Annotated in this window: 55 protein-coding genes and 1 tRNA gene (2 of these 56 cut by a window edge); 39 read left to right on the plus strand and 17 right to left on the minus strand. The window is 63.9% G+C overall.

Going from position 1 to position 56,547, the window contains the following annotated elements; all coding sequences use genetic code 11:
• Together JQ632_RS17370 and JQ632_RS17375 are read left to right on the plus strand one after the other, a co-directional pair.
• Positions 1-87 carry the 3' portion of a hypothetical protein gene (locus tag JQ632_RS17370; protein WP_212403782.1) on the plus strand. It extends 69 nt beyond the left edge of the window, so only the last 87 of its 156 coding nucleotides appear in the window; the start codon falls outside the window, past its left edge; its stop codon occupies positions 85-87.
• Positions 88-367: 280 nt separating this feature from the next.
• The gene (locus JQ632_RS17375; protein WP_212403783.1) at positions 368-1,228 is read left to right on the plus strand and encodes a class I SAM-dependent methyltransferase; all 861 of its coding nucleotides are present in this window, start codon (positions 368-370) and stop codon (positions 1,226-1,228) included.
• Positions 1,229-1,235: 7 nt separating this feature from the next.
• Here JQ632_RS17375 and JQ632_RS17380 read toward each other — a convergent pair whose 3' ends face one another.
• The 11 genes from JQ632_RS17380 to JQ632_RS17430 all read right to left on the minus strand — a co-directional run bounded on the left by JQ632_RS17380 (position 1,236) and on the right by JQ632_RS17430 (position 13,318).
• On the minus strand, positions 1,236-2,219 hold the full coding sequence (locus tag JQ632_RS17380) for a cation diffusion facilitator family transporter (protein WP_212403784.1): 984 nt from the start codon (positions 2,217-2,219) through the stop codon (positions 1,236-1,238).
• Positions 2,220-2,244: 25 nt separating this feature from the next.
• Positions 2,245-5,436, minus strand: coding sequence for an efflux RND transporter permease subunit (locus JQ632_RS17385; protein ID WP_212403785.1), 3,192 nt, complete (start codon positions 5,434-5,436; stop codon positions 2,245-2,247).
• Entirely contained in the window at positions 5,429-6,406 is a 978-nt protein-coding gene (gene ihpB, locus JQ632_RS17390; RefSeq protein ID WP_212403786.1) for a divalent metal ion exporter adaptor subunit IhpB, read from the minus strand. The genes JQ632_RS17385 and ihpB overlap by 8 nt, the downstream gene beginning before the upstream one ends.
• Complete coding sequence (ihpA, locus tag JQ632_RS17395; protein WP_212403787.1) at positions 6,403-7,677, minus strand: divalent metal ion exporter subunit IhpA; 1,275 nt, start codon at positions 7,675-7,677, stop codon at positions 6,403-6,405. Before ihpA ends, ihpB begins: the two co-directional genes overlap by 4 nt.
• 73 nt (positions 7,678-7,750) lie before the next feature.
• The gene (locus JQ632_RS17400) at positions 7,751-8,113 is read right to left on the minus strand and encodes a hypothetical protein (protein ID WP_212403788.1); all 363 of its coding nucleotides are present in this window, start codon (positions 8,111-8,113) and stop codon (positions 7,751-7,753) included.
• A 231-nt stretch (positions 8,114-8,344) separates the two neighbouring features.
• Positions 8,345-9,595 carry a peptidase T gene (pepT, locus tag JQ632_RS17405; protein WP_212403789.1) on the minus strand — a complete coding sequence of 417 codons (1,251 nt, stop codon included), beginning with the start codon at positions 9,593-9,595 and terminating at the stop codon, positions 8,345-8,347.
• Between the two features lie 100 nt (positions 9,596-9,695).
• The gene (locus JQ632_RS17410; RefSeq protein ID WP_212403790.1) at positions 9,696-9,995 is read right to left on the minus strand and encodes an HU family DNA-binding protein; all 300 of its coding nucleotides are present in this window, start codon (positions 9,993-9,995) and stop codon (positions 9,696-9,698) included.
• A gap of 197 nt (positions 9,996-10,192) precedes the next feature.
• Positions 10,193-10,269 (minus strand) — tRNA-Asp (locus tag JQ632_RS17415).
• A gap of 160 nt (positions 10,270-10,429) precedes the next feature.
• A complete protein-coding gene (locus tag JQ632_RS17420; RefSeq protein ID WP_212403791.1) occupies positions 10,430-10,633 on the minus strand; it encodes a hypothetical protein in 204 nt (67 codons plus the stop codon).
• A 163-nt stretch (positions 10,634-10,796) separates the two neighbouring features.
• Entirely contained in the window at positions 10,797-12,092 is a 1,296-nt protein-coding gene (locus JQ632_RS17425; protein ID WP_212403792.1) for an MFS transporter, read from the minus strand.
• Positions 12,093-12,127: 35 nt separating this feature from the next.
• Entirely contained in the window at positions 12,128-13,318 is a 1,191-nt protein-coding gene (locus JQ632_RS17430) for an aromatic ring-hydroxylating dioxygenase subunit alpha (protein WP_212403793.1), read from the minus strand.
• 178 nt (positions 13,319-13,496) lie between these two features.
• Between JQ632_RS17430 and JQ632_RS17435 the strand changes: the two genes are divergently transcribed.
• From JQ632_RS17435 to mtnK, 26 genes are all read left to right on the plus strand, one after another.
• Positions 13,497-14,012, plus strand: coding sequence for a MarR family winged helix-turn-helix transcriptional regulator (locus tag JQ632_RS17435; protein ID WP_212403794.1), 516 nt, complete (start codon positions 13,497-13,499; stop codon positions 14,010-14,012).
• 195 nt (positions 14,013-14,207) lie between these two features.
• Positions 14,208-16,457 (plus strand): TonB-dependent siderophore receptor, encoded by a 2,250-nt coding sequence (locus tag JQ632_RS17440; protein ID WP_212403795.1) that lies wholly within the window; start codon positions 14,208-14,210, stop codon positions 16,455-16,457.
• Between the two features lie 22 nt (positions 16,458-16,479).
• Complete coding sequence (locus JQ632_RS17445) at positions 16,480-17,607, plus strand: PepSY domain-containing protein (protein ID WP_212403796.1); 1,128 nt, start codon at positions 16,480-16,482, stop codon at positions 17,605-17,607.
• A 65-nt stretch (positions 17,608-17,672) separates the two neighbouring features.
• On the plus strand, positions 17,673-17,864 hold the full coding sequence (locus JQ632_RS17450; RefSeq protein WP_212403797.1) for a hypothetical protein: 192 nt from the start codon (positions 17,673-17,675) through the stop codon (positions 17,862-17,864).
• 232 nt (positions 17,865-18,096) lie between these two features.
• Positions 18,097-18,462, plus strand: coding sequence for an NADH-quinone oxidoreductase subunit A (locus tag JQ632_RS17455; RefSeq protein WP_091886001.1), 366 nt, complete (start codon positions 18,097-18,099; stop codon positions 18,460-18,462).
• Positions 18,453-19,043 (plus strand): NuoB/complex I 20 kDa subunit family protein, encoded by a 591-nt coding sequence (locus tag JQ632_RS17460; RefSeq protein ID WP_409363492.1) that lies wholly within the window; start codon positions 18,453-18,455, stop codon positions 19,041-19,043. Before JQ632_RS17455 ends, JQ632_RS17460 begins: the two co-directional genes overlap by 10 nt.
• Positions 19,044-19,054: 11 nt before the next feature.
• Positions 19,055-19,669, plus strand: coding sequence for an NADH-quinone oxidoreductase subunit C (locus JQ632_RS17465; protein WP_212403798.1), 615 nt, complete (start codon positions 19,055-19,057; stop codon positions 19,667-19,669).
• 2 nt (positions 19,670-19,671) lie between these two features.
• Entirely contained in the window at positions 19,672-20,868 is a 1,197-nt protein-coding gene (locus tag JQ632_RS17470) for an NADH-quinone oxidoreductase subunit D (protein WP_212403799.1), read from the plus strand.
• The gene (locus JQ632_RS17475) at positions 20,868-21,830 is read left to right on the plus strand and encodes an FkbM family methyltransferase (protein WP_212403800.1); all 963 of its coding nucleotides are present in this window, start codon (positions 20,868-20,870) and stop codon (positions 21,828-21,830) included. The genes JQ632_RS17470 and JQ632_RS17475 overlap by 1 nt, the downstream gene beginning before the upstream one ends.
• A 12-nt stretch (positions 21,831-21,842) precedes the next feature.
• Entirely contained in the window at positions 21,843-22,454 is a 612-nt protein-coding gene (gene nuoE / locus JQ632_RS17480; protein ID WP_212403801.1) for an NADH-quinone oxidoreductase subunit NuoE, read from the plus strand.
• On the plus strand, positions 22,454-22,666 hold the full coding sequence (locus tag JQ632_RS17485) for a hypothetical protein (protein WP_212403846.1): 213 nt from the start codon (positions 22,454-22,456) through the stop codon (positions 22,664-22,666). Before nuoE ends, JQ632_RS17485 begins: the two co-directional genes overlap by 1 nt.
• A 15-nt stretch (positions 22,667-22,681) precedes the next feature.
• Positions 22,682-24,007 carry an NADH-quinone oxidoreductase subunit NuoF gene (gene nuoF, locus JQ632_RS17490; protein ID WP_212403802.1) on the plus strand — a complete coding sequence of 442 codons (1,326 nt, stop codon included), beginning with the start codon at positions 22,682-22,684 and terminating at the stop codon, positions 24,005-24,007.
• Positions 24,008-24,012: 5 nt separating this feature from the next.
• Complete coding sequence (gene nuoG / locus JQ632_RS17495) at positions 24,013-26,088, plus strand: NADH-quinone oxidoreductase subunit NuoG (protein ID WP_212403803.1); 2,076 nt, start codon at positions 24,013-24,015, stop codon at positions 26,086-26,088.
• Between the two features lie 10 nt (positions 26,089-26,098).
• Positions 26,099-27,166, plus strand: a complete 1,068-nt coding sequence (gene nuoH, locus JQ632_RS17500) for an NADH-quinone oxidoreductase subunit NuoH (protein WP_212403804.1) — start codon at positions 26,099-26,101, stop codon at positions 27,164-27,166.
• 14 nt (positions 27,167-27,180) lie between these two features.
• A complete protein-coding gene (gene nuoI / locus JQ632_RS17505; protein WP_212403843.1) occupies positions 27,181-27,669 on the plus strand; it encodes an NADH-quinone oxidoreductase subunit NuoI in 489 nt (162 codons plus the stop codon).
• 137 nt (positions 27,670-27,806) lie between these two features.
• On the plus strand, positions 27,807-28,445 hold the full coding sequence (locus JQ632_RS17510) for an NADH-quinone oxidoreductase subunit J (protein WP_212403805.1): 639 nt from the start codon (positions 27,807-27,809) through the stop codon (positions 28,443-28,445).
• Positions 28,442-28,750 (plus strand): NADH-quinone oxidoreductase subunit NuoK, encoded by a 309-nt coding sequence (gene nuoK / locus JQ632_RS17515; RefSeq protein ID WP_008547737.1) that lies wholly within the window; start codon positions 28,442-28,444, stop codon positions 28,748-28,750. Before JQ632_RS17510 ends, nuoK begins: the two co-directional genes overlap by 4 nt.
• A gap of 8 nt (positions 28,751-28,758) precedes the next feature.
• Entirely contained in the window at positions 28,759-30,834 is a 2,076-nt protein-coding gene (gene nuoL / locus JQ632_RS17520) for an NADH-quinone oxidoreductase subunit L (protein WP_212403806.1), read from the plus strand.
• Positions 30,835-32,343 carry an NADH-quinone oxidoreductase subunit M gene (locus JQ632_RS17525; RefSeq protein ID WP_212403807.1) on the plus strand — a complete coding sequence of 503 codons (1,509 nt, stop codon included), beginning with the start codon at positions 30,835-30,837 and terminating at the stop codon, positions 32,341-32,343.
• A 24-nt stretch (positions 32,344-32,367) separates the two neighbouring features.
• Positions 32,368-33,804 (plus strand): NADH-quinone oxidoreductase subunit NuoN, encoded by a 1,437-nt coding sequence (gene nuoN / locus JQ632_RS17530; RefSeq protein WP_212403808.1) that lies wholly within the window; start codon positions 32,368-32,370, stop codon positions 33,802-33,804.
• Between the two features lie 2 nt (positions 33,805-33,806).
• Positions 33,807-34,613, plus strand: coding sequence for a biotin--[acetyl-CoA-carboxylase] ligase (locus JQ632_RS17535; protein WP_212403809.1), 807 nt, complete (start codon positions 33,807-33,809; stop codon positions 34,611-34,613).
• Positions 34,613-36,283 carry a ribonuclease J gene (locus JQ632_RS17540; RefSeq protein ID WP_212403810.1) on the plus strand — a complete coding sequence of 557 codons (1,671 nt, stop codon included), beginning with the start codon at positions 34,613-34,615 and terminating at the stop codon, positions 36,281-36,283. The genes JQ632_RS17535 and JQ632_RS17540 overlap by 1 nt, the downstream gene beginning before the upstream one ends.
• 57 nt (positions 36,284-36,340) lie before the next feature.
• The gene (gene mce, locus JQ632_RS17545) at positions 36,341-36,745 is read left to right on the plus strand and encodes a methylmalonyl-CoA epimerase (protein WP_212403811.1); all 405 of its coding nucleotides are present in this window, start codon (positions 36,341-36,343) and stop codon (positions 36,743-36,745) included.
• An 8-nt stretch (positions 36,746-36,753) separates the two neighbouring features.
• Positions 36,754-37,029 (plus strand): DUF1467 family protein, encoded by a 276-nt coding sequence (locus JQ632_RS17550; RefSeq protein WP_212403812.1) that lies wholly within the window; start codon positions 36,754-36,756, stop codon positions 37,027-37,029.
• A gap of 29 nt (positions 37,030-37,058) precedes the next feature.
• Positions 37,059-37,406, plus strand: a complete 348-nt coding sequence (locus tag JQ632_RS17555) for a hypothetical protein (RefSeq protein ID WP_212403813.1) — start codon at positions 37,059-37,061, stop codon at positions 37,404-37,406.
• A gap of 35 nt (positions 37,407-37,441) precedes the next feature.
• Entirely contained in the window at positions 37,442-38,734 is a 1,293-nt protein-coding gene (gene mtnK / locus JQ632_RS17560; RefSeq protein WP_212403814.1) for an S-methyl-5-thioribose kinase, read from the plus strand.
• Between the two features lie 64 nt (positions 38,735-38,798).
• On the opposite strand, the gene JQ632_RS17565 is transcribed toward mtnK, so the two are convergent.
• Complete coding sequence (locus JQ632_RS17565; RefSeq protein WP_212403815.1) at positions 38,799-39,122, minus strand: hypothetical protein; 324 nt, start codon at positions 39,120-39,122, stop codon at positions 38,799-38,801.
• Between JQ632_RS17565 and JQ632_RS17570 the strand changes: the two genes are divergently transcribed.
• Positions 39,102-39,848, plus strand: coding sequence for a DUF6065 family protein (locus JQ632_RS17570; protein ID WP_212403816.1), 747 nt, complete (start codon positions 39,102-39,104; stop codon positions 39,846-39,848). The genes JQ632_RS17565 and JQ632_RS17570 overlap by 21 nt on opposite strands.
• A complete protein-coding gene (locus JQ632_RS17575) occupies positions 39,845-40,090 on the plus strand; it encodes a hypothetical protein (RefSeq protein ID WP_212403817.1) in 246 nt (81 codons plus the stop codon). The genes JQ632_RS17570 and JQ632_RS17575 overlap by 4 nt, the downstream gene beginning before the upstream one ends.
• Positions 40,091-40,402: 312 nt before the next feature.
• On the opposite strand, the gene JQ632_RS17580 is transcribed toward JQ632_RS17575, so the two are convergent.
• Positions 40,403-42,172, minus strand: coding sequence for an adenylate/guanylate cyclase domain-containing protein (locus tag JQ632_RS17580; protein WP_212403818.1), 1,770 nt, complete (start codon positions 42,170-42,172; stop codon positions 40,403-40,405).
• Positions 42,173-42,394: 222 nt separating this feature from the next.
• Between JQ632_RS17580 and JQ632_RS17585 the strand changes: the two genes are divergently transcribed.
• A complete protein-coding gene (locus JQ632_RS17585) occupies positions 42,395-42,670 on the plus strand; it encodes a DUF3303 domain-containing protein (RefSeq protein ID WP_212403819.1) in 276 nt (91 codons plus the stop codon).
• Positions 42,671-42,779: 109 nt separating this feature from the next.
• Here the strand turns inward: JQ632_RS17585 and JQ632_RS17590 are convergent, their stop codons facing one another.
• The 4 genes from JQ632_RS17590 to JQ632_RS17605 form a co-directional block, all read right to left on the minus strand.
• The gene (locus JQ632_RS17590) at positions 42,780-43,808 is read right to left on the minus strand and encodes an ABC transporter permease (protein ID WP_212403820.1); all 1,029 of its coding nucleotides are present in this window, start codon (positions 43,806-43,808) and stop codon (positions 42,780-42,782) included.
• Positions 43,809-43,820: 12 nt separating this feature from the next.
• The gene (locus JQ632_RS17595; RefSeq protein ID WP_212403821.1) at positions 43,821-45,323 is read right to left on the minus strand and encodes a sugar ABC transporter ATP-binding protein; all 1,503 of its coding nucleotides are present in this window, start codon (positions 45,321-45,323) and stop codon (positions 43,821-43,823) included.
• Positions 45,324-45,331: 8 nt separating this feature from the next.
• Positions 45,332-46,354 carry a sugar ABC transporter substrate-binding protein gene (locus tag JQ632_RS17600; RefSeq protein ID WP_212403822.1) on the minus strand — a complete coding sequence of 341 codons (1,023 nt, stop codon included), beginning with the start codon at positions 46,352-46,354 and terminating at the stop codon, positions 45,332-45,334.
• Positions 46,355-46,498: 144 nt separating this feature from the next.
• Entirely contained in the window at positions 46,499-46,903 is a 405-nt protein-coding gene (locus JQ632_RS17605; RefSeq protein WP_212403823.1) for a globin, read from the minus strand.
• A gap of 503 nt (positions 46,904-47,406) precedes the next feature.
• Here JQ632_RS17605 and JQ632_RS17610 point away from each other — a divergent pair.
• From JQ632_RS17610 to JQ632_RS17645, 8 genes are all read left to right on the plus strand, one after another.
• Positions 47,407-47,772, plus strand: coding sequence for a DUF2946 family protein (locus JQ632_RS17610; protein WP_212403844.1), 366 nt, complete (start codon positions 47,407-47,409; stop codon positions 47,770-47,772).
• Between the two features lie 85 nt (positions 47,773-47,857).
• The gene (locus JQ632_RS17615; protein WP_212403824.1) at positions 47,858-50,365 is read left to right on the plus strand and encodes a TonB-dependent receptor; all 2,508 of its coding nucleotides are present in this window, start codon (positions 47,858-47,860) and stop codon (positions 50,363-50,365) included.
• A 28-nt stretch (positions 50,366-50,393) separates the two neighbouring features.
• A complete protein-coding gene (locus tag JQ632_RS17620) occupies positions 50,394-50,924 on the plus strand; it encodes a copper chaperone PCu(A)C (RefSeq protein ID WP_212403825.1) in 531 nt (176 codons plus the stop codon).
• Positions 50,925-50,932: 8 nt separating this feature from the next.
• Complete coding sequence (locus JQ632_RS17625; protein ID WP_409363493.1) at positions 50,933-51,457, plus strand: YcnI family protein; 525 nt, start codon at positions 50,933-50,935, stop codon at positions 51,455-51,457.
• Positions 51,457-53,019 carry a copper resistance CopC/CopD family protein gene (locus tag JQ632_RS17630; RefSeq protein WP_212403826.1) on the plus strand — a complete coding sequence of 521 codons (1,563 nt, stop codon included), beginning with the start codon at positions 51,457-51,459 and terminating at the stop codon, positions 53,017-53,019. Before JQ632_RS17625 ends, JQ632_RS17630 begins: the two co-directional genes overlap by 1 nt.
• Before the next feature lie 168 nt (positions 53,020-53,187).
• Positions 53,188-54,507 carry a proline--tRNA ligase gene (gene proS, locus JQ632_RS17635; RefSeq protein WP_212403827.1) on the plus strand — a complete coding sequence of 440 codons (1,320 nt, stop codon included), beginning with the start codon at positions 53,188-53,190 and terminating at the stop codon, positions 54,505-54,507.
• Between the two features lie 73 nt (positions 54,508-54,580).
• Positions 54,581-55,861, plus strand: a complete 1,281-nt coding sequence (locus JQ632_RS17640; protein ID WP_212403828.1) for a lipoprotein-releasing ABC transporter permease subunit — start codon at positions 54,581-54,583, stop codon at positions 55,859-55,861.
• Positions 55,862-55,865: 4 nt separating this feature from the next.
• On the plus strand, positions 55,866-56,547 hold the 5' portion of the coding sequence (locus tag JQ632_RS17645) for an ABC transporter ATP-binding protein (RefSeq protein ID WP_409363494.1). The gene runs 20 nt beyond the window's last position; only the first 682 of its 702 coding nucleotides appear in the window; its start codon is at positions 55,866-55,868; its stop codon lies off the right edge, out of view.

Genomic DNA, 56,547 nt, shown 5'->3' on the forward strand with positions numbered 1-56,547 from the left:
ACCGACCCACTTGCGGCGGGCTTGCTTCGCGACATTGTCCTGGAATTGGAAACTCAATTGAACGAATTGCCGCAACAGCGGCATTGATGCCTGCTCTGAGCGAACGGCGCCTCGGTCGTTTCGCAAGCGGGAGGCTGCGCGGTGACGCTCCGGCGACCCCGCGAGGTGTCTTCGCAACTCTGTTTCGGCCGCTGCTCAGTTGCACACTTCGCGGTCGACCCGATTCCGCTCAGCATCCCGCTTCTTTGCATCATCACGCGTTTGGCTCTTCCGGAAAATTGCGCTAGGCCCGGCCGGCGGACTGCTGTCGTCCAGGACGTCGCACGATTGCGTAGAGAAGCCGCCAGGGAAGCTGAGAGAGGGTCTGATGGAATTGCCAAGCGGACACGAGCAAAACGCCGACCAGATCGCTTATTGGAACGGACCCGGCGGCCAGAAATGGGCCGATCGCCAGGCGGCGCAGGAAGTTCTGCTGGGACCGATCGCCGATCTCCTGATCGAGCGCGCGCGGCCGAAACCGGGTGAGCGTGTGCTGGATGTCGGGTGCGGCTCCGGTGCGACGACGATTGCATTTGCGAAGGCGATCGCGCCTGATGGTTTTGCGCTCGGCCTCGACGTCTCCGGCCCGATGCTGGCACAGGCGCGTGCGATTGCGCCCAAAGGCCTGCCGCTCGATTTCGTGCTGGCGGATGCGACCGTCTATCCCTTCGATCCCGCAAGCTACGATCTCCTGGTATCGCGCTTCGGCGTCATGTTCTTCGCCGACCCGGTCGCGTCCTTCAGCAATTTGCGCCGCGCGCTAAAACCGTCGGGGCGGCTTGCCTTCATCTGCTGGCGCGAGCCGCGCGAAAATCCCTGGATGATGGCGCCGCTGATGGCGGTCTACAAGCACGTGCCAAAGATGCCGCCGGTCGGTCCGGAAGATCCCGGCCCGTTCGCCTTCGCTTCCGAGGAGCGCGTGACACGCATTTTGAAGGGCGCCGGCTTCACCGACATCGCGATGCAACCGCACAATCTGGCGATGGACATCGCGATCGGCGGCGGCCTCGATGCGGCCGTCGATGGTGCCCTGCAGATCGGCCCCGCCACCCGCGCGCTGGAGGGGCACCCGCCCGAGGTGCGCGAGGCCGCCAAGGCCTCGATCCGCGAGATGCTGACGCCTTATGTGAAGGGGCGGTCAGTGGCGCTGCCGGGTTCGGTGTGGGTTGTGACGGCGAAGGTGTCGTAGGCGCCTCTCACACCACATCATCAGGTGCCAGCGCGCAGCCATTGTCCGGGTGCGTCTCCACCTGCAGCGTGGTGTGACCGATGCGGAAGGTTGCCTTCAGCTTGTCCGCGGTCTCCATCAGAAAATCGTCTCCGGCACCTGCGGGCATCACGAGGTGACAGGTCAGCGCCGTCTCGGTGGTCGAGATCGGCCAGACGTGGAGGTCGTGGATCCCTGAGACGCCGGGCCGCTCCATCAGGAAGCTCTTGATGGCGGCGAGGTCTGTGCCCTTTGGCGCGGCGGCCATCGACATGTCGACGGAGCTGCGCAAGAGGCTGGTCGTGCTCCACAGGATGGTGGCGCAGATGATCAAACTTGTCACCGGATCGAGCCAGAGCCAGCCGGTCCATATGATCAGCGCTGCCGAGACCACGACGCCGAGCGAGACGGCGGCATCGGCTGCCATGTGCAGATAGGCGCCTTCGATGTTGATGTCGTCCTTGCGTCCGCGCGCGAACAGCAGGGCGGTGAAGCCATTGATGAGGATGCCGATGCCGGCGACCACCATCACGGTGAAGCCCGCAACCGGCTCCGGCTCGCGCAGGCGCAAAATCGCCTCCCAGCCGATCGCGCCAATTGCGACCAGCAGGAACACGGCGTTGGCGAGTGCGGCCAAAATGGTCGACGCGCGGAAACCGTAGGTGAAGCGGCCGCTCCGGGCGCGTTTTGATGCGACCGAGGCGCCCCACGCCATGACCAGGCCGAGCACGTCGCTGAGATTATGGCCGGCATCGGCGAGAAGCGCCGTGGAGTTGCTGATGTAGCCGTAGATGCCTTGTGCGATGACGAGCGTGGTATTGAGCGAGATGCCGATCGCAAACGCCTTGCCGAAGCTGGCGGGCGCATGGACGTGCCCGTGACCATGGCTGTGGTCGTGACCATGCGCATGGGCGTGGCCGGCATGGTCATCGTGATCGTGGTGATGGCCGGCGTGATGGTGGTGGCTGACCACGTCTACCGCTCCTGCAAATCAGCTCTCATTGTAGGCGCTCTGCCGGCGCCGTCACCGCCTTATCTCTCCGGAACAATACGTACAGCGCGGGCAGCACCAGCAGCGTCAGCATGGTCGAGGAGATGATGCCGCCGATGACGACGGTTGCGAGCGGCCGCTGCACCTCTGCGCCGGCGCCGGTGGCGATCGCCATCGGCACGAAGCCGAGGGAGGCGACCAGCGCGGTCATCAGCACCGGGCGCAGCCGCGTCAGCGCGCCTTCGCGGACGGCGTCCGCGACCGAGCGTCCCTCGCCGCGAAGACGTTCGATGAAGGCGATGATGACGAGGCCGTTGAGCACGGCGACGCCCGACAGCGCGATGAAGCCGACGCCGGCGCTGATCGACAAGGGAATGCCGCGCAACAGCAGTGCCGCGACGCCGCCGGTCAGCGCCAGCGGCACGCCCGAGAACACCAGCAGCGCATCCGCCGCCGATCCCATGCTCATGAAGAGCAGGAGGAAGACCAGTAGCAGCGCCACCGGCACCACGATGGTGAGCCGCTTGGTGGCGGAGACGAGTTGCTCGAACTGTCCGCCCCAGCCGATCCAGTAGCCCGGCGGCAGCTTGACCTTCTGCGCGACGGCGTCCTGCGCTTCGGTGACGAAGGAGCGCAAGTCGCGGCCGCGGACATTTGCCGTCACGACGACGCGCCGCTTGCCGTTCTCGCGGCTGATCTGGTTGGGACCGGGCGCGACCTCGACGGTGGCGACCGAGGACAGCGGCACATAGCGCAAGGCGGCGCCCGGTGAGCCCGGGAAGGCCGTTTTGGTCACCGCGGCAGGCTCCTCGCCCGGCGGCAGCGGGATCGGCAGCGATTTGACCGCATCGGGGTCGGCACGCAGGTTTTCCGGCAGGCGCACCACGATGTCGAAACGGCGATCGCCTTCGAACAGCTTTCCGACCGGCTTACCGCCGATCGCGATCTCGACGAGGTTTTGCACCTCGCTGAGGCTGAGGCCGTAGCGCGACAGCGCCTGGCGGTCGAGCTTGACAGTGAGGATCGGCAGGCCCGCGATCTGCTCGGTCTTGACGTCGGCGGCGCCGGCGATGCCGCGCATGACACCGTTGACCTGCTGGGCTACGCCCGCAAGCACGTCGAGATCGTCGCCAAAGATCTTGACGCCGACGTCACTGCGGATGCCCGCGATCAGCTCGTTGAAGCGCATCTGGATCGGCTGGGTCATGCCGTAGGCGGTCCCGGGCAGCGTGTTGGCCGCGCGTTCGATCTCCGCGACGATCTCGTCCTTGGGCCTGGCCGGATCCGGCCATTCGTCGCGCGGCTTGAGCGTGACGTAGGTGTCGGCGACGTTCGGCGGCATCGGGTCGTTGGCGATCTCCGCCGTGCCGACCTTGGAGAAGATGGTCGCCACTTCCGGCACCTGCTTGACGGCGTTCTCCAGCCGGATCTGCATGTCGACGCTTTGCGTCAGGCTGGTTCCGGGAATCCGGATGGTCTCGATGGTGACATCGCCCTCGTCGAGGCTCGGGATGAACTCGCCGCCCATGCGCGTTGCCGCGACCACGCTGCACGCGACGACCAGTACGGCGCCGAGCACGACGGCTCCACGATAGTGAATGGCACGGTCGAGCAGCGGGACGTAGAGCCGCTTGGCCGTGCGCATGAAGATGTTCTCCTGCTCGGAAACCTTTCCGCTGACGAGGATCGCGATCGCGGCCGGCACGAAGGTGACGGAGAGAAGGGCGGCTCCGCTCAGGGCCATCACCACGGTCAGCGCCATCGGAGTGAACATCTTGCCCTCGGTCCCGGTCAGGGTCAGGACCGGCAGATAGACCACGGCGATGATGAGCGTGCCGAACAGGCTTGGCTGAATGACCTCGCGCGCGCCAGCGTGCACCGTCTGCATCCGCTCCTCCTGCGAGAGCAGGCGTCCGCGCTTGTGCTGCTCTTCGGCCAACAGCCGCAGGCAGTTCTCCACGATGATCACGGCACCATCGACGATGATGCCGAAGTCGATCGCGCCGAGACTCATCAGGTTAGCGCTGACCTTGCTGCCGACCATGCCGCTGATCGTCAGCAGCATCGAGAGCGGGATGACGCAAGCAGTGATGAGGGCGGCGCGGATATTGCCGAGGATCAGGAACAGGACGGCAATCACCAGCGCCGCGCCCTCGAGCAGATTCTTCTCCACCGTTTCAATCGTGGCTTCGACCAGGTGGGTCCGGTCGTAGACCGCCTTCGCCACCACGCCCTCGGGCAGCGACTTGGCGACGTCTTTGAGGCGGGCGGCCACGCGCTGCGCCACCGAGCGGCTGTTCTCGCCGATCAACAACATGGCGGTGCCGAGCACGGTTTCCCTGCCATCGGCCGAGGCCGCGCCGGTGCGCAGCTCCTGGCCCTCCCGGACGTCGGCAACGTCGCGGACCCGCACCGGCACGCCGCCGCGCGATCCGATGACGATGTCCCTGATCTCGTCGATATTGGCGACCTGGCCGGGCGCGCGTACCAGATATTGCTCGCCGTTGCGCTCGATATAGCCCGCGCCGACATTGGTGTTGTTGGCTGCGAGCGCCGTCATGATGTCGCGGAAGCCGAGCCGGTAGGCCATCAGGCGGCCGGGGATCGGCAGCACGTGGAATTGCCGCTCATAACCGCCGATCGAGTTGACCTCGATGACGCCGGGGACGGTGCGCAGTTGCGGCTTGATGATCCAATCCTGAATGGTTCGCAGCTCGGTCGGCGTGTACTCGTTGCCGGACGGAGATTTGGCGCCGGCCTTGGCCTCGACCGAATAGACATAGATCTCGCCGAGCCCGGTCGAGATCGGTCCCATCGCCACTTCGACCCCCGCCGGCAACTGGTCGCGCGCCTGCTGGACGCGCTCGTTGACGAGCTGGCGTGCGAAATAGATGTCGGTGCCGTCCTGGAACACGACCGTGACCTGGCTCAGGCCGTAGCGCGAGATCGAGCGGGTGTAGTCGAGCTTCGGCAGGCCGCCCATCGCGGTCTCGATCGGGAAGGTGATGCGCTGCTCGGCTTCGAGCGGCGACAGGCCGGGTGCCCGCGTGTTGATCTGGACCTGAACGTTGGTGACGTCAGGCACCGCGTCGATCGGAAGTCGCGTGAAATTCCAGGCGCCGTACACTGCGGTCGCGAGCACGACGATCATGACCAGCCAGCGCTGGCGGATCGAGAAGGCGAGGAGGGCGTTAATCATGGTCGCCATCTCCCTTGCCCATCTCCGCTTTCACCACAAAACTGTTCTCGGCAACGTAGCGCTCGCCGGCTGACAACCCGGCCCTGATCTCGACGTGGTGGGAATCGGACTCGCCTGTTTCGACCGGGCGGGCCTCGATCTTGTCGCCGTCCTCGCGGACGAAGACGATGGTCTTGCCCTCCAGCGTCTGGATCGCGCTCTTGCGGACGGCCACGGGCACGTTGCGCGCAGCGAGGACGAGCCGCGCCGTGACGAACAGGCCGGGCCGCAGCCGGCCGTCCGGATTGGGCAGCACGACGCGCGCCAGCGCGGTCTGGGTCTCGCTGCTGCCGATCGGCGCGACATAGGAGATCGTACCCTTGATTTCGCCGCGCCCGTCGTCGGGATCGATCAGCACCTCGTCGCCGAGCCGCACGCGGCGCAGATCCTGGCGGTAGATCGACAGGTCGACCCAGATAGTGGAGAGGTCGGCAACCACGAAGGCCGGCTTCTGTTCGGAGGCGTATTCGCCGAGCGAGATCTGGCGCTCGATGATGGTGCCGCCGATCGGCGCCTTCAAATCGTAGACCGTCAGGCTCTGGTTGCTCTCGATCGATGCGAGCAAATCGTCCTTGGCGACCTTGTCGCCGATCCGCTTCAGGATCGATTTTGCGACGCCGGGGAAGCGCGGGGTCACCTGGACCACGGCCTCCTGATTGGCGCGCAGCATGCCGTTGAAGGACAGCGTGTCCGTCAGCGTCGCGCTGGCCGCCTCCGCAAGAATGACGCCGGCGGCCGCGAGCTTGACGTCGCTGATCCGGATGCGATCGGCGCCGTGCTCGTCCTGCTCGACGTGCTCCTTTGCGGGCTTCTCCGGCTTTTTCTCCGCCTGTTCGGTGCTCTCGACCTTGGCCGGCGCGAGCATCGCGTAGCCATAGGCGCCGAGCCCGGCCGCGACCAGCGCGGCGATGATGGTGGAGGAGGTCTTCATCGCGCGCTCTCCCGCGCCAGCGTAAAGGGATTTCCGACCAGGCCCTCGATGGTGGCGATGGCGGCGTGGAAGTTTTGCAGGGCTTCCTGCTCGCGCAGCCGTGCCTGGGCGACGCTCGCCTGCGCGTCCAGCACCTCCAGCAGGGTGAAACGACCCTGGCCGTAGCCCTGGGAAATTGCTTCCGATGCTTCCTGCGCCTTCGGGATCGCGACCTCGCGCAGCACGGCGAGCTCACGCAGCGAACCCTGGAGCGAGTCATAGGCGCGCCCGGCGATCACGATCAGCGTGTTGCGGTTGGCCTCGCGCTCGGCCTTGGTCTTGGCGAGGCTCTCCTGCGCGGAGAGGATGTTGCCCTGGTTCCGGTCGAACACGGGGATCGGCACCGACAGGGTCAGGCGGACAGCATCGTCATTGGTCTCGTTGAAATGGCGCCAGCCGGCCGCGATCCGCACGTCCGGATAGGGTTTGAGGCGTGCCAGCAACAGCTCAGCATTGCGCTGCGCGAAGACGGCGGTCCAGCGCACCAGTTGCGGATTGGCGTCGATGGCGGCGACGACCGATTGGAACGAGGGCGGGCGGCCAATGGTGTCGAGCCGTCCGGAGACCTCGCCGAATTTTGCCGTGGTGTCGCCCATCAGCACGGCGAGCTCCCGCCGGGCGCTCGCCAGCGTCGCCTTGAGGCGCACGCGGTCGGCCTTGACCAGCGCGGAGGCGACTTCGGCGCGACCGGTCTCGGCCGGCGAGGAGGCGCCGGCCTCGACGCGCCGGCGGAGGAGCGGCGTCAGGCGATCGATCGCCGTGACCTGCTCGTCGAGGATCTGGATGCGGCGCTGGGCGCCGAGCACGCTGAGGAACGCAATCGCGGTCTCCGACAGCACCTCGAGCCTGATCGCCTTGCGCTGGATCGCGGCGACGTCGATGCCGGCTTCGCCTGCGGCAATGCGCGCCTCGCGCTTGCCGAACAGCTCAAAACCCTGGCTGATCTGGAGCGTGGTCTCGGCCGACCTGGTGCCGCGGTAGATGCCGGTGCCGAAGGAATTGTCCTGCTCGTAAGACAGCTCGGGATTGAGCAGCGCGCCGGCCTGGATGCGCTGGCCCGTGGCGATGCCGACGTCCCGTTCGGCCGCGGTCAGACGCGGGCTCGCGGCCAGCGCGCGCGTGAGCGCCGCGCGCATCGTCAGGGTCTGGGCGCACGCGGGCTCGCCATAAAGCCCACCGATCAGAATAGCCGTCGCGCACGCCAAGCGCGCGGCAGTTCGCCTGCAAAACATGGAAACGACCTGTGAAGGACAAAGCCTTATCAAGGACAACGTCATGGACGCGCGAAGCGCCCGGCTGATCGGTTCAGGTCAGATGTTTGGGGGGCGGGGAGTCCGTATCGGGCACGATGCCCGCAAGAGCCGGCAAACGCGGCGAGGCCGGTTGGGTTACGGGTTCAGCCGGCGTTACCGGAAGCACGGCTTGTGCAACGGCGACCGAGAAGCAGCCATGGCAGTGATGGCCGGCGATCGCCTTGTGATCGGCGTGCCCGGACGCCGCACCGAGCACGGTGACGATGTCCGATTGGCCAGACGAAGCTGATACGTCGACGTCGTAGATGCCGTGCAGCGTTCCACTCAGCAGATACAGGGTCGCAACGAGCACGGCGAGGAGCCCGCGCCAATTGCGCAGGTGGACGACTCCCTTGGGCCGGCGAATGGAGAACACGTCGTCACTCTCGTTGCGTTGCACCCGCGTAGCACGCCGACGGGAACGGTGTCGACGTGCAATAATATTACGTGCGGGGAACTTGTTGTCGCGGGTGTCGAACGCTTGGCGCCACGTATTCATTCGTCATGCCCCGGCTTGTCCCGGGCATCCACGTTCTTCGGTGCCGCGGGAAAGGTCGTGGATGGCCGGGACAAGCCCGGCCATGACGCTGAGGCGCCTTAGGTAGGCCTAAGCCCGTTCCTCCCAGATCATCGCGAGATGCACGATGGTCTGCACGGCCTTCTCCATGTCCTGACGGCTCACCCATTCCAGCCGCGAATGAAAGGCATGTTCGCCGGCAAAGATGTTGGGGCAGGGCAGGCCCATGAAGGAGAGGCGCGAGCCGTCCGTGCCGCCGCGGATCGCGGTGCGCATCGGGCGTAGCCCGGCGCGGCGGATCGCCTCGATGGCATATTCGAGGACGTGCGGGTGACGGTCGATCACCTGCTTCATGTTGCGGTACTGCTCCCTGACCTCGAACTTGTAGGTCGAGCGCGGAAACTCCTTCATCACGTCCTTGACGATGCCCTCGAGCAGCGCCTCCTTCTCCTTCAGGCCCTCCTCGGTGAAGTCGCGCACAATGAACGACAGCGTGGCCTGCTCCAGTGCGCCGGAGATGCCGATCGGATGCAGGAAACCTTGCTTGCCTGAGGTTGTCTCCGGCGAGCAGCCTTCCTTCGGCAGACGTTCGACGATGGCGGCCGCGATCTTGATCGCGTGCTCCATCTTGCCCTTGGCATAGCCGGGATGGGCGCTGACGCCGTGGATGGTGACCGTGGCACCGTCGGCGGAGAAGGTCTCGTCCTCGACGCAGCCGGCGCTCTCGCCGTCCATGGTGTAGCCGAAATCGGCCCCGAGCTTCTTGATGTCGACATTGTCGACGCCGCGGCCGATCTCCTCATCCGGTGTGAACAGGATCTTGATGGTGCCGTGCTTCACATCGGGGTTGTTGATGAAGAAGTGCGCGGCATCCATGATCTCGGCGACGCCGGCCTTGTTGTCGGCACCCAGCAGGGTGGTGCCGTCGGTGGTGATGATGTCGTTGCCGATCTGGTTCTTCAATGCAGGATGCTCGGCGAAGCGGATCACCTGGGTGGGGTCGGCTGTGAGGACGATGTCGCCGCCGCGGTAGTTCTTCACGACCTGCGGCTTGACGTCCTTGCCCGAACAGTCGGGCGAGGTGTCCATGTGCGAGCAGAAGCAGATCACCGGCACCTTCTTGTCGGTGTTGGCGGGGATCGTCGCATAGACGTAGCCATGGTCGTCGAGATGGGCGTCTGCGACACCGATCGCCTTTAGCTCGGTGACGAGCACGCGGCCGAGATCCTTTTGCTTCTCGGTCGAGGGCGAGGTCGGAGACTCGGGATCGGATTGGGTGTCGATGGTGACGTAGCGCAGGAAGCGTTCGGTCACGGTATGCAAGAAGGTGAGGGAGGACATTTCAGTTCAAACCGCCGGATCAGGTGAGCTTGCGATATAGCAGAAAAGCGTCATTCCAGGGGCCGCCGGAATGACGCTCTCAGTGAGGCCCGCACGAATGTCAGATCGCTTCTGCGAGTTCCTTGGCCGGACGGAAGGTGACCTTCTTCCTGGCCTTGATGTGGATCGGCTCGCCGGTCGAGGGAATCCGGCCCATGCGGGCGGCGCGCTTGCGCACCTGGAGGATGCCGAGGCCGACGATCCGGACGCGGTCGCCCTTTTTCAGGTGTTTTGCAATCAGGTCGATCGTATCGGTGAGGATGGCCTCGGCCTGTTTCTTGGAGAGGTCCTGGCCCTCCGCGATGTCGGCGGCGAGGTGCCTGAGGGTAATGGTGGCCGGAGCCGCTGCCTTTTTCGCCATGTCGGGCCTCCTGGTGGCGCGAATGCCGGCAATCCCGCGGATCCGGCGGACAGTTCCGGAAATCCGGCCAAGCATCGGGCAGGCCTAGACGATTCGGGGCCGGGCTGCCTATGCGGCCCAATTGAACGCGCCAATGCCCCCGCAAAAACGGTGGGGTGGCTCGATTTTAGGCTAAGGCTATGAAGGGATTGCCAAAATGGCGCGAGAGACGGGGCTCGAACCCGCGACCTCCGGCGTGACAGGCCGGCGCTCTAACCAACTGAGCTACTCCCGCGTGGCTCGCTGTACGCGCGCGGAACGAGGGGGGACTTAAAGGGGGGACATGGTGAAGTCAAGGACGTTGCGCTTCGCCGCGGGGGGCTTGCCAAGCATTGCTCTGGAAAACGAAAAAGCCGCCCGAAGGCGGCCACCTGTCAGCCCTGAAATGAGGCTTGTCAGCGGATTTCCGAGGTCGCCGAGCTGGTCACGACAACCGGCTTTCCGGCCTTGATGACGTGGGTGCTCTGCGCAGTCTGGCTGTAGTCGACATTGGTCCGTGCCGCGATCCCGAAGCCCGCCACCAAAATACCGGCCACCAGCGCCACCACCACGACCTTCAGGTGCGTCGCACGATCAGCAGAGTGAATGGAGTGGTTCATTTGAGCCTCCGGGCGGGCTTTGCCGCCGTCTGTTGGCTCTTCTTCTAGGGTCGGTCTGTTTCCGGATGGTTTCGCGGGTTCCGCAAAATGGTTTCATTTGGCGGATTCCCTGGTTTCGTCCCCCGGCTGCCGGAAGCCGTCCCGGCCGGGGACGATTCCCGGTTCAGGCTGCTGCCCGATTAATATTGTCCCGGATGGTGCGGGCGGCCCAGACGAACAGCAGTGCGCCGAGGGTGGACGTGACGGCGGCCGACAGCAGGGAATAGCGCACCGCCTCGACCCCGTAAGTTCCCTTCAGCGCGTCATTGATCATGCCGACCACGAGCGGACCGACGCCCTGGCCGAAGCAGGTCGCGGTGAGCGCGATGAGGGCGGAGGCGAGCGCCCGCATGCTGGGCTTTGCCACCGTCTGGGCGATCGCAAAGATCGGCCCGAGATGGCAGCCGACCAGGAACGAGGTCAGCGCCAGCATCGCCACCATGGTCGCAAAATCCTGCGTCAGCATGCAGAGCGCAAACACAGGACCGGCGAGGCCCGACGTGATCGCGGGCGCCCACAGCTTCCAGCGGTCGTCGCGGCGACTGATATGCGCCACCATGAAGCCGCCGAGCAATGTCCCGGCCATGCCGGCCAGCCCCTTGAAGGTGCCGGCATAGGTGCCGATCTCGGCGCTGGAGAGATGATGCACGCGCGCCAGGAACGGCGGAATCCAGGCCGCGGTCGAATAGTTGGTGTAGGTGGTGAGACAAAAGCCGATCAGCACGATGATGAAGCTTTGCTGCGAGGCCAGGAAGCGCAGCGTCGGCCCGAGCGGCTCGGGCGTAAACGTCTCCTGCATCGCGCCGCGCTTCGGCTCTGATATCGTCAGCCACAGCACGAGGGCGAGCAGGATCCCGGGGAGGCCCGCAACGTAGAAGGCCATCCGCCAGCCATAGTGCTGGTTGATGTAGCCGCCGATGAAATAGCCGAGGAAGACGCCGAGATAGGTGCCGATGGCGTAGATGCCGAGCGCGCGCGGTCGCTCGTTCTTGCTGAAGAGGTCGGCGACGATTGACTGCGAGGCGGGTGAGCCAGCGGATTCGCCGATGCCGACGCCGATGCGCGCCAGCGCCAGCGAGGTGACGCTGGTCGCCATGCCGCACAGCGCCGTCATCGCGCTCCAAAAGGCGAACGCGATCGCGACGATGTTGCGCCGGTTCAGCCGGTCGGCGATGCGGGCGATAGGAATGCCGAGCAGTGAGTAGAACAGCGCGAAGCCAAAACCCGCGAGCAGGCCCATCATGGTGTCGCTGAGCGCGAACTCCTTCTTGATGGGCTCGATCAGCACGTTGAAGATGGTGCGATCGAGAAAGTTCAGGGCATAAACGATGGTGAGCAGCCCGAGCACATAGTATCGCCGCGCCGACCGCTTTGCGGCCGCATCCGTCTGCACGGAAAGCTGTGACGTCACGTCGACCATGACTTCCCCCCAATATGTTTTATGGTTTTGGTCGTTCAGGCTTCGCGGATGTAGTTCCCCGCTTCAAATTCCACTGGCGGTGCGTTGGGCTCAAAGGAGACGCCGATCGGATCCTTACCCGCGGCGAGGGCCTCCAACTGCTCGCCCAGCATGCGCCGCATCATCAGGATGCCGCGGTCGCTCTGGCCGAAATGCTCCTCGGAGTGAACAGTTACGGGGCCCTGGCCGACCTGGGCCTCATAGTCGCCGGGGAATTTCTGGTGCTCTTCCTCGCTCATGTCCCACCAGAGTTTTCCGTTGAATTTCGAGCGCATGCGGCTGATGTCGCCAGTGTTCTTGACGCGGCCGGCGACGTAGATGCGGAACGAGGTGTCGTCGATCGGCAGCGTCCAGCCGATCGACTCGACGCGGGCAAATTGCGCCACGCGCGGATTGGGTACGACGCGCAGGGTGGGGAGTGCGGCCTCGCTCACGCGATAAAACACCTTGCCGTCATCCTGCTTGCGCACCGAGCGCACAAGGATGCCGCGCGGCGATTTCTCGAACCTCACCTCGGGAATCGAGGCCATCATGGTGGTGAATTGCGGACCGCTGAATGAGCCATGAAGCACCGGCACGTGGAACGGATCGACCACGTTCTCGAAATGCTGGAGCCAGTTGCAGGGGATGATGGCCGGCCCGCCGCCGCCGATCGAGGAGTCGTCGGCCTCGACGATTTCGCCATCGTCCATGTTTTCCAGGCATTCATAAGCCGGCAGGACCGGGCGTTTCTCGGCCGGGCCCATATAGGCGAAGATCAAGCCGTAGCGCTCTTCGACCGGGTACCAGGGCTGGCGCACCTTGTCCTTGAATTGTCCGCCATCGGGCTCGCAGGGTTGCTCCAGGCAATGGCCTTCCGTGTCGAACTTCCAGCCGTGGTAGCAGCAGCGGATGCCGTCTTCCTCCACCTTGCCGTAGTAGAGGGTCGTGCCGCGATGACAGCAGCGGGCGTGGAGAAGGCCGACGCGACCGTGCTTGTCGCGAAACAGGATCAGATCCTCGCCGAGTGCGCGCACCTTCTTCGGCGTGTCCGTGGCGTCGCTGACGAGACCGACCGGATGCCAGTAGCGGCGCAGGAACTCACCCATGGGCGTGCCGCGCGCGACTGAGGTCAGCTCGGTGCGCGTGGTGGTCGGCTTCATCGCGTAGGCCGTCCCGAGATCGCGATCCCGCTGGGTGATGGTCATGACCGTATCCTCCTGCCGCAGCCTTGATGGCCGCGGTCGTTTTCATCCGTTGACCAAGTCAAGGGTAGATCGATGACATTGTCAACGATTTTAAGAAGGCTTCTTAGTCGCATTTGGAAGTGCTGCGCCGCACCCCACCGGACTTGGCAGGCCGCAGCTTTCTTGGCAGAGGTGACGCATGAGCCAGAAACCGAGCAAGGCGAGGCGGGAGCTGCCCGCAGTCGACGCGAGCCAGCCGCCGGCGCCGATCACCGTGATGCTGTCGTCGCGGCTGATGGTGCTCGCGAACCTGCTCAAGCGCGGCGCGATGCTGCGCTACAAGCGGCTTGTGGGACTGAACTCGGTCGAATTCGGTCTCGTCGCTTCGCTCGGCCGCCGTCCGCCGATGAGCGTGGCGCGGCTCGCCGAAGCGGTCGGCCAGGACAAGGGGCAGATCAGCCGCGCGCTCGCGGAACTCGTGGCGCGCAAGCTGATCGCGAAGGCGGTCAATCCCAACGATAATCGCGAGGTACTGGTTTCCCTGACCAAGGCAGGTCTCGCCGCGCATGACGCGATCGTCGCAGGCGCGCAGGAGCGCAACCGGCTGCTGCTGGAGCAACTCAGCAACGACGAGCTCGCGTTGTTGATGGAACAGATCGATCGCCTGACTACGACCGCCGCCGACATGCTCGATCGCGAAAGAGAGCTCGGCTGATCGTTCAGCAGTTTTGAACCCTTCTTGGAGACTCTCAATCCTTCTTGGAGACTCTCTAAGAGTTCTTCTAAGAGGTCTTCTATTAGGCCGCGTACGCGCACTCGCATAAGCACCACCGCAACGCATGTCGTCACGGGACTGACGGCATGACGGAACGAACAAGCAGGTTGGGGTGGCGCGTTGAACTGTCTGGGAATGCTGCGGTTGGCCGCGATGGCAACCGCATCCGCTTTGGCTTTGTTGCCGCAGGTTTCTCTCGCTCAGTCGTCGTCACAGGGTGGCGCGCAGAATTTGCCGCCGGTGACGGTCGCGCCGCCCGAAACGCGCCGACCGGCCGCGAGCACCGCGCCGCGCCGCGTCGCGCGACCGGTTCTCACGCCGAGCGGCCGGAAGCCGCAGCCGCCGCGCGAAACGAGATTCGTCGAGACGCCGCGCGGGCCGATCCAGGGTTACGTCGCAACCCGCAGTTCCTCGGGCACCAAGACCAACACGCCGATCATGCAGACGCCGCAATCGGTCTCCGTGGTCGGCGCCGAGCAGATCCGCGACCAGAAGCCGAACAAGTTCGACGAGATCGTGCGCTATTCGCCGGGTATCCACGGCGAAACTTTCGGGGCGGATACCCGCAACGACTGGTTCCTGATCCGCGGCTTCAAGTCCGACGACAACGGGCTGTTCCTCGACGGGCTCCAGCTCTTCTACACATCCTATGCAAGCTGGAAGCTGCAGCCGTTCAACCTGGAGCGCGTGGAGATCCTGCGCGGACCGTCGGCGGTACTCTACGGCGGATCGAGCCCGGGCGGCATCGTCAACGCGATCTCGAAGATGCCGCCGGCCGAGCCGATCCGCTACATCGAGGCGGGCGTCAACAACTTTGGCAACGCCTATATCCAGTTCGATGTCGGCGGCCCGGTTGCAACTGCAACGGAGCAAGGCAAGCTGTTCTATCGCGTGGTCGGGCAGGTGAAGAACGGCAACACCCAGGTCGACTTCACGCCTGACAACAACTACTTCATTGCGCCGTCCTTCACCTGGAAGCCCGACGAGGACACCTCGTTCACGGTGCTGGCCTCGGCCTCGAAGCAGGACACCCGCGGCATCGCCTTCCTGCCTTACGTCGGCACGGTCGTTGATGCGCCCTGGGGCAAGATTCCGACCAGCCGCTTCGTCGGCGATCCCAGTGTCGACAGCTTCAAGCGCGAGCAGGAGATGATCGGCTATCAGTTCGAGCGCAACCTCTCCGACAGCGTCACCTTTCGCCAGAACGCGCGCTTCGCCCATGTCGACGTGAGCTATGCGACGCTGTTCGGTCTCGGCTACGCGACGACCGCGGCTGCCGCCAATCTCGCGCGCGGCAACTTCTTCACAAGCGGTATCGCCAACCAGGCCAATCTCGACAACCAGCTCGAGTACCGCTTTGCAACCGGTCCGCTGCAGCACACGACGCTGTTCGGCGTCGACCTCAAGCACTACACGATCGACGACTACCAGGGATTTGGCGGTGCGAACCCGATCAACCTGCTCAATCCCGTCTATACGCCGACCGCGCCGTTCAGCGGTGCGCCGTACCAGAACGCGACGCTGACGCAGAAGCAGGTCGGCGTCTACGCCCAGGACCAGATCAAGCTCGACCGCCTGACGCTGGTGCTCTCGGGCCGCAACGACTGGGTCGACACCTACAACGACAACCACATCGGCGCGAGCCTCGGTCGCAACGACGGCGCATTCTCGGGCCGGGCCGGCTTGATCTACAATTTCGATCTCGGGTTCGCGCCTTACGTTTCCTATGCGACGAGCTTCAACCCGATCATCGGAACCAACTTCACGCTGACCCCGAACCAGCTCTATCTGCCGGAGACCGGCAAGCAGGTGGAGGTCGGCCTGAAGTACCAGCCGCTCGGTTTCAACGGCTATTTCGGCGTCGCGCTGTTCGACCTCAAGCGCAAGAACGTGCTGACGACGGACCCGAACAACGCGCTGCTGTCGGTGCAGACCGGCGAGGTGACCTCACGCGGCTTCGAGCTCGAAGCGGTGGCGAACGTCATGCCGGGCCTGAAGGTGATGGCGTCGCACACGAGGTACGACATCTTCGTCAGCCAGGACCTCAACCAGGCTCTGATCGGCAAGGCGCCGACCAACACGCCGACCCAGCTCACCAAGGGCTGGGCCGACTACACCATCCAGTCCGGCCCGCTGACCGGGTTGGGCTTCGGCGGTGGTCTCCGCTACACCGGGCCATCCTTCGCCGACAACATGAACACGCTGGTGGTGCCGTCACGCCTGCTCGGCGACGCCGCCGTGCACTACGAATGGCAGAACTGGCGCTGGGCGCTCAACGTGTCCAACATCACCGACAAGATCTACGTCGGAAGCTGCTCGTCGGCGTCGGCCTGCTTCTACGGCGACCGCCGGCGGGTCACCGCGAGCGTGGCCTACAAGTGGTAACGGGAGGCGAGGGGATGACCTCGTGAAGGCGCGCACCGTCAGGATCTGGTCCGCGGTCCACACCTGGACCAGCCTGATCTCGAGCCTGTTCCTGTTTCTGCTCTGCCTGACCGGGCTGCCGTTGATCTTCCACCATGAGATCGACGAGCTCCTGGGCTATGCGCCCCAGCCCGAGGTGCATGCGGGCGAAAAAGCGACGACGCAGCGGATCGCCAATTCCGCGCTCGCGGCCGATCCGGGCCGGGTGCTGCAATATATCTCCTGGGACAAGGACGAGCCGGGCATCGTCTTCGCCTTCACGAACAGCGCGCCGAACGGCGAGCCCGACAAGGCGACGGTGCGGGCTTTTGACGCCGTCACGACCAAGGTGCTCGGGCCGGTCGGCGTCGGGCCCATGCTGATCGTGCTCAAGCTGCATGTGGACATGTTTGCTGGCCAGCCAGGAAAACTGTTCCTCGGCGGCATGGGACTGCTGTTTGCGCTCGCGATCGTCTCGGGCGTGGTGCTGTACTGGCCGTTCACCCGCCGCCTGCGCTTTGCAACCATCCGCGACAGCGCCTCGCGCCGCGTCGGCTGGCTCGACTGGCACAATCTGATCGGCGTCGTCACGATCGCCTGGGCGCTGGTGGTCGGACTGACCGGTGTGGTCAACACCTGGGCCGAGCTGATGCTCAACCAGTGGAAGGCGAACGAACTCGCCGTCATGGTCGCGCCCTTTGCCGGCAAGCCGCCGCCGACGCACCTTGCCTCCCTCGACGTCATCGTCGACCGCGCGAAGGAGACCGCGCCCGGCATGGACATGGCCTTCATTGCCTTCCCGGGAACACCCTTTACGTCGTCGCACCATTTTGCGGTGTTCATGCGCGGCGACACGCCGCTGACCGCGCGGCTGTTGAAGCCGGTGTTGCTGGACGGCGAGACGGGAGAGGTTGCCGACAGCCGCGCCTTGCCAGTCTACCTGCAGGCGCTGTTGATCTCGCAGCCGCTGCATTTTGGCGATTATGGCGGCATGCCCCTCAAGATCATCTGGGCGGCGCTCGACGTGCTGACCATGATTGTGATCGGCAGCGGGCTCTATCTCTGGGTGGCGGGGCGCCGCAAACGCGCGCCGGCGGGCCCATATGGCGCACGCGCCGCGGTTCCGTCCTGATGCATGGCCCGCCCGATCGATCGCGCCCGTGGCTCCGTGTCTTTGGCGTTCCCCTTCTGCAGGGCGTGCTGACCACGATCGGCCTGCTGGCCGCGCTGATCTGGGCTGACATCGGCAAATATATTGCCTGGGTGACGGTGGGCGCGCCCGTGGCGATCGTCTGCTGGGTCTGGCTGCGCCGCCGGCTCGAAAAGCGCCGTCAAAAGGGGCGGGCGAGCCCACAGTGGATAAGTCGCCACACCGGCTTGGAATTGTGACTTGGCAGTCTTGCGGCCGACCGCGCTCACCCTTGCTGGGGTAGCCGATCTGCTCCATACCAGCGGCGGGACGATTCCCGGTTTGGCTAGCCGGGTTTCCACTGTTCTGGGGGCGGCAAAGGGCCTAAAAGCAGCGTGTCTTGCGCCCCTTGGTGCACTGCGCTAAGGCTCAGAATAATTCCAAATCGGACGAATCCGTGGCTCCCGAGGCTGCGGGAAAAAGGGCTCGCCAATGAGCGGCATTCTTGAGAACTATCTGCCACTTGTCGTCTTCATAGGGGTCGCAGGCCTGATCGGCCTGGTGCTGCTGATCGCCCCGTTCATCGTGGCGTTCCAGCAGCCGGACCCGGAAAAACTGTCGGCGTATGAGTGCGGTTTCAACGCCTTCGACGACGCCCGGATGAAGTTCGACGTCCGCTTCTACCTCGTCGCCATCCTCTTCATCATCTTCGACCTCGAAGTGGCGTTCCTGTTCCCCTGGGCGGTGGCGTTCGGCAAGCTCGGTGCGACCGGCTTCTGGTCCATGGTGGTGTTCCTCGCCGTGCTGACGGTGGGGTTTGCCTATGAATGGAAGAAAGGCGCGCTCGAATGGGATTGAACCCTGCCACGCAGTCCACCGGTCCGCTGGTGACACCGGCCCCGAAAGGCATCCTCGACCCCGCGACCGGCAAGCCCGTCGGCGCCAATGACCCGTTCTTCCTCGAGGTCAATTCCGAGCTCTCCGACAAGGGCTTCTTCGTCGCCGCGGCCGACGACCTCATCACCTGGGCGCGTACCGGCTCGCTGATGTGGATGACCTTCGGTCTCGCCTGCTGTGCGGTCGAGATGATGCAGGTCTCGATGCCGCGCTACGACGTCGAGCGCTTCGGCTTCGCCCCGCGCGCCTCGCCCCGGCAGTCCGACGTGATGATCGTCGCGGGTACCCTGACCAACAAGATGGCGCCGGCTTTGCGCAAGGTCTACGACCAGATGCCTGAGCCGCGCTACGTCATCTCGATGGGCTCCTGTGCCAATGGCGGCGGCTACTACCACTATTCCTACTCGGTCGTGCGCGGCTGCGACCGCATCGTGCCGATCGACATTTACGTGCCGGGCTGCCCGCCCACGGCGGAAGCGCTGCTCTACGGCGTGCTGCTGCTGCAGAAGAAGATCCGGCGCACCGGCACCATCGAACGCTAAGGTTTTACGTCATGGACGACGGCAAGCTCGACGCCTTGGGGCAGACGATCGTGAGCGCGCTTCCGGGCGCGGCGACCGGTCACACTGTGGCATTCAACCAGCTCACGGTCGACATTGAGGCCGGTAAGGTCGTCGAGGTGGTAAAATACCTGCGCGACGATCCGAACTGCCGCTTCGTCAACTTCACCGACGTGACCGCGGTGGACTACCCGTCGCGCGAGAAGCGCTTCGACGTCATCTATCATCTGATGTCGCCGACCCTGAACACGCGGATCCGGCTGAAGGCTCAGGCCGACGAGACCACGCAGGTGCCGTCGCTGATCGAGGTGTTTCCGGGCGCGGACTGGTTCGAGCGCGAGACCTACGACCTCTATGGCGTGATCTTCGTCGGCCATCCCGACATGCGCCGCATCCTCACCGATTACGGCTTTGAGGGGCATCCGCTGCGCAAGGACTTTCCGACCACCGGTTTCGTCGAGGTGCGCTACGACGACCAGGAGAAGCGGGTGGTGTACGAGCCCGTCCGGCTCAACCAGGAATTCCGCAAGTTCGACTTTTTGTCTCCTTGGGAGGGGGCCGACTATCCGGTGCTCCCGGGCGATGAAAAAGCGGGGCCGAAGGTCTGATCATGAACGAGCAACCCGAGAATCTCCGCAACTTTACGATCAATTTCGGGCCGCAGCATCCGGCGGCGCACGGCGTGCTGCGCCTGGTGCTGGAGCTGGACGGCGAGGTGGTCGCGCGTGTCGATCCCCATATCGGCCTGCTTCACCGCGGCACCGAAAAACTGATCGAGCAGAAGACCTATCTGCAGGCGATTCCCTATTTCGACCGGCTCGACTACGTCGCGCCGATGAACCAGGAGCACGCCTTCTGCCTCGCGGCCGAAAAGCTGCTCGGCATCGAGGTGCCGCGGCGCGGCCAGTTGATCCGCGTGCTCTATTGCGAGATCGGCCGCATCCTGTCGCACCTTCTCAACGTCACCACGCAGGCGATGGACGTCGGCGCGCTGACCCCGCCGCTGTGGGGCTTTGAAGAGCGCGAAAAGCTGATGGTGTTCTACGAGCGTGCCTCGGGCAGCCGCATGCACGCAGCCTATTTCCGCATCGGCGGCGTGCACCAGGACCTGCCGCAGAAGCTGATCGACGACATCGAAACCTGGTGCGATCCGTTCCTCAAGGTCGTCGACGACCTCGACCGGCTGCTGACCGCGAACCGCATCTTCAAGCAGCGTAACGTCGATATCGGCGTGGTGCCGTTGAAGGAAGCCTGGGAGTGGGGGTTCTCCGGCGTGATGGTGCGCGGCTCGGGCGCGGCCTGGGACCTGCGCAAGTCGCAGCCCTATGAATGCTACGCCGAGATGGAGTTCGACATTCCGATCGGCAAGAACGGCGACTGCTACGACCGCTACCTGATCCGCATGGAAGAGATGCGCCAGTCGGTACGCATCATGAAGCAGTGCATCCAGAAGCTGAACGCAGCTGACGGGAAGGGACCCATCGTCGTTGACGACAACAAGATCGCGCCGCCGCGCCGCGGCGAGATGAAGCGGTCGATGGAAGCGCTGATCCATCACTTCAAGCTCTACACCGAAGGCGTCCGTGTGCCGGCCGGCGAGGTCTATGCCGCGGTCGAGGCGCCGAAGGGCGAGTTCGGCGTCTATCTCGTCGCTGACGGCACCAACAAGCCCTACAAGTGCAAGATCCGCGCGCCGGGCTTTGCCCATCTCCAGGCGATGGACCACATCTGCAGGGGCCATCTGCTCGCCGACGTCTCGGCCATTCTTGGTTCGCTCGACATCGTGTTCGGAGAGGTCGATCGGTGATGGCGCAGGCGCCAATCCAGTTTGACCGTGCCTCGGGGGCTCTGGAAGGAGCCAACCTGTGGGAACGGACGGCTGCCTTGGCGCTGGTGACGGGATCGAAGATCTCGTCGCACTTCTCGCATATGGGCTACATCGCCTGCGCGAACCTACTGCGGAAAACGCTTCCCGAGCGCAACATCGCGATCAAGCTCAATCCGGACGCCGTGTTCGAATTCCCCTATGGTGACGGCTACTGGAGCAAGCTGCTCAACCGCTCCTACAACTACGAAGACGAGCTGGAGCTACTGTTCGCCGATTCCGCCGACGTCGACTACACGCTGATCGATTGCGGCGCCAATTACGGCTACTGGTCGGTGCTGGTCTCCAGCAAACCCTTTGGCGCGCACAGGGCGATCGCGATCGAGCCGTCGGGACTGAATTATCCAAAGCTTGCGAACAACGCCAAAATCAACGGCAATCGCTTCGAGAGCATGAAATGCGCGATCGGCGCTTCGCGCGGCACGGCGCGGCTGTCGGGCACCAAGCACGAGGCCTTCAGCATCGCGGGCGACCCGTCGGCCGGCGGCGAAGAAGTGCCCGTGATCGCGCTCGATAACCTCATCGATGACGGCAAGGTCGCAGGCACCGGCAAATATTTGATCAAGCTCGACGTCGAAGGCGTCGAGATCGAGGCCATCAAGGGCGGCAAGCGGCTGCTTGAGGGCGACAGCGTCATCATGTGCGAAGAGCACGGCAGCGACCGCACGCATGCGGTGTCGCGCTACATCCTCGAACAAACCCCGCTGAAGCTGATCGTGTACGATCCGCTCAGCAATCGGCTGGAGACGGTGACCGAGCTGTCGATCCTCGATCGCATCAAGGTCTCCACCCACGTCGGCTACAACGTTTTCGGTACCGCGAGCGCATTCTGGCAGAGCAGGATCGATGCCCTGAATGCGAAAGCCGCGCGCCGCATGCAGTGAGAGAACGAAGCGATGTCCGTCCGCCGATTAGCACCGAAGGAAGTCCAGCCCGCGAGCTTTGCGTTCACGGAGGAGAATCTTGCCTTCGCAAAACAGCAGATCGCAAAGTATCCGGCGGGACGTCAGGCCTCGGCCGTGATCGCGATCCTCTGGCGCGCGCAGGAGCAGAACGAGGGCTGGGTCTCGGAAGCCGCGATTCGCGTCATCGCTGACATGCTCGACATGCCCTACATCCGCGTGCTCGAGGTCGCGACCTTCTACACGATGTTCCAGCTTGCCCCCGTCGGCAAGAAGGCCCACGTCCAGGTCTGCGGCACCACGCCATGCCGGCTGCGCGGCGCCGAGGAGCTGATCCACGTCTGCGAGCATCGCATCCATCACGAGCCCTTCCATCTCTCCAAGGACGGCAATTTTAGCTGGGAAGAGGTGGAATGCCTGGGCGCCTGCGTGAACGCGCCGATGGTGCTGATCGGCAAGGACACCTATGAGGACCTGACCAAGGAAAGCTTCGGCAAGGTGCTCGACGGCTTCGCGGCCGGCAACCCGCCAAAGCCCGGTCCGCAGAACGGCCGCCAGTTCTCGGCGCCGATCACCGGACCGACCACGCTGAAGGAGACCACCTGATGCGCGGGCCTTTGGCATCAACACGGGGGATGGAGGGGATCGGCGCCATGAAGAAATGGGGCCTCATCGCCACGCATGCCGTGGTGGCCGCCACGTTCATCTTCCTGCTCCAGCGCTACACGCTGAGTGCGTCGCTGGAATCCAGTCTGCTCTGGGCGCTGACCTTCGCCGGCTGCGCCGCCGGGCTTGCCTACATGCAGGCCAATCGTTGATCGGAAAGCACTGAAATGCTCGAGGACAAGGACCGCATCTTCAAGAACCTCTACGGCCTCCATGATTGGGGCCTGGAGGGCGCGCGGCGCCGCGGCGCCTGGGATGGCACCAAGGCCATCATCGACAAGGGCCGCGACTGGATCATCAACGAGATGAAGGCCTCCGGCCTGCGCGGCCGCGGAGGGGCGGGCTTCCCGACCGGCCTGAAATGGTCGTTCATGCCGAAGGAATCGACCGACGGCCGGCCGAGCTATCTCGTCGTCAACGCCGACGAGTCCGAGCCCGGCACCTGCAAGGATCGCGAGATCATGCGGCATGATCCGCATCTTCTGGTCGAGGGCTGCCTGATCGCGAGCTTCGCGATGAATGCGCATGCCTGCTACATCTATGTCCGCGGCGAGTTCATCCGCGAGCGCGAGCGCCTGCAGGCCGCGATCGACCAGGCCTATGAGGCCAAGCTGGTCGGCAAGGACAACGTCACCGGGTGGCCGTTCGACATTTATGTCGCGCACGGTGCCGGCGCCTATATCTGCGGCGAGGAGACGGCGCTGCTCGAAAGCCTCGAAGGCAAGAAGGGCCAGCCGCGGCTGAAGCCGCCGTTCCCTGCGAACGTCGGCCTGTTCGGCTGCCCGACCACCGTCAACAATGTCGAGTCGATCGCGGTGGCGCCCGACATTTTGCGGCGCGGAGCGGCGTGGTTCGCCGGCATCGGCCGTCCGAACAATGTCGGCACAAAGCTGTTCTGCATCTCCGGCCATGTCGAACGTCCCTGCAACGTCGAAGAGGCCATGGGCATTCCGTTCCGTGAGTTGATCGAGAAGCATTGCGGCGGCATCCGCGGCGGCTGGGACAACCTCAAGGCCGTGATCCCCGGCGGCTCGTCGGTGCGCATGGTGCCGGCCGAGCAGATCATCGACACGCCGATGGACTTCGACTCCTTGAGCAAGCTCCGCTCGGGCCTCGGCACCGCGGCCGTGATCGTGATGGACAAGTCGACCGACCTGATCCGCGCCATCGCCCGCATCTCCTATTTCTACAAGCATGAGAGCTGCGGCCAGTGCACGCCGTGCCGCGAGGGCACCGGCTGGATGTGGCGCGTGCTCACCCGCATGGCCGAGGGCCGTGCGCACAAGCGCGAAATCGACATGCTGCTGGAAGTGACGAAGCAGGTCGAAGGCCACACCATCTGCGCGCTCGGCGACGCTGCCGCCTGGCCGATCCAGGGCCTGATCGCGCATTTCCGTCACGAGATCGAAGCGCGCATCGACCAGTATTCGCGCAAGGCTGACATCGATGACGCCGGGGTCCTCGATCCCGCTCACATGGTGGCGGCGGAGTAGGGATAATGACGAAGCTTATCATCGACGGCAAAGAGATCGATGTCCCGCCGGAGTACACGCTGCTGCAGGCGTGCGAGGCGGCCGGCGCCGAGATTCCGCGCTTCTGCTACCACGAGCGGCTGTCGATCGCCGGCAATTGCCGGATGTGCCTGGTCGAGGTGAAGGGCGGGCCGAAGCCTGTCGCAAGCTGCGCCTGGGGCGTGCGTGACTGCCGTCCGGGCCCCAAGGGCGAGCCGCCGGAGATCTCCACGCGTTCGCCGATGGTGAAGAAGGCGCGCGAAGGCGTGATGGAGTTTTTGCTCATCAACCATCCGCTGGACTGCCCGATCTGTGATCAGGGCGGCGAGTGCGACCTGCAGGACCAGGCGATGGGCTACGGCGTCGACACCTCGCGCTTCGCCGAGAACAAGCGCGCCGTCGAAGACAAGTATCTCGGCGCGCTGGTCAAGACCTCGATGAACCGCTGCATCCAGTGCACGCGCTGCGTCCGCTTCTCGGCGGAAGTTGCCGGCGCTCCGGAGATGGGCGCGACGGGCCGCGGCGAGGACATGGAGATCACGACCTATCTCCAGCACGCGCTGACCTCCGAATTGCAGGGCAACCTCGTCGACATCTGCCCGGTGGGTGCGTTGACCTCGAAGCCTTATGCTTTCGCCGCGCGTCCCTGGGAGCTCGGCAAGACCCAGTCGATCGACGTCATGGACGGTCTCGGCTCGGCGATCCGCGTCGACACGCGTGGCCGCGAGGTGATGCGCATCCTGCCGCGCATCAACGAGGCCGTGAACGAGGAGTGGATTTCGGACAAGACCCGCCACGTCGTCGACGGCCTGCGCACGCAGCGGCTCGACCGGCCCTATATCCGTGAGGCCGGCAAGCTGCGCCCGGCGAGCTGGACCGAAGCCTTCGCGGCGATCGCCTCGAAGGCCGGTCGCTCGGACGGCAAGCGGATCGGCGCCATTGCCGGCGATCTCGCCGGTGTCGAGGAGATGTTCGCGCTCAAGGATCTGCTCGCCAAGTACGGTTCGACCAATATGGCCGTGCAGGGCGGCGACGCCTTCGATGCAAAACTCGGCCGCGCCTCCTACATCTTCAACCCGACCATCGTCGGCCTCGAGCAGGCCGATGCATTGCTGATCATCGGCGCCAATCCGCGCAAGGAAGCCGCCGTGTTCAACGCGCGCATCCGCAAGCGCTGGCGTGCGGGCGGCTTTAAGGTCGGCGTGATCGGCGCCAAGGCCGACCTGACCTACGATTACGATCACATCGGCGCGGGCACCGAGACGCTCGGCGAACTCGCGGCCGGCAAGCACTCCTTCATGGACGTGTTGAAGAACGCCAAGCATCCGATCGTGCTGGTGGGTGCGGGCGCGACCTCGCGCCATGACGGTGCGGCCATTCTTGCTGCCGCCGCCAAGCTGGCGCTCGATGTCGGTGCGGTGAAGGACGGCTGGAACGGCTTTGGCGTGCTTCAGGATACGGCTTCGCGCGTCGGCGCGCTCGACATCGGCTTTGCCGCGGGAAGCGGTGGGCTGAATGCGGCGCAGATGACGACGTTCGGGACGCTGGATCTGCTGTTCCTGCTCGGCGCCGACGAGATCAAGGCGCCGGACGGCACCTTCGTGGTCTATATCGGCACCCATGGCGACCGCGGCGCGCATCGCGCCGACGTCATCCTGCCGGCAGCCGCCTACACCGAGAAGTCGGCAATTTACGTCAACACGGAAGGGCGGGTGCAGATGACCGGCCGCGCGGCGTTCCCGCCGGGCGAGGCCCGTGAGGACTGGGCGATCATCCGCGCGCTGTCGGAAGCGCTGGCTAAGAAGCTGCCCTACGACTCGCTGGCCGCGCTGCGCCAGGCGGTCTTCAAGGCGGTGCCGCACCTGATCCGTCTCGATCAGATCGAGGCCGGCTCCGCCGACCAGGTCAATGCGCTCGCAGGCAAGGGCGGCACGCCGGAAAAGGCGCCGTTCAAGCCGCTGATCGAGGACTTTTACCTGACCAACCCAATCGCGCGTGCGTCCGCCGTGATGGCGGAATGTTCGCGGCTTGCCTCCGGGCAGATGCTGACCGCAGCGGAGTGAGCGTGATCTGATGGCATTCTTCGAAAGCGCATTCTGGACCGGGTTCCTCTGGCCGCTGATCATCATGGTCGCGGAGAGCGTCCTGCTGCTCGTCGTGCTCCTGGTCGCGATCGCCTACATCCTGCTCGCCGACCGCAAGATCTGGGCCGCGGTGCAGATCCGGCGCGGCCCGAACGTCGTCGGTCCCTGGGGCCTGTTCCAGTCCTTCGCCGACCTCCTGAAGTTCGTGCTGAAGGAGCCGATCATTCCGGCCGGTGCCAACAAGGGCGTGTTCCTGCTCGCGCCACTGGTGTCGTGCGTGCTGGCCCTTGCGGCCTGGGCGGTGATCCCGACCAATCTCGGCTGGGTGATCTCCGACATCAATGTCGGCATCCTCTACATCTTCGCGATCTCGTCGCTGTCGATCTACGGCATCATCATGGCCGGCTGGTCGTCGAACTCGAAATATCCGTTCTTGGCCGCGCTTCGCTCGGCCGCGCAGATGGTGTCCTACGAGGTCTCGATCGGCTTCGTCATCATCACGGTGCTGCTCTGCGCCGGCACGCTGAACCTGTCCGCGGTGGTCGAAGCGCAGAACACGCGCGGGCTTGCCAGCCTGATCGGCCTGCCGCAGCTCACCATCTTGAACTGGTACGTCTGGCCGCTGTTCCCGATGTTCGTGGTGTTCTACGTCTCGGCGCTCGCGGAAACCAACCGTCCGCCCTTCGACCTCGTCGAGGCCGAGTCCGAGCTGGTCGCCGGCTTCATGGTCGAATACGGCTCGACGCCGTATCTCCTGTTCATGCTCGGCGAGTATGTCGCGATCTGCACGATGTGCGCGATGGCAACGATCCTGTTCTTAGGCGGCTGGCTGCCGCCGGTGAACCTGCCGCCCTTCACCTGGGTGCCGGGGATCATCTGGTTCTCGCTCAAGCTGTTCTTCATGTTCTTCCTGTTCGCGATGGCGAAGGCGATCGTGCCGCGCTACCGCTACGATCAACTGATGCGGCTCGGCTGGAAAGTGTTCCTGCCGATTTCGCTCGCGATGGTGATCGTGGTAGCCGGCGTGCTGCATTTCGCCGGCATCGCGCCGAAGTGAGGCTTGCCATGGGTATCAACATCAACGCCACTGCGCGCTCGCTGCTGCTGTCGGAATTCGTATCGGCGTTCTTCCTCGCCATGCGCTACTTCTTCCAGCCGAAGCCGACGCTCAACTATCCCTTCGAGAAGGGCCCGATCTCGCCGCGCTTCCGTGGCGAGCATGCGCTGCGCCGCTATCCGAACGGCGAAGAGCGCTGCATTGCCTGCAAGCTGTGCGAGGCGGTCTGCCCCGCGCAGGCCATCACCATCGAGGCCGGTCCGCGCCGCAACGACGGCACCCGCCGCACCGTGCGCTACGACATCGACATGGTGAAGTGCATCTATTGCGGCCTCTGCCAGGAGGCCTGCCCGGTCGACGCCATCGTCGAGGGCCCGAACTTCGAATTTGCGGCCGAGACCCGCGAGGAGCTCTACTATGACAAGGCCAAGCTGCTCGCCAACGGCGACCGCTGGGAACGCGAGATCGCCAAGGCGATCGAGCTCGACGCGCCGTACCGGTGAGGTGAGGGCATGATCCTTCCCGCCACCACCACGTCATTCCGGGGCGCGCGAAGCGCGAACCCGGAATCTCGCGCCACAACCTCCAGATTCCGGGTTCGCGGGCTTTGCCCGCGCCCCGGAATGACGGGGAATTCCAGATGATCCTTCCCGCGCTGTTCTTCTATCTGTTCGCCGGCATCTGCGTCGCCTCGGCGGTGATGGTGATTGTCTCGCGCAATCCCGTGCACTCCGTGCTGTATCTGATCCTGGCCTTCGTCAACGCCTCGGGCCTGTTCGTGCTGCTCGGCGCCGAGTTCCTGGCGATGATCCTGATCGTCGTCTATGTCGGAGCGGTCGCGGTGCTGTTCCTGTTCGTCATCATGATGCTCGATGTCGATTTCGTCGAGCTGCGCGAAGGCTTCATCGAATATCTGCCGGTTGGTCTGGTGATCGGCGGCATCTTTCTGTTCGAGCTGCTGCTGACCGTCGGCTTCTGGGTCATCAACCCCGGTGTCGCCAAGACGATCACGGCGGCGATCCCGGCCAACGTCTCCAATACCGAGGCGCTCGGCCTGGTGCTCTATACGAAGTATATCCATTACTTCCAGCTCGCCGGCATGGTGCTCCTGGTCGCGATGATCGGCGCCATCGTGCTGACGCTGCGGCACAAGGCTTCCGTCAAGCGGCAGGACATCAACGTGCAGAATGCGCGCACGCCCGAGATGGCGATGGCGCTGCGCAAGGTGGCGTCGGGGCAGGGGCTCTCGGATACTGACGCGGCGGAGTGGGTGAAATGACGATCGGGCTCGGACATTATCTGGCGGTCGGCGCGATCCTGTTCACGCTCGGGATCCTCGGCATCTTCCTCAACCGCAAGAACATCATCGTCATCCTGATGTCGATCGAGCTGATCCTGCTCTCGGTCAACATCAACCTGGTGGCGTTCTCGACCTTCCTCGGCGACATCGTCGGCCAGGTTTTCGCGTTGCTGGTCCTCACGGTTGCAGCCGCCGAAGCCGCGATCGGTCTCGCCATCCTGGTGGTCTATTTCCGCAACCGCGGCTCGATCGCGGTTGAGGACGTCAATCTGATGAAGGGCTGAGCTCAGTCATGGTTCAGGCAATTGTCTTTCTGCCTCTGCTGGGCGCCATTCTGGCCGGCCTGATCGCCATTTTCGGCGCGCATGCCCGTAACCCCAGCGGCGACACGGTCGAGCATCACGGACACGGGCATGACGATGCCCATGGTCACGGCGACGCCCACGCGGCGGCTCATGATGACCATGCGCATGACGATCACGGTCATGGTCCGGCCGAGCCGGCGGCTGCCGGCTCGCGCCTGGCCGAATTGATCACGACGGGGCTGCTGTTCGTGTCGGCGGCGCTGTCCTGGTTCACGCTGGTCGATGTCGGCTTCATGCATCATGATGCGCGGATTCCGCTGCTGCCCTGGATTCTGTCCGGCGACCTCCAAGTCTACTGGGCGTTGCGGGTGGACACCCTGACGGCCGTGATGCTTGTCGTGGTCACGACCGTGTCCTCGCTCGTGCACATGTACTCCATCGGCTACATGGACGAGGATCCGTATCGGCCGCGCTTCTTCGGCTATCTCAGCCTGTTCACCTTCGCGATGCTGATGCTGGTGACCGCTGATAACCTCGTGCAGCTCTTCTTCGGCTGGGAAGGCGTTGGTCTCGCAAGCTATCTGCTGATCGGCTTCTGGTATCAAAAGCCGTCGGCGAACGCGGCCGCGATCAAGGCCTTCATCGTCAACCGCGTCGGCGATTTCGGCTTCGCACTCGGCATCTTCGCGATCTTCGCGCTGGTGGGCTCGACCGATTTCGAGACCATCTTCCATGCCGCCCCCAGCCTCACCGGCAAGACCATCAACTTCCTCGGCTGGCAGGCGGATGCGCTGACGCTGACCTGTCTCTTGCTGTTCATGGGCGCGATGGGCAAGTCGGCGCAGTTCCTGCTGCACACCTGGTTGCCGGACGCCATGGAAGGCCCGACCCCGGTTTCGGCGCTGATCCACGCCGCGACCATGGTCACCGCTGGTGTCTTCATGGTGGCGCGCCTGTCGCCGCTGTTCGAGCTCGCGCCGAACGCGCAGGCCGTCGTGATGTTCTTCGGTGCGACCACGGCGTTCTTCGCGGCGACCGTCGGCCTCGTTCAGAACGACATCAAGCGCATCGTCGCTTACTCGACCTGTTCGCAGCTCGGCTACATGTTTGTGGCGATGGGGGCGGGGGCCTATTCGGTCGGCATGTTCCACCTGTTCACGCATGCCTTCTTCAAGGCGCTGCTGTTCTTGGGCTCCGGCTCGGTGATCTACGCGATGCATCACGAGCAGGACATCCGCAATATGGGCGGTCTCTGGAAGAAGATCCCCTACACCTATGCGGTGATGGTGGTCGGCACGCTGGCCTTGACCGGCTTCCCGCTGACGGCCGGCTACTTCTCCAAGGACGCGATCATCGAGTCCGCCTACGCCTCGCACAATCCGCTGGCGTTCTACGGCTTCCTGATGACCGTGATCGCGGCGTGCCTGACCTCGTTCTACTCCTGGCGCCTGATCTTCAAGACCTTCCACGGCGAGCCGCACGATGAGCATCACTACGAGGCGGCGCATGAGAGCCCGATCTGGATGCTGATCCCGATCGGCGTGCTGGCAGTCGGCTCCATCGTCGCCGGCTTCCCGTTCAAGGAACTGTTCGCCGGTCACGGCATCGAGGAGTTCTTCCGCGAGTCCGTGAAGATGAACCCGCACATCATCGAGGAGATGCACCACATCTCGCCGGCCATCGCCTTCCTGCCGACGGTGATGATGGTGGTGGGCTTCCTGATCTCGTACCTGTTCTACATCCGCCGGCCGTATCTGCCGGTCGAACTCGCGACCACCCAGCCGGGGCTGTACCAGTTCCTGCTCAACAAGTGGTATTTCGACGAGCTCTACGAGGTCATCTTCGTCCGTCCGGCGAAGTGGATCGGCTACCAGCTCTGGAAGAAGGGCGACGGCTTCATCATCGACGGGTTCGGCCCGGATGGCGTCTCGGCGCGCGTTCTGGACGTCACCCGCAACGTCGTGAAGATCCAGACCGGCTATCTCTATCACTACGCATTTGCCATGCTGATCGGTGTCGCCGGCCTGATCACCTGGTTCATGTTCGGCTTCGGAGGCCAGTAAATGACAACCTGGCCCATCCTTTCCGTCACCACCTTCCTGCCGCTGGTCGGCGCGCTGATCGTCTATGTCAGCCGCGGCGACGATGAGGCGGCCAAGGGTAATTCGCGCTGGATCGCGCTCTGGACCACGCTGATCACCTTCGCGGTGTCGCTGCTCCTGGTCTGGCGCTTCGATCCGACGGTCGCCGACTTCCAGTTCGTCGAGAAGACCAATTGGCTGGCGGCCGGCATCACCTATCACATGGGCGTGGACGGCATTTCGCTGCCCTTCGTGATCCTGACCACCGCCTTGATGCCGTTCTGCATCATCGCGAGCTGGAAATCGATCCAGACCCGCGTCCGCGAATACATGATGGCGTTCCTGATCCTGGAAACGCTGATGGTCGGCACCTTCTCGGCGCTCGACCTCGTGCTGTTCTATCTGTACTTCGAAGGCGGCCTGATCCCGATGTTCCTGATCATCGGCGTCTGGGGTGGCCCGCGCCGGGTCTATGCGTCGTTCAAGTTCTTCCTCTACACGCTGCTCGGCTCGGTGCTGATGCTGCTCGCCATCATGGCGCTCTACTGGAACGGCGGCACCACCGACATCCCGACCCTGATGCACACCGCCGTGCCGCGGTCGTTGCAGACCTGGGCCTGGCTGGCGTTCTTCGCCTCGTTCGCGGTGAAGATGCCGATGTGGCCGGTGCACACCTGGCTGCCCGACGCGCATGTCGAGGCGCCGACGGCGGGCTCGGTCATCCTGGCCGCAATCCTGCTGAAGATGGGCGGCTATGGCTTCCTGCGGTTCTCGCTGCCGATGTTCCCGCTGGCCTCGCATGACTTCGCGCCGCTGATCTTCACGCTCTCGACCATCGCCATCATCTACACTTCGCTGGTGGCCTTGATGCAGGAGGACATGAAGAAGCTGATCGCGTACTCCTCAGTCGCGCATATGGGCTTCGTCACCATGGGCATTTTCGCCGGCACCATGCAGGGCGTGGCCGGCGGCGTGTTCCAGATGATCTCGCACGGCATCGTCTCCGGCGCGCTGTTCCTCTGCGTCGGCATCGTTTACGACCGCATGCATACCCGCGAGATCGCGGCCTATGGCGGCCTCGTGAACCGGATGCCGCTCTACGCGCTGACGTTCATGGTTTTCACTATGGCCAATGTCGGTCTGCCCGGCACGAGCGGCTTCGTCGGTGAATTCATGACGCTGCTCGGCACCTTCAAGGTCTCGATCCCGACTGCGTTCGCTGCGACGTTCGGCGTGATCCTGTCTGCCGGCTACGCGCTGTGGCTCTACCGCAAGGTCGTGTTCGGGACGCTGGTCAAGCCGTCGCTGGCGAGCATCAAGGACCTCACCTTCCGGGAGTGCCTGACCCTGTTCCCGCTGATCGCGCTGACCATTCTGTTCGGCGTCTATCCGAAGCCAGTGCTCGACATGTCGGCCGCCTCGGTCCAGCAACTCGTCAACAACTACAACACCGCGGTCTCGGCTGTAAAAGCTGCCGCACTGCTGCAATGACAGCGGCAGGGTGAGGATATCGCCATGAGCTTTGAGACTGCAGGATATCAACTGGGGCCGGTGCTGCCCGAGCTCGTGCTCGCGATCGGCAGCATGGCGCTCTTGATGCTGGGTGCCTATCGCGGGCAGGAGACGACCAAGGCGGTGACCACGCTCGCGGTGCTGCTGCTGGTCCTCACCGGCGTGCTGGAGCTGGCGTTGCCGGCTGGCAAGCTCGTGACCTTCGGCGGCAGCTTCATTGTCGACGATTTTGCGCGCTTCCTGAAAATCCTGGCGCTGATCGGCTCGGCCGTGACTCTGATCCTCTCCGCGGAGTTCCTGTCGGACGCCTCGCGCCGCATTTTCGAGTACTCGATCCTGGTGCTGCTCTCGACGCTCGGCATGATGGTGCTGATCTCGGCCGGCGACTTGATCTCGCTGTATCTCGGACTGGAGCTGATGTCGCTCTCGCTCTACGTCGTGGCGACCAGCCATCGTGACAACGTCAAGTCCAACGAGGCCGGCCTGAAATATTTCGTGCTTGGTGCGCTGTCGTCCGGCATGCTGCTCTACGGTGCCTCGCTGATCTATGGCTTTACGGGCACCGTCAGCTTCGCTGGCATCGCGGCGGTCGCCAAGACCGCTAATGTCGGCCTGGTGTTCGGCCTCGTCTTCCTGCTCGCCGGCCTCTGCTTCAAGGTTTCGGCGGTGCCGTTCCATATGTGGACGCCGGACGTCTACGAGGGCGCGCCGACGCCCGTGACCGCGTTCTTCGCCTCCGCGCCCAAGGTCGCGGCGCTCGCGGTCTTCACCCGTGCGACGCTGACCGCGTTCCCCGGCATTCTCGGCCAGTGGCAGCAGATCATCGTCTTTGTGGCGATCGCCTCGATGGCGCTCGGCTCCTTTGCGGCGATCGGGCAGACCAACATCAAGCGCCTGATGGCCTATTCCTCGATCGGTCATATGGGCTTTGCGCTGGTCGGCCTTGCCGCCGGCACCACCGAGGGCGCGCAGGGCGTGCTGGTCTACATCGCGATCTATGTGGCGATGACGCTCGGCTCCTTCGCCATCATCCTCGCCATGAAGCGCGACGGCAAGAACGTCGAGAACATCAGCGATTTCGCCGGTTTGTCGCGCACCAATCCGCTGATCGCCTTCTTCTTCGCGATGCTGCTGTTCTCGCTGGCCGGCGTCCCGCCGCTCGCCGGCTTCTTCGCAAAGTGGTACGTCTTCGTCGCGGCCATCAAGGCGAACCTGTTCACGCTGTCCGTGATCGGCGTGCTGACCAGCGTGGTGGGCGCCTACTACTATCTCACCATCGTCAAGACGATGTATTTTGACGAGCCGCTGACCAAGCTCGACCCGGTCAGGGTCGAGCTGCGCACGGTGCTTGCGGTCGCCGGCCTCTTCAACATCCTGTTCTTCGTCTATCCGGCGCCGCTCGTGAGCATGGCGAGCGCGGCGGCAAAATCGCTGTTCTAGGGATGAGTTTCGCGCTCGGTCATCGAGCTCTCCAGGCGGGCTACCGGCTCGCAGCCTTCGACAAGATCGGCTCGACCAACGCTGAGGCGCTGGAGCGTGCCCGTGCCGGCGAGCAGGGCCCGATCTGGTTCGTGACCGCGCAGCAGACCGCCGGACGTGGCCGCCGCCAGCGCGCCTGGATCGCGCCGCGCGGCAATCTCGCCGCCACCATTTTGGAAGTGCTGGATATTGCCCCGGCTGTTGCCGCAACGATCGGCTTTGCCGCGGGGCTGGCCGAGGCGACGGCGCTGGACCAGGTCAGCATCGAGGCTGCGCTGCGCCTTGGTCCGGCACGCCCGACCTACGCCCTGAAATGGCCGAACGACGTGCTGTCCGGCGGCAAAAAGCTCGTCGGGATCGGCCTTGAAGCCGAGGCTATCGGCGGCCGTCTTGCCGTCGTGGTCGGCATCGGCACCAACGTGGTCGCCGCGCCCGAGGGCCTGCCGACCCCGGCCGTATCGCTTGCTGCGCTCGGGGTGCAGATCAGCGCGGAGGAGCTGTTCACCGCGCTGTCCGACGCCTGGGTGGAGTTCCGTGGCATCTGGGACAACGGCCGCGGCTTTGCCGAGATCCGTCGCCTCTGGCTGGAGCGCGCCGCGGGCCTCGGCGAGAAGGTGGCGATCAATACCGGTAACGCGACGCTTGAAGGCATTTTCGACACGATCGACGACAGCGGCTGCCTGATCGTCCGCACCGCGGATGGCCGGCGCGCGCCCGTGGCCGCGGGCGAGGTGTTCTTTGGAGCGGCGGCATCGGTAGGAGCGGCGTGATGGCGAGGCCCGACGAACTGGTCTTTGCGCCGCTCGGCGGTGTGGGCGAGATCGGCATGAACCTGTCGATCTACGGCCTCGGCAACCGCCATCAGCGCGCCTGGCTCGCGATCGATCTCGGCGTCTCCTTCGGAGACGAGGAGCACCTGCCGGGCATTGACCTGATCATGCCCGACATCAGCTTCCTGGAGAAGGAACGCAAGAATCTCATGGGTCTCGTGCTGACGCATGCCCATGAGGATCATTTCGGCGCCATCATCGATCTCTGGCCAAAGCTGAAATGCCCGATCTACGCGACCAAGTTCAGCGCCGCGCTGTTCGAGGCCAAATGCGCCGCCGAGCGCAACGCACCTGATATCCCGGTGACGGTGATCCCGTCCGGCGGCCGCGTCGACGTCGGGCCGTTCAACGTCGAGTTCATCCCGGTCGCGCACTCCATCCCGGAGTCGCATGCGCTCGCGATCCACACTGAAGTCGGCACGGTGCTCCACACCGGCGACTGGAAGATCGATCCGACGCCGATCATCGGCCAGCCGACCGACGAGCGGCGGCTGCGCGAATTGGGCGAGGAGGGGCTGCTCGCCCTGATCGGCGATTCCACCAACGCCGTGCGCGAGGGCCGCTCGCCCTCGGAAGCCGAGGTCGCCAAGACCATTATCGAGCTCGTCAAAGGGGCCAAGGGCCGCGTCGCGGTGACGACCTTTGCCTCCAACGTCGCCCGCATCAAGGCGGTTGCGGACGCGGCCAGGGCGGCGGATCGCGAGGTCGTGGTGGTTGGCCGCGCCATGGATCGGGTTGTGCAGGTGGCGCGCGAGACCGGCTTTCTCGACAGTGTGCAGAACTTCCGCAGCCCCGAGGTCTACGGCCATCTCCCCCAGGAAAAGGTGCTGGCGCTGTGCACCGGCAGCCAGGGCGAGCCGCGCGCGGCGCTGGCGCGCATCGCCAATGACGACCACCCGGAAATCACGCTGAACAAGGGCGACAGCGTGATCTTCTCCTCGCGCACCATTCCCGGCAACGAGAAGGCGGTCGGCTCCATCATCAACAATCTGGTCTTGCAGGGCGTCGAGGTCATCACCGACCGCACCCATCTCGTCCACGTCTCCGGCCACCCCCGCCGCGACGAGCTGCGCGACCTGATTGCCTGGACCAAGCCGCAGCTCCTGATCCCCGTGCACGGCGAGCCGCTGCATCTGCACGAGCATGCCAAGCTTGCGCGGGCCGCCGGCGTGCCAAAAGTGCTGGTCTGCCGCAATGGCGACCTGGTGAAGCTTGGACCCGGCGATCCCGGCATCGTCGGCGCGGTGCCCTCGGGCCGGCTCTACAAGGACGGCACGATTTTGGAGGATTCCAAGTCGCGCGCGGTAGTCGAGCGGCGCCGGATGGCGTTCTCCGGCTGCGCCTTCGTGGCCATCGCCATAACCGAGCAGGGCGAGCTGGCCGACGATCCCGAGGTTGATCTCGTCGGCATCCCCGACAAGAATAGGGCCGGCGAGACTTTTGACGATCTCGTGTTCGACGCCGTGGTCTCGACGGTGGAGGGCCTGCCGCGGGCGCGGCGCCGCGACGCCGACGCGCTGGCGGAATCGGTGCGGCGCGCCGTTCGCGCGGTCATCAACGAGCATTGGGGCAAAAAGCCCCCCTGTCTGGTACATGTGCTGACAGTCTAACTATTTGAGCATGATCTTTTCGGAAGACCGCGGATCATGCTCTGAGGGAGAAGGAACATGCTGGGCCGGCTCAATCACGTCGCGATCGCGACCAGGGACGCCGCCAAGGCGGCGAAGATCTATGGCGCCGCATTCGGCGCGCAGATTTCGGATGCGGTAGCGTTGCCCGAGCACGGCGTCACCACCGTGTTCGTGACGCTGCCCAACACCAAGATCGAGTTCATCGAGCCGCTGGGCGAAGCCTCGCCGATCGCCAAATTTTTGGAGCGCAACGCCGACGGCGGCATCCACCATGTCTGCTACGAGGTCGTCGACATCACCACCTCGCGCGATGCGCTGGTGAAGGAAGGCGCCCGCGTGCTCGGCGACGGCGTGCCGAAGATCGGCGCCCACGGCAAGCCGGTGCTGTTCCTGCATCCGAAGGATTTTTCCGGCGCGCTGGTCGAGATCGAACAGGCGTAAGGCGGGCCATGGCCTATCAGATCTCAACCGCGCTCGCGATCTACTTCGTGCTGTGGTGGGTCACGCTGTTCGTGACCCTGCCGTTTGGCGTGCGCAGCCAGCATGAGGACGGCGTTGGCGAGCCGGGGACTGATCCCGGCGCTCCGATCCTGACCAGGATGGGGCCCAAACTGATCTGGACCACCATCATTTCTGCCATCGTTTTCGGGCTTGGCATGACCGCTTATCATGCCGGATATTTGTCGATCGAACGATTGTCGAAATTGATGGGAATGCCGTTCTAGGTTCGGGACGGCGGCGTTTGGGGGGAAGAATGACTTTTCAGCGGATCGTCATTGCGCTCTTGGTGCTGATCGTCGCGGGCCTTGGCGCCATCGGCTATTTCGAATGGAAAATGGCGGTCCAGGTCCGGACCATGAAGGCTTTCGTCGAAGGCTACGTCTTCAACGAGGCGGTCGCGGCTTGCGAACGGACCCAGAGCTCGACGCCGTTCAAGTGGAACGGCGGCAAGAGCACCTCGGTCATCGGCCTTAACTCGGTCAAAACAGACAAATACACGGTCTTCGCCAGCTACACGCTGGTGGCGGACGGCGTCTATTGCGACTACGATCCGATCAAAAGAAAGGCCGACATCGGTTCGAGCTTCCTGGAGCGCGAGTGACGATCCGGCCATGACAAGCATGGGGTGGGAGCGTCATGAAGGCCGAAGGGGCGGAGCAATACCGAATCCTGCATGAAGCCGATCTGCGGGACTATCTGGCCGGAGTGCCGGCGCTCGCATCGGTACTGGGCGGCGCGCCCAACGCCTGGTCGATCACAGAAGTCGGCGACGGCAACCTCAATCTGGTGTTTATCGTCAAGGGCGCGGCCGGCGGGATCGCCGTCAAGCAGGCACTGCCCTATGTGAGGCTGGTCGGTGAAAGCTGGCCGCTGCCGCTGTCGCGAGCGCATTACGAATTTTTGGCGCTGTCGCGGCAGGCCGAGCTCGCGCCCGGCCTCGTGCCCGCGCTGCTGCACCACAACGACACGCTCGCGCTGACGGCGATGGAGCTGCTCGAGCCTCACATCATCATGCGCAAGGGGCTGGTCGCCGGCATCCAATATCCGCGCTTCGTCGAGGATATCTCGACGTTCATGGCGCGGACGCTGTTCTTCACCTCCGACCTTGCGCTGTCAGCCGCGGAAAAGAAGGAGGGCATCGCGGCCTTTGCCGGTAATCATGCGCTGTGCAAGATCACTGAAGACCTGATCTTCACCGACCCTTATCGGGTCGCCGAGCAGAACCGCTGGACTGCGCCACACCTCGACGCCACGGCAGCCAGCCTCCGTGAGGACCTTGACCTGCATGTTGCGATTTCGCGGCTCAAGCTCAAATTCATGGCGAGCCCGGAGGCGCTGATCCATGGCGACCTCCATACCGGCTCGATCATGGTGACGGAGACCGAGACGCGGGTGATCGACCCCGAGTTTGCCTTCTATGGCCCGATGGGTTTTGACGTCGGCGCCGTCATCGCCAATCTGCTGATGGCCTATTTTGCTTCCGCCGGTCATGAGCGCACGCCGGGCGAACGGCGGGCGTTCGAGGGCTGGGTGCTCGACACCGTCGAGAAGGTGTGGAGCGAGTTTTCGCGAAAATTCCTCGATCTCTGGCGCGCGGGTGCAGCAGGCGACGGCTATCCGGCCCCGCTCTTTGCCGGCGACAAGGGCTGCGCACGGCTCGAGACGGAGCGGCAGGCCTATATGCAGCGGCTGTTCGCCGACACGGTCGGCTTTGCCGCGGCAAAAATCATCCGCCGCATTTTTGGCCTCGCGCACAATATCGATTTCGAGCTGATCGAGGATCCGCAGAGGCGCGCGGTCTGTGAAGCGCGCGCCGTACGGCTGGCGCGCATGATGATGGTGAACACGGCGGCTTTCCCCGACATCACCAGCACAACCGCAGCAGCTCGAGAATCAGCTATGCTCTCCGAACGAGAATATTTCTCGTAGGTGCTCCTGAGTTCAGGCGTGAAGCGATTCCTAAATCCAGGAGCATCTCGCTCCGGTAGGAGGTTCACATGAAATTGGGTGTGAAGGTCCAGAAGACTTTGCCGAAGAACGTTCGTGATCGGGACAATGTGAATATCGGTGGCATGGCACCGGTATTCGCTGCCGAAAAGTAGCCGCGTGGCGATCGAATGGGGCTGGCTTCGCCGCCCCATTCACCACAACAGGCATTGTCGCGCGTGACCAGCAGATCAGTGTTGTCGTCAGCTTGTTGGCCTTCTGCGGCCACCGTTGTGCTTGGAATATCCGGTTTTTGAATTCGCTGACGTGCGGCTGAAATGTTGGACGAGCGAACCAGGAGGTCGGTTCGGTGTCGCTGATCACATTTCATGAGCTTGTCTATAATCACCGCCCGCCGATCCGGGCATCCAAGAGCGCCGGCGATCAACTTCCGGCTGGTCACCATCGCTGTGAACCCGTGCGAGCTGCCTCGGGCTTGGGCTGGTACGTCTTCTTGCCGGTGCCTTTCAAGCTGCTCTGGTCCGGCCGCAAGACCCTGATCAGCCTCGACGACGGGACAACCTGGAACAAACTGGACGCTATCCAGTATCCAGATTTCGAGAAGACATTTCAGAGCCGCGCTCCCGAAGCGGCGAAGTTCTCTTCCCCCTGGATGTGCGGCATGACGCAGTTTCACGGCATCATGCAGATTTGGCCTGGATATTTGATCAAGACTGCGCCGGGCTACAGTCTGTTGGTGCGGTCTCCCGCCAATGTCGTGCCGGACGATGCCTACCATGTGATGGAAGGGATCGTTGAGACCGATCGCTGGTTTGGTCCGCTCTTCACCAATATCAAGCTGATCGACACGGGCATTCCGATCGACTTTCGCTCTGACCAGCCGTTCCTGCAACTGATCCCCATTCATCGGTCGGAGTATGACGACGAGAAGCTGAACAACTTCGCGGTCCACGAAGGCTTCGATGGTTTGACTGCTGAGGACTGGAAGGCGTTCGAGCGGACGATCGTGCAGCCCGGCATGAACCCCATCGGAAGACGACAGGGCGCCTACGCTGTGGCGGCTCGAAAGCGGCGGGCCGAGGAGAGGCGACAATGACTCGAGAGCAACTCGTCGCTTATATGCCTTGGGGCATGTCGCTGATGACCATGTATGGATACTGGGTCATTGGCAACAAAACGTGGTGGTCCTGGTACGTGCCACTCGTGACCCAGACGCTCTGGTTCATCTGGATTGCAACGTCCGGAAATTTCGGTTTCCTGCCCTCTGCCGTTTTTCTGACGGCCATCGCTACTCGGAATCTGTTCAAGTGGCGTCGGGAGACGCTTCAAACCGCCTGAAGAACTCTGACACGCTCCCGGGACCACGGCGCGCGCGGTGCGGCTCACGCGCATGATGATGGTGGGGACGACGAAGTTTCCCGATATCGGCGCCGTGACGGTAGCCGCCTTCTCGGCCGCCGGCGAAGCTCAAGCCATTCTGCGCGAATTTCTTCAACGATTTGTACTTTGCATGGGGTTGTTCTCGCGTTTTTTGGGGCCAAGCGGCCTCTCTTCACCTCGCGCCGCTTGCGGGGAGAGGTCGGATCGCGCAGCGATCCGGGTGAGGGGGAGCCTCCCCGAGCCTGACTGTCCGAGTTGATTGCGGCGCGCTCAATCGGGCAGACCGGCCATGCGGAGGCCATCCAGATAGTGCGCGAAGCTTGCCGTGTCGCCGAACAGGTGGGTTTCTCGCACAAATGCTATCGACGTGCTTGGTCGCTTGGCCTGCAGTTCTTGGATGCAATTCCTGGCCTCGTCGAGCCTGCCAAGCTGGGCCAGAGCCGCGATCAACACGGTATACCGCGACCATTGGAAATTCGGCTGCTGCAGCGCGCGCCTCGCCCATTCGGCGGCTTCCTCGTAGCGTTTCAGAAAATACGCAGCATCCGCAAGCCGCACCAGAAATGATCCCATGTTTGGATCATGCGGACTTAGCCGTATCGCCGCTGTCAGATGGGGGATGCTCTCCTCTGCGCGTCCCGAGAATACGAGCGTCGCGCCCAGGCCGTAATGTGCGAGTGCCAGTGAAGGGTTCAGCTCCAAGGCTGTCTTCAGCTCGCGGAATGCAGCGTCATATGCGCGGCGCATGTAGTAGGCCCGCCCCAACGTACAGTGCGCGCCAGCATCTTCGGCGTCGAGCGCCACTGCCCGCAGCGCCGGTGCGAGTGCCTTCTCGCGATTGTCCGAAATGGAATCTGCGAAACCGTAGACGCCCTCGTAGTAATAGGTCTCGGCGAGCCCGGAATGTGCGGGCCCGAGCTGCGGGTCCATCGCGATTGCCTGTGCAAAATATTGCCGCGCGCGCTGCAGGTCGTCCTTGGTGTACTCATAAAGGTGCGACATGCCGCGCTGGTAGAGATCCCATGCGTCGAGATTGTCCGGACGCTTGCCGGCCGAGCGCCGGCGCTCGACCTTTCCGAGCTCCGGCTCGACAGCGCCGATGATTGTCTCCGTGATCTCGTCCTGCATGGCGAATATGTCGGACAGTTCGCGATCGTAGCGCTTTGCCCAAAGCTGTCTTCCGGAGGTTCCCTCCGCTAGCTGGGCGCTGATCCGGACGCGCTCCCCAACCTTGCGGACGCTGCCCTCGAGCACGTAGCGCACGCCGAGTTCGTGCGCGACCTGCTTAACGTCGGTCGAGCGCCCCTTGTAAGCAAAGGATGAATTCCGCGCTATGACGAAGAGCCAGCGCGCGCGTGACAGCCCTGTGATGATGTCCTCGGTCATGCCGTCGGCGAAATAGTCTTGCTCGGGATCGCCGCTCATGTTTGTGAACGGCAAGACGGCGATCGAGGGCTTGTCGGGAAGCGCCAAGGGACGTGCGAAGGCTGGTCGTATCTGCGCTGCCTCGCCGCTGAGCCGCACCCGGTAGACCCGCACCGGCCAGGCGATGTTCTTGAGTTGCTGTTCGCCGGCATCCTCAAAGGCGATGTCGAGCCTGCCTCGCGCATCTTCCTGCACGCGGCCCGAAACGCAGATCCCACCCGGTTCAGCGAGGCCCTCCAGACGGGCTGCCACGTTCACGCCATCGCCGTAGATGTCGCCTCCGTCGATGATGATATCGCCGACATTGATGCCAACGCGAAACTCGATCCGTCTCTCCGGGGGGACGTCGGCATTTCTCTCGAGCATGCCGCGCTGGATATCGACGGCGCAACGCAGTGCGTCGACCACGCTGGCGAACTCGGCCAGCATGCCGTCGCCTGTCGTCTTGACGATCCGTCCCAGGTGTTCCTCGATCCTGGGATCGATATGCGCATGGCGATGAGCCTTCAATTGGGCAAGCGTGCCCTCTTCGTCGGCGCTCATCAGCCGGCTATAGCCAGCGACGTCGGCCGCCAGGATTGCCGCTAGCCGTCGCTGCACGCGCTCGCCAGCCATGGCACGCCTCTCATCCGTCGGAGGATATTACACGGTTCCGGTTGCGCGGGACATGAGGCGAAATAGTTGCAATCCATCACCGCTGGCCGACGTCCAAAACGGCGCCCTCGAACGACCAGAAGACCCATTCGTTCGCCGTTGTTATCCGACTTGTAAGCGCTATCGTGCACAAGCGGCGAAGCCGCGACATTCACCCATGAATTGCAAATATGGGAGACTCGCATGAAATTCATAATTGCTTGGTCTGTACCTCAAGGCACTTTCAATGCAGCAGTCGCGCGCTTCCTGGAAACCGGCGGCGCACCACCCGATGGCGTCAAGATGTTGGGGCATTGGCATGGCATGAATGGCCAGGGATTTGCGATCTCCGAATCGGGTGATCCAAAGGCCATGTATCGTTGGGTCGCCCAATGGTCTGACCTGCTTCCGTTGACCGTCACGCCTTGCCTGGAAGACGCGGACGCGGGCGAGGTCATGGCGTCGCTTCCCAAACGCTGACGTTCATCCCGATCACAGCCACCGCCGCCGGGTTCGGCGGCGGTGCGAGCCGAAGCAGGCGCGAGTTCGTCCCGGGCGCCCAGGCTGGGCGAGGGGGCGAAGCAGTGGATCAATCGGCCGTCTTCTCGCGCAACCGCTGCGCATAGACATTGATCACGAGCGCGGCGAGCAGGATCAGGCCGCGGATCAGGATCTTCAGGAAGCTATCGATATTGACGTGGTCGAGCCCGTTGTTGAGCACGCCGAGGACGAAGAGGCCGACGATGGTGTTGCCGATGCCGCCGCGGCCGCCGAACAGGCTGGTGCCGCCGACCACCACGGCGGCGATGGAATCCAGAAGATAGGTGTCGAACTCATTCTGCTGCGCGCTACCGAAATGGGCGACGCCGAGCATGCCGCCGATGCCGGAGCAGACCGCCGAGATCACCATCACGGTGCCCAGGATCAGCTTGACGTTGAGGCCGGAATATTCGGCCGCCTCGCGGTTCCCGCCGACCATGTAGACGTAGCGGCCGAACCGCGTGTAGGTGAGGACGAGGTGGCCTGCGAGCAGCATGATGGCCGCGACGATCACGATCCAGGGGATGCCGCCGATCGAGCCCGAGCCGAGCGTCGAGATTAGGCTCGGTACCTTGTAGGCGATCTGTCCGCGCACCAGCAGCGCCGAGATGCCGGCCGCGATCTGCATCATCGCCAGCGTCATGATGAAGGAGGGGATGCCGATCACCGTCAGCCCCAGCGCGTTGACGAGACCGAGCAACGCGCAGAGCAGGATCGACAGCAGGATCGCGACTGCGCCGGGTAGGGGCACGTTGGCGATGTTGACGTAGGATTCCTGGAGCGTGAAGTAGGCCACGGCGATGCCGGTGACGTTGGCGATGCTGGCGATCGAGAGATCGATCTCCGCACACAGGATCACGAAGGTGAGGCCGACCGCGATGATCCCGGTCACCGACACCTGCGTCAGGATGTTGCCGAGATTGTCTAGCGTTGCAAAGGACGGGCTCGCGAAGGCGAAGAAGAGGCTCAGGAAGATCAGGGTCAGGAACGGCGCGATGTTGCGCATCTGCGAGCGCAGGAACGGACCGATGCCGCGCGCCTTGCGATCCGCAGCCAAAGCCGTCTCACTGCTCGCCATTGTGCTTCTCCGTCACGCCGCCTCCAGCAGGCGGTCTTTGCTGACCGGTTCGTTCGTGAATTCACGCACCAGCGCGCCGCGCTTGAGCACGAGGATGCGGTCGGCCAGCGACAGCACCGTCTCCGGCTCGGTGGACAGGACGATGATCGCCAGCCCCCTGGCGCGGAGATCCCGCACGATATTGATAACGTCGTTCTTGGCCCCGACATCCATGCCGCGCGTCGGCTCGCAGAGAACCAGCAGTTTTGGCGGATAGGTCAGCCATTTCGCCAGTGCGACCTTCTGCTGATTGCCGCCGGAGAGCATGCCGAGGTCGAGGGCAACGACCGGCGGCCTGATCTGTAATTGCTCGACCTGGTGCTTGGCGATCTCCCGCTCGCGCGCCGGCTTGAGCAGGAGAGCGGAGATGCGGTCCAGAATGCTGATCGAGACGTTCTTGTAGACCGGCTCCTGGTGGAACAGCATCGCGCGCCGGCTCTCGGGTACCAGCGCCACGCCGGCGCGCCGCGCCGCCGCCGTGCTGGCAAAACTCTTGGCCGCGCCGTCGACGATGAGCGCGCCGCTGTCCGGCTTCAGCTTGCCGAACAGGATGCGGGACAATTCCTGCTGGCCGCAGCCCATGAAGCCGTAGATGCCGAGCACCTCGCCGGCGCGCGCCTCGAACGAGACGTCCTGCAGGCTGCGGGCGAGGGAGAGCTGGTCGACCTTCAAGACCACCGGACCGTCGCTTGGCTTCGGCAGGCTGAGGTCGTCGGTGTAGCTGTGCTCCAGCACCTCGCCGCCGCGGCCGATCATGGCCTCGATCAGCGCGCCCTTGGTGGTGGCAGCCGAGGCCGTCTCGGCGACCTTGCGGCCGTTACGGAACACGGTGACGGTGTCGGAGACGCGAAGGATGTCCTCGATGAAATGCGAGATGAAGACGATGCCGGTGCCTTCGTCGCGCAGGCGCCGCAGCGTCGTGAACAGGCGCTCGACCTCGGGCGGGGAGAGGGCGGAGGTCGGCTCGTCCAGGATGACGATGCGGGCGCCCGAAAACAGCACGCGGGCGATCTCGATGAGCTGCTGGAGCCCGATCGGCAGGTCGCCGAGCCGCGACATCGGGTCGACGTTGATGCCGAAGCGCGCGAGCTGCTCGCCGGCCTCCCGCGCCATGCGCCGCCACTGCACGATGCCGAGCCGGTTGGTCGGCTGGTTGCCCAGGAAGACGTTCTCGGCGACCGTCAGGTCGGGCGCGACGCTGAGCTCCTGATGCACCATGGCGATCCCGGCTGCATGGGCGTCACGGGCCGAGCGAAAGCGGGTTTCCTGGCCATTGACCAGGAAACGGCCGGAGAATTCGGGGTGCACGCCGGCGATGATCTTCATCAGCGTGCTTTTTCCGGCGCCGTTCTCGCCGACGAGACCGTGGATCTCGCCGGCGTAGAGCGCGAAGTCGACACCACGAAGCGCTTCGACACCGCCGAAGCTCTTCGTGATGCCCTGCAGTTCGAGGATCGGCGAGCGTGCCTGCTGCATCGAGCGAACTAGATCAGGAAGTGATCTTCCATCCACTGCATGCCTGGGGCGTTCGCCTTGGTCACGACCGGGCCGTCCGTCACCACGCTCTTCGGAATGCCCTGTCCGCTCTTCTCGCCACCGACGACAGCGGCCACGCCGGCGATGATGGCGCCACCATGGATGCGGCAGGACGGATTGCGCACGGTCGCAAACATGCGGCCTTCGCTCACCGCCTGGATCGCCGGCGGCATGGCGTCGACACCGCCGATCAGGATGTTGGTGCGGTTGCGCGCCTTCATGATGTTGGCGGCGGCGAGCGCCATGTCGTCATTGTGGAAGAAGGCGGCGTCGATCTGCGGGTATTTTGTCAGATAGGTCTCCCACAGACGCGCGGCCTTGGAGACGTCCCAATCGGCCGGCTGGGTGTCGAGCACCTCGATGTTCGGAAATTGCTTGACGACCGAGTTGAAACCCTTGGCGCGGCCCTGTGCACCGGTATGGCCGAGCGCGCCTTGCGTCATGATGATCTTGCCCTTGCCACCCATGGCGTTGCACAGCGCCTGCGTCACGGAGGCGCCCATGAACTCGTTGTCGGGCGCGAGGAAGGAGTGGACGTTGATCTGATCGAGCGGAGCAATCAGCGTGTCCATGTCGATCACGGGCGTGCCGGCGTCGATCATCTTCTGCACGGGCTGGGTGAGGGTGCCGATGCCGAAAGCCTGGATCGCGACAAAGTCCCACTTCTGCGAGGCCATGTTGTCGATCGCGGCGCGCTGCTTCACCGCATCGAGCTGGCCGTCGAACCAGGTGACCTCGACGTTGAACAGCTTGCCCCAGAATTCCGCGGCCTGTTTGCCCTGGGCGCACCAGGTGGCCTGCAGGCCTGCATTGGAGAACGCCGCCTTCAACGGCTTCTCGGATCGTCCGACTTCGGCGGCCAGCGCTGGGTTTATGCCCATGCTGCCGAGGATGGCAGTCGCGGCGCCGGCGGTCGCTGCCGCCTGTAGAAGATCGCGCCTGGTCTTCGAGAAATCTTTCGTCCCGGACATCGCTCGCTCCCATGATCTTTTGCGTTGGCAGCGTCTTTGCTTGCGCTACCAAGGAGGGCAGTGTCTCACAATCGAAGGGTCCACGCTACCCGTCACGCAATTGCGCGGAAATCTGACGCAGCCGCGTTGGTGCAATGCGAAGCTTCAGGCAGGACTCTCGACGAAGGCCGCGATGTCGATGAGTAATTTTTGCCAGGCATCATCGATGGCGGGCGACCATTCGTCGGCAAGTACGTCATGTAGCGTGTCCCGAATGATGCGGAAGAAGTCGATGAAGAGATCGCGCTGTGTCCCATAAGCGTCATGCGAGGACACTTCGCATGCGATCATGCGGAAATGCCCGCTGCGCGCGCCTGCGAAATCAAGAAGCGCCTCGATCGTCAGCGCCAGCATCGATCCCCTGACGAGATCGCCGCCTTCGGTGCGAAACATCGCCTCGGCTTCCGGGCGGTCGCGAAACAGACGCCGATAGACAAGCGGTGTCAGATCCTCGCAGCGATCGGCCGCAAGTTCGAAGCTTCGTTCGATCGGATTGGGGGAGACATTCATTTGTGTGGCGCCAGCGCGGCACAAACACGCGCTACAAAAAGGCAAAAAAAGAGCGGGGCCCTAGCCCCGCTCAAAAATTGTGTCGACCCTATTATCCCCGATATCTGAAGATTTGCTCTTGATTGACGGGGCGACGCTGCGTTTTGCGCGCCAGGGGCTCCTCCCGAGACTTGGACCACCAGACTTCGACCTCGCGGCCAGCCTGAGCAGATGAATGCTAGATGAACTTTTCTCACTTGTCATCAATTTCAGCAACGATTGTTCAAAATAAGAGCAGTGGACGAAATGTTCGTAATACTAATCCAATAAACTATTGAAAAGTATGAGAAATTGATCGATCTGGTGGGTTGGTAGGGCATTCCCAGCGTGCTCGTTCAAGCCCCAGCGCGGGGTGCGCAACACAATCTCCCACAAATTTGTCGTGGCCCAAGCTGGCGTGCGAAGTGGTCTCGACTTGGGAAGAGCGCGGTGTTTAGTTGGTAGGCGAACGAATGGTTCGGCGAATGCGCGCGCGGCTGCAGAAATTCTTGCCCATTGTCCTGATCGCCTTGGCGATGCAGGTGCTGGCGCCGATTGCCGCCTGCTGGGCGGCGGGCGCGGCCGTTGCCGATCCCCTCCAGAACGCCGTCATCTGCCACACCAGCGATTCCTCGGGCTCCGGTCCGGCCGACCAGACTGGCGCGCATGCTGGGGCCTGCGCGATGTGCTGCGTGGCGCAGGCGAGCGCATCGCTTGATTCGCCGCAGCCGACGTTCTTTGGCCCCGTCCGCCACGCCGTGCGCGTGGCGTGGCACGATGTTACCGGCAGCATCGTCACGTCGCATGGCGGCTCCAACGCGCAGGCGCGCGCACCGCCGCAATTTTCCTGACGACCCTCGTGGTCGCCGCGGTGCATCCGCAGGCGACTGATGCAGTCGAAAGACCGGCCCCCGTGCCGGCGTCAGGAAATTTACGATGTTACGTGTTCATGCCCTCTGCGGCGTGAGTGCCGTCGCTATCCAGGCGGCGTTGCTCGCGCCGACGAGCGGGGCCTTTGCCCAAGGTAGCGAGAAGGAGCTGCCCGCGGTGACCGTCGATGCGCCCGGGGAGGCGCGCAAGCTCGCGCAACGCCCGATTGTTGCCAGGCCGCGGGTGTCGAGATCGACGCCGGCCAACCGGCCCAATACGGTCGTCGTCGTCAATCCGGTCGGCGGGGCAACGCGCGCCTCGCTCGCCACGCCCTCGGCCGTGGCGCGTTACCAGCTTCCGCAGCAGTCCTTCAGCATCACCGCGAAGGAGGTCGACGAGACCATCAACCTCAAGGACGCCGAGGATGGCGTCAAATACATGCCGAGCCTGTTCGTGCGGAAGCGCAATGACGGCGACAACCAGGCGGTTCTGGCGACGCGAAGCTGGGGCCTGAACTCCAGCGCGCGCACGCTGGTCTATTACGACGATCTCCTGATCTCGGCCCTAATCGGCAACAACAACACCAACGCTTCGCCGCGGTGGAACCTGATCTCGCCCGAAGCGATCGGACGCATCGACTTCCTCAACGGCCCGTTTGCCGCGGCCTATCCCGGCAACTCGATCGGGGGCGTCCTGCTGATCTCCTCGAAAATGCCGGACAAGCCATTTGCCGTCGCCAAGGAAACGGTCTCCGTGATGCCGTGGAGTCAGTACGGCACCAAGGACACCTACGTGACGAGCCAGACCGCCGCTGCGGCCGGTAACCGCAACGGCAATCTGTCGTGGCTGGTGAGCGCAAATTATCTCGACAGTTTTCAGCAGCCACTGTCCTACGTAACCTTTGGCGCGACGCCCGCAAATCCCACGGGTACTCCGCCCGGCACGACCGGGATGTTTCCGACGCAGAACAAGCAGGGTGTGATTGCAAATGTGGTGGGCGCTGGAACGCTCGCGCATTCGCAACAGGCATCCGGCAATCTGCGGCTGGCTTGGGATTTGTCGCCGCTCGTGCAGGCGACGTATTCGTTTGGGATCTGGAATAATCACCAAACCTCCGATCCGCAGACCTATTTGAAATCGACAGCGACGGGTTTGCCTACCTTCGCCGGCATCTCCGGGTTTGCGAGCAGCAAATACATCTGGGACCAGACCCATGTCAGCAACGCGGTCTCGCTCCGGAGCGACACAAAGGGTGTCTTCGACTTCGACCTGTCGGCTTCGAGCTACAATTATCTCCAGGACATCCAGCTCAACCCGTACACCGTCGTCCCGTCGCCGGGCCTCGGCTATTCGCTCAACGGCAAGGTAACGCGGATGGACGGCACGAACTGGCAGAATGCCGACGCCAAAGGCATTTGGCGACCGTTTGGCATCGACGGTGCGCACGAGCTTAGCTTCGGCATTCACGGCGATCGCTACAGACTCGAGAATCCCGTCTATCTCTCGACGGTTTGGTTCACTGCTCCGTCGACTGGCAACGGCCAGCTCTTTACGACGGGCGTCGGAGAGACGCGAACGGGAGCGTTGTCGTTTCAGGACGCTTGGAAGATCACGCCAAATTGGAAACTCACGCTGGGTGGGCGGGTGGAGAACTGGCAGGCTCTGGACGGACTCAACGTGAATTCCAAAGTGGCCGCCGGCACCGGTACCGTAAACGTGCCGGTCCCTGTGGTGACCCTGGCGCCGAAGAACCAGCCAGGGCTCAATTCGACCAACTTTTCGCCGAAGGCCTCGCTTTCGTTTGACCCCAATAAGGAGTGGAACGTCACGGCGAGTTTCGGCGAGGCATATCGCTATCCGACCGTCACCGAGCTCTATCAAAACATAACGGTCAACGGCGTTGCGACCTTCGCCAATCCATTTCTTGCGCCGGAGCACGATTACACGGGCGAGCTGAACATCCAGCGAAGATGGAGCGATGGGCGTGCCAGGCTCAGCCTGTTCTGGGAACGCACGAACAACGCCATCATCTCCCAGACCAATTTGGTGAGTGCCGGCGGTCAGCAGACACCGACGACGGTTGTCAGTAACGTCGACGCGATCCGCATGCGCGGCGTCGAATTGTCGGCCGAGAAGGACAATGTGCTGATCAACGGCCTTCAACTGTTCGGCAGCGTCACTTATGTCGATTCCCGCATCCTGGCGGATGCAAGTTGGGCCGGGGTCAACCCGCTCACGCTTCTGCCGACCACCGTCGTCGGCAAGCGAGTGCCCTACGTCCCCGACTGGCGCGCAAAATTCGGGGTGACCTATCGTCCCAACGACAGTTGGGCCTATACCGTTGCCGCGCGCTACAGCGGCAAGCAGTATTCGACGCTCGACAACACCGATATCATCCCGCACGTCTACGGGGCCTTCGATAACTTTTTCGTTGTGGACTTGAAGATCCACTACAACGCGACGAAGAATTTCTCGTTCGATTTCGGCATCGATAATCTCTTCAACGAGCAGTACTTCCTGTTCCATCCCTTCCCGGGCAGGACGTTCGTGCTGGCGGCGAAATACACGTTCTGAACCACGCATCGACAAGAAGGAGCTACCCATGAAGACTCTGTTGGCCGGATTTGCAGGCCTCGCCCTGTTCGCCGCCGCAATCGCAGCGCCCGCCACCGCGCAGGAGATCAAGGCCGGTGATCTCGTGATCACGCAGGCCTGGAGCCGCGCCACACCGGGCGGCGCCAAGATCGGCGGCGCCTATCTCACGATCGAGAACAAGGGCACCACGCCGGACACGCTCGTCGGTGGCTCCGCCGATATTGCCGGCAAGGTCGAGGTCCATGAGATGGCGGTCACAAACGGCGTGATGAAGATGCGCCAGCTCGACAAGGGGCTCGCCATCGACCCCGGCAAGACCGTGAAGTTTGCGCCCGGCGGCTATCATCTGATGCTGGTCGACCTGAAGAGTCCGCTGAAGCAGGGCGACAAGGTCCCGATGATGCTGCAATTCGAGAAGGCCGGCAAGGTGCAGGTCTCGCTCGACGTCCAGGGCGTGGGCGCGCAGGCGCCGGGCGGGACCGCCGACAAGGGCGGGCAGATGAAGAAGATGCCCGATCATTCCGGGATGAAGATGTGAGGGTGACGATGCGGATGAGATTAACTTGCGGCGTGATCGCCGCTGCGCTTCTCGCAACGTCACCGGCCGGGGCGCACGTCTTCCTCGAGGGCAAGCAGGCCAGTGTGGGAGCCTCCTACAAGGCCGTATTCGCCGTGCCCCATGGCTGCTCGGGTTCGCCGACCGTCAAGATCCGCGTGCAGGTGCCGGAAGGCGTGATCTCCGTAAAGCCGATGCCGAAAGCCGGCTGGACCGTCGATGTCATCGAAGGGAAGTACACCGGCGAGTACGAGTATCACGGCAACAAGATCTCGTCGGGCGCGAAGGAGGTCGTTTGGTCGGGCGGCAAGCTGCCGGACCACAATTATGATGAGTTCATCATGAACACTTATCTCACCGACAGCCTGAAGCCGAACAGCACGCTGTATTTCCCGGTGGTGCAGGAATGCGAGAAGGGCGTCAGCCGCTGGATTGACATCCCTGCGACGGGAGCCGGTCATTCGCACGAGAGCAAAACGCCGGCGCCGGGCGTGAAGCTGGTGCCAAAACCGTAATGCGCCTGCTTGCCTCGCTCGCGACGCTGATCCTGTGCGTCGGCTTTGCGACCGGCGCATGGGCGCATTCGGCGCTGGTCTCGGTCGAGCCCCCAAATGCGAGCGTCATGTCGGCGCCGCCGAAAAGCGTCGAGCTGCGCTTCAACGAAAGCGTGACGCCCGGCGCGATCAGGCTGATCGATGCCGAGGGCAGGGAGCGCACCGAGGCGCGCGTCAGCGCGTCCGGCGAGACGGTCTCCATCGCCGTGCCGCCGGACCTGCCGCAGGGCACAACTGTCGTCAGCTACCGCGTGATCTCGCAGGACGGCCATCCCGTCGCGGGATCGGTCACCTTCTCGATCGGCGTGCCAAGTGCGACGCAAGCGCCTGCGGTCGCGGATGGTGGCGTGAACGGTCTGATCTGGCTGGCGCGGATCGGTCTCTATCTCGGACTATTCGTCGGTGTCGGCGGCGCCTTTTTCGGGAACTGGGTTGGACGGTCCGCAGACGGCATGGCTGTGCCGCGTGTCGCGCTCGGTGTCGGTCTCGTCGGCGCCATCGCTTCGCTTGGCCTGCTCGGGCTCGATCTGCTCGGCCTGCCGCTCACAGCCTTGCTGAAGCCGACGCCGTGGAAGGTCGCACTTCTCACCAGTGCAGGGCCGGCTCTGCTGATTGCCATCGCGGCCATGCTGTTGGCCGCACGGGCGTTGCGAGGGGCAGGGGCTGCCCGCGCGGTGTCGGCGATTGCATTGGTCGGCGCAGGCTTGTCACTGGCCGCGACGGGGCACGCCGCAAGCGCACCACCGATGATTTTGACGCGGCCAGCGATCTTCGTGCACGGCGTTGCCGTCGCATTCTGGATCGGTGCGCTCGTGCCTTTGGCCGCGCTGGTGTCAAGGCGCGCCGGCGCGGCGCTGCCTGTCGTCGAGCGATTCTCGCGCGTGGCCGTGGCAGTCGTTGCCACCCTCGCGCTGACCGGGCTCGTGCTTGCGGTCATCCAGCTCGAAAGTTTTGCGGCGCTGATCGAGACCAAGTACGGCCTCATCCTTCTCATCAAGCTCGCGCTGGTCCTCGCGCTGCTCGTGCTCGCCGCGCTCAATCGCTTTCGGCTGACGCCGGCGCTGGCGAACGACAAGGCCGGGGCGAGGGCGCTCAAGCGCGCGATCCTCGCGGAATGGGGGCTCGCACTCGGCATCTTCGCGCTCGTCGCCGGCTGGCGTTTCACCCCGCCGCCACGCACGATCATTCCGGAGACGCCGCTCGCGCTCCACATCCACACCGACAAGGCGATGTTCCAGGTCCTGGTCTCGCCCGGAAAGGCCGGCACCGACGATTTCGTGCTCCAGCTCATGACCGGGGAGGCGACGCCGCTCGCGGCCAAGGAGGTTACGCTGACGCTCTCGCTGCCCGAGCGCGGGATCGAGCCGATGGAACGCGACGCCGAGCTGGGCGCCGACGGCTACTGGTACGTGCGCAAGGTCGAGCTTCCCTTCGCCGGCCGCTGGCACGTCCGCATCGATGCCCTGGTGAGCGATTTCGAGAAGGTCACGCTCGAGGACGAACTCGAGGTGGCGCCGCGCTAGACTGTGCATCAAGGAGGGGCCGTAACGGCCTCAACCCGTCTCTGAAGTCGACGGAAAAATGACAAGGAATTTCGTTACCTTAGCGGCATTTCCTCAGTCCCTCTCTTGTGCTATCGCCGCTAATCCGGTTTCACTGCATCCCCCCACTGATTCTTGTCGAGCAAGCCCATGCGATTGTCGCGGTTTTTTCTCCCGATCCTGAAGGAAAATCCGAAAGAGGCGGAGATCGTCTCGCATCGCCTGATGCTGCGCGCCGGCATGATGCGGCAGGAGGCGGCCGGCATCTATGCCTGGCTGCCGCTCGGCTACCGCGTGCTGAAGAAGATCGAGCAGATCGTGCGCGAGGAGCAGGACCGCTCCGGCGCGCTGGAGCTGTTGATGCCGACGCTGCAGCTCGCCGACCTCTGGCGCGAGAGCGGTCGCTATGACGCCTACGGCCCGGAGATGCTGCGCATCGCCGACCGCCACAAGCGCGAGCTCCTGTACGGGCCGACCAACGAGGAAATGATCACCGAGATCTTCCGCGCCTACGTGAAGTCCTACAAGAACCTGCCGCTGAATCTCTATCATATCCAATGGAAATTCCGCGACGAACAGCGTCCGCGTTTCGGCGTGATGCGCGGCCGTGAATTCTTGATGAAGGACGCTTACTCGTTCGACCTCAACGAGGCCGCGGCGCGCGTTGCCTACAACAAGATGTTCGTGGCCTACTTGCGCACCTTTGCCCGGATGGGGCTGAAGGCGATCCCGATGCGTGCCGAAACCGGCCCGATTGGCGGCGATCTCAGCCATGAATTCATCGTGCTCGCCGAGACCGGCGAGTCCGGTGTCTTCATCAATCGCGACGTGCTCGATCTGCCGGTGCCGGGCGAGGATGTCGACTATGAGAGCGACCTGACGCCGATCATCAAGCAATGGACGTCGGTCTATGCCGCCACCGAGGACGTGCACGATGCGGCGCGCTTCGAGGCGGAAGTGCCCGCGGACAAACGGCTCAACACCCGCGGCATCGAGGTCGGCCAGATCTTCTATTTCGGTACCAAATATTCCGAACCGATGAAGGCGATGGTCGCCGGGCCCGACGGCGTCGACGTGCCGATCCATGGCGGTTCCTACGGCGTCGGTGTCTCGCGCCTCGCAGGCGCCATCATCGAGGCCTGCCATGACGATGCCGGCATCAAATGGCCGGAGGCGGTGGCGCCGTTCCGCGTCGTGATCCTCAACCTGAAGCAGGGCGATGCCGCGGTCGATGGCGCCTGCGAAAAACTCTATGCCGAGCTGTCCGCCAAGGGCATCGACGTCCTCTATGACGACACCGACCAGCGCGCCGGCGCCAAGTTCGCCGCCGCCGACCTGATCGGCATTCCCTGGCAGATCATGATCGGCCCGAAGGGCCTCGCCGACGGCAAGGTCGAGCTCAAGCGCCGCGCCGACGGGTCGCGCGAGACCATGTCGCCGGCGGATGCTGTCGCGCGGCTGGTGGGCTGAATATTATCCACCGCGCGGCAAAGGGGCAGGCAATCCGGCCACAATTGCCCCCGAATCATGGGATTATCGAGCGATGGATGAGACCATGACCGAAGCCAAGCCCACTGCGCCCTTCGCGCCTTTCGAATGGATGTTGTCGGCGCGCTATTTGCGGGCGCGCCGCAAGGAGGGATTCATCTCGGTCATCGCCGGGTTCTCCTTTCTCGGCATCATGCTCGGCGTTGCCACGCTGATCATCGTGATGGCCGTCATGAACGGCTTCCGGAAAGAGCTGCTCGACAAGATCCTCGGCCTCAACGGTCATATCCTGGTGCAGCCACTGGAATCGCCCCTGACCGACTGGAAAGACGTCGCCGAGCGCATCAGCCAGGTGCAGGGCGTCCGTCTTGCGGCACCCGTCGTCGACGGCCAGGCGCTGGCCTCGTCCTATTTCAACGCCTCGGGCGTGCTGGTACGCGGCATGCGCGCAGACGACCTGAACAACCTCACCTCGGTTGCCAAGAACATCAAGCAGGGTTCGCTCGAAGGGTTCGACGACGGGCAGGGGGTCGCAATCGGCCGCCGCCTTGCCGACCAGCTCTCGGTCCATGCCGGCGACAGCATCACGCTGGTGGCGCCGAAGGGCGCGGTGACGCCGATGGGCATCACGCCGCGCATCAAGCCGTACAAGGTCGTGGCCGTCTTCGAGATCGGCATGTCCGAATATGACGCCGGCTTCGTCTTCATGCCGATCGCCGAGGCGCAGGCCTATTTCAACCGCAACAACGACGTCACCGCGATCGAGGTCTTCACTACCAATCCCGACCGCATCGTCGCATTCAACAAGGCGGTGACTGAAGCCGCGGCACGGCCGGTCTTCCTGGTCGACTGGCGCCAGCGCAACTCGACATTCTTCAACGCGCTGCAGGTGGAGCGGAACGTGATGTTCCTGATCCTCACGCTGATCGTGCTGGTCGCCGCGCTCAACATCGTCTCCGGCCTGATCATGCTGGTGAAGGACAAGGGCAGCGACATCGCGATCCTGCGCACCATGGGAGCGACGCAGGGCTCGATCATGCGCATCTTCCTGATCACGGGCGCCTCCATCGGCGTCGTCGGCACCCTGGTCGGCTTCTTCGTCGGGCTGATGATCTGCCTGAACATCGAATCCATCCGCCAGTTCCTGTCCTGGCTCACCTCCACCGAATTGTTCGATCCGACGCTCTACTTCCTCTCAAAACTGCCCGCCGAGATTGACGTCGGCGAGACCACCGCGGTCGTCATCATGGCGCTGACGCTGTCGTTCCTGGCGACGCTCTACCCGTCGTGGCGCGCGGCGCGCCTCGATCCGGTCGAAGCGCTGCGGTACGAGTGAGGGGCTGATGGAGCAGGGGGCAGAAGATGTACCGGTCATTTATCTCCACGAGATAAAGCGGCAGTACATGCAGGGCGAGGTGCCCTTGACCATTCTGGATGGCGCAAAACTCGCGCTGTGGCCGGGCCAGTCGGTGGCGCTGGTGGCCCCGTCAGGCTCGGGCAAGTCGACGCTACTGCACATCGCAGGGCTCCTGGAGACGCCTGACGCCGGCGAGGTCTACGTCTCGGGCTCGCCGACCTCGCAACTGCCCGACATCGAGCGTACCCAGATCAGGCGCACCGAGATCGGCTTTGTCTACCAGTCGCACCGGCTGCTGCCGGAGTTCACCGCGCTCGAGAACGTCATGATGCCGCAGATGATCCGCGGCCTGAAGCGCTCCGAGAGCGTCAAGCGGGCCAAGGAGATACTCGGCTATCTCGGCCTCGGCGACCGCATCACCCACCGCCCGGCCGAGCTGTCCGGTGGCGAGCAGCAGCGCGTGGCGATCGCGCGCGCGGTCGCAAACGCGCCGCGGGTGCTGTTTGCGGACGAGCCCACCGGCAACCTCGATCCCGGCACCGCGGAGCACGTATTCCAGGCCCTGATGCAGCTCGTGCAGGCGACCCAGGTCTCGATGCTGATCGCGACCCACAACATGGAGCTCGCCGGCCGCATGGACCGCCGAGTCTCCCTGACGAACGGCC

The organism is Bradyrhizobium liaoningense (assembly GCF_018130955.1).
GTDB classification, from domain to species: Bacteria; Pseudomonadota; Alphaproteobacteria; order Rhizobiales; family Xanthobacteraceae; genus Bradyrhizobium; species Bradyrhizobium liaoningense_C.

Excerpts from the sequence above, each read along its gene's own strand:
- JQ632_RS17410 (WP_212403790.1), bottom strand. The coding sequence starts at position 9,995 with ATGGCGAAAAAGGCAGCGGCTCCGGCCACCATTACCCTCAGGCACCTC.
- JQ632_RS17585 (WP_212403819.1), top strand. The coding sequence starts at position 42,395 with ATGAAATTCATAATTGCTTGGTCTGTACCTCAAGGCACTTTCAATGCA.
- JQ632_RS17430 (WP_212403793.1), bottom strand. The coding sequence starts at position 13,318 with ATGACCATCACCCAGCGGGATCGCGATCTCGGGACGGCCTACGCGATG.
- JQ632_RS17605 (WP_212403823.1), bottom strand. The coding sequence starts at position 46,903 with ATGAATGTCTCCCCCAATCCGATCGAACGAAGCTTCGAACTTGCGGCC.
- JQ632_RS17625 (WP_409363493.1), top strand. The coding sequence starts at position 50,933 with ATGCGGATGAGATTAACTTGCGGCGTGATCGCCGCTGCGCTTCTCGCA.
- JQ632_RS17525 (WP_212403807.1), top strand. The coding sequence starts at position 30,835 with ATGACAACCTGGCCCATCCTTTCCGTCACCACCTTCCTGCCGCTGGTC.
- JQ632_RS17470 (WP_212403799.1), top strand. The coding sequence starts at position 19,672 with ATGAACGAGCAACCCGAGAATCTCCGCAACTTTACGATCAATTTCGGG.
- JQ632_RS17565 (WP_212403815.1), bottom strand. The coding sequence starts at position 39,122 with ATGAAATGTGATCAGCGACACCGAACCGACCTCCTGGTTCGCTCGTCC.
- nuoN (WP_212403808.1), top strand. The coding sequence starts at position 32,368 with ATGAGCTTTGAGACTGCAGGATATCAACTGGGGCCGGTGCTGCCCGAG.
- JQ632_RS17420 (WP_212403791.1), bottom strand. The coding sequence starts at position 10,633 with ATGAACCACTCCATTCACTCTGCTGATCGTGCGACGCACCTGAAGGTC.
- JQ632_RS17620 (WP_212403825.1), top strand. The coding sequence starts at position 50,394 with ATGAAGACTCTGTTGGCCGGATTTGCAGGCCTCGCCCTGTTCGCCGCC.
- ihpA (WP_212403787.1), bottom strand. The coding sequence starts at position 7,677 with ATGTTTTGCAGGCGAACTGCCGCGCGCTTGGCGTGCGCGACGGCTATT.
- nuoL (WP_212403806.1), top strand. The coding sequence starts at position 28,759 with ATGGTTCAGGCAATTGTCTTTCTGCCTCTGCTGGGCGCCATTCTGGCC.
- JQ632_RS17610 (WP_212403844.1), top strand. The coding sequence starts at position 47,407 with ATGCGCGCGCGGCTGCAGAAATTCTTGCCCATTGTCCTGATCGCCTTG.
- ihpB (WP_212403786.1), bottom strand. The coding sequence starts at position 6,406 with ATGAAGACCTCCTCCACCATCATCGCCGCGCTGGTCGCGGCCGGGCTC.
- JQ632_RS17460 (WP_409363492.1), top strand. The coding sequence starts at position 18,453 with ATGGGATTGAACCCTGCCACGCAGTCCACCGGTCCGCTGGTGACACCG.
- JQ632_RS17440 (WP_212403795.1), top strand. The coding sequence starts at position 14,208 with ATGCTGCGGTTGGCCGCGATGGCAACCGCATCCGCTTTGGCTTTGTTG.
- nuoG (WP_212403803.1), top strand. The coding sequence starts at position 24,013 with ATGACGAAGCTTATCATCGACGGCAAAGAGATCGATGTCCCGCCGGAG.
- nuoF (WP_212403802.1), top strand. The coding sequence starts at position 22,682 with ATGCTCGAGGACAAGGACCGCATCTTCAAGAACCTCTACGGCCTCCAT.
- JQ632_RS17385 (WP_212403785.1), bottom strand. The coding sequence starts at position 5,436 with ATGATTAACGCCCTCCTCGCCTTCTCGATCCGCCAGCGCTGGCTGGTC.
- mce (WP_212403811.1), top strand. The coding sequence starts at position 36,341 with ATGCTGGGCCGGCTCAATCACGTCGCGATCGCGACCAGGGACGCCGCC.
- nuoH (WP_212403804.1), top strand. The coding sequence starts at position 26,099 with ATGGCATTCTTCGAAAGCGCATTCTGGACCGGGTTCCTCTGGCCGCTG.
- JQ632_RS17435 (WP_212403794.1), top strand. The coding sequence starts at position 13,497 with ATGAGCCAGAAACCGAGCAAGGCGAGGCGGGAGCTGCCCGCAGTCGAC.
- JQ632_RS17455 (WP_091886001.1), top strand. The coding sequence starts at position 18,097 with ATGAGCGGCATTCTTGAGAACTATCTGCCACTTGTCGTCTTCATAGGG.
- JQ632_RS17590 (WP_212403820.1), bottom strand. The coding sequence starts at position 43,808 with ATGGCGAGCAGTGAGACGGCTTTGGCTGCGGATCGCAAGGCGCGCGGC.
- JQ632_RS17550 (WP_212403812.1), top strand. The coding sequence starts at position 36,754 with ATGGCCTATCAGATCTCAACCGCGCTCGCGATCTACTTCGTGCTGTGG.
- JQ632_RS17540 (WP_212403810.1), top strand. The coding sequence starts at position 34,613 with ATGGCGAGGCCCGACGAACTGGTCTTTGCGCCGCTCGGCGGTGTGGGC.
- pepT (WP_212403789.1), bottom strand. The coding sequence starts at position 9,595 with ATGTCCTCCCTCACCTTCTTGCATACCGTGACCGAACGCTTCCTGCGC.
- JQ632_RS17510 (WP_212403805.1), top strand. The coding sequence starts at position 27,807 with ATGATCCTTCCCGCGCTGTTCTTCTATCTGTTCGCCGGCATCTGCGTC.
- JQ632_RS17575 (WP_212403817.1), top strand. The coding sequence starts at position 39,845 with ATGACTCGAGAGCAACTCGTCGCTTATATGCCTTGGGGCATGTCGCTG.
- JQ632_RS17580 (WP_212403818.1), bottom strand. The coding sequence starts at position 42,172 with ATGGCTGGCGAGCGCGTGCAGCGACGGCTAGCGGCAATCCTGGCGGCC.
- JQ632_RS17485 (WP_212403846.1), top strand. The coding sequence starts at position 22,454 with ATGCGCGGGCCTTTGGCATCAACACGGGGGATGGAGGGGATCGGCGCC.
- JQ632_RS17595 (WP_212403821.1), bottom strand. The coding sequence starts at position 45,323 with ATGCAGCAGGCACGCTCGCCGATCCTCGAACTGCAGGGCATCACGAAG.
- JQ632_RS17630 (WP_212403826.1), top strand. The coding sequence starts at position 51,457 with ATGCGCCTGCTTGCCTCGCTCGCGACGCTGATCCTGTGCGTCGGCTTT.
- JQ632_RS17475 (WP_212403800.1), top strand. The coding sequence starts at position 20,868 with ATGGCGCAGGCGCCAATCCAGTTTGACCGTGCCTCGGGGGCTCTGGAA.
- JQ632_RS17555 (WP_212403813.1), top strand. The coding sequence starts at position 37,059 with ATGACTTTTCAGCGGATCGTCATTGCGCTCTTGGTGCTGATCGTCGCG.
- JQ632_RS17615 (WP_212403824.1), top strand. The coding sequence starts at position 47,858 with ATGTTACGTGTTCATGCCCTCTGCGGCGTGAGTGCCGTCGCTATCCAG.
- nuoK (WP_008547737.1), top strand. The coding sequence starts at position 28,442 with ATGACGATCGGGCTCGGACATTATCTGGCGGTCGGCGCGATCCTGTTC.
- JQ632_RS17535 (WP_212403809.1), top strand. The coding sequence starts at position 33,807 with ATGAGTTTCGCGCTCGGTCATCGAGCTCTCCAGGCGGGCTACCGGCTC.
- JQ632_RS17640 (WP_212403828.1), top strand. The coding sequence starts at position 54,581 with ATGGATGAGACCATGACCGAAGCCAAGCCCACTGCGCCCTTCGCGCCT.
- mtnK (WP_212403814.1), top strand. The coding sequence starts at position 37,442 with ATGAAGGCCGAAGGGGCGGAGCAATACCGAATCCTGCATGAAGCCGAT.
- JQ632_RS17600 (WP_212403822.1), bottom strand. The coding sequence starts at position 46,354 with ATGTCCGGGACGAAAGATTTCTCGAAGACCAGGCGCGATCTTCTACAG.
- JQ632_RS17425 (WP_212403792.1), bottom strand. The coding sequence starts at position 12,092 with ATGGTCGACGTGACGTCACAGCTTTCCGTGCAGACGGATGCGGCCGCA.
- JQ632_RS17375 (WP_212403783.1), top strand. The coding sequence starts at position 368 with ATGGAATTGCCAAGCGGACACGAGCAAAACGCCGACCAGATCGCTTAT.
- proS (WP_212403827.1), top strand. The coding sequence starts at position 53,188 with ATGCGATTGTCGCGGTTTTTTCTCCCGATCCTGAAGGAAAATCCGAAA.
- nuoE (WP_212403801.1), top strand. The coding sequence starts at position 21,843 with ATGTCCGTCCGCCGATTAGCACCGAAGGAAGTCCAGCCCGCGAGCTTT.
- JQ632_RS17465 (WP_212403798.1), top strand. The coding sequence starts at position 19,055 with ATGGACGACGGCAAGCTCGACGCCTTGGGGCAGACGATCGTGAGCGCG.